This is a genomic window from Nostoc sp. ChiQUE02 (assembly GCF_034531305.2).
GTDB lineage: Bacteria > Cyanobacteriota > Cyanobacteriia > Cyanobacteriales > Nostocaceae > Nostoc.
The window spans coordinates 1-57,671 of record NZ_JAVRBN020000025.1 but is presented as its reverse complement, the minus strand read 5'-3'; the positions used below and the strand labels follow the sequence as shown (position 1 = coordinate 57,671).

Genomic DNA, 57,671 nt, shown 5'->3' with positions numbered 1-57,671 from the left:
ACGGGGAGCCTCCCATTTAAGAAAATATTCAAAGGACTTGCTCTTAGGATCGAAATCGAATTTTCCTTGATTTATTATTGTGTCCTGCCAGTTTTGACTCAATCTATATACTTTAGGATAAAATGTGTACTTTCGCCAAAAGTACCATCTTGGTTTATCCTCAGTTTGAGGTAATTCATCAAGACGCTCCCAAGTTTTAGGAAATTTATAAATTTGCCTCAACGTTATTGGAGTACCCCACTGAATAAAAGAGTGTAAATGCTTTCCAGTATTTATATCAGGGGCATCAACTAAAATTATTGTGTCTGGCTCAATATCTGGACAGAGGTGTATGATGTCAGTCCAAAAAGCTCGTTGATATTCCCAAGTCATCTGATTTTCTTGCTGTACGGTTAAGCCAAACCCTACTAATAAGGAGAAAAAGACAGCCAACCCCGCATTAGCTAGATTTCTTGCCAGATTGTTATTATTGAATAGATTAATAATCAGATAACAGAGCAAACCAATAAGGATTGAAGCTCCTAAAGCTGCCGTCATATGCACCCGCGAACCACGTCCATTAATTTCAGTGGCTACACGAGTAAAAAATAGAGGATAAGATAAAACTAATAACGTTAATCCCAAGAATGTTAACTTTTTAATTGATGATAAAATCAGGGTATTATCGTTTGCATCAAAATCCTCTTTAGCTTCAATTTTCAGATTAGATAAAAGTAGAATAAATCCAAGAATAGATAAAGGTACAAAGACCAATAACTCTCCTTTTAAATTGAGTAGAGTTTGAGCAGGGCGATAGAAAAACATACTCAAACTTATAAAAGGCCCGATGACCATTTGACGGATGGGCGTGAAAATAGATGTAAGAATATTTAATTCATCAATTCTGCCTTCACCTGTTATCTTCCGCACAATTACAATTGTGGCTAACATAGCTGCCAAAATTAGGATATGTCTGATCATCTCCTTGAGTAAGCTTTTGTCCCAGTGATTTTTAAATAACGGAGCAGTAACAAAAAGAGGCAACATAGTTTCATAGCATAAAATAGATGCAAAAATCAGCAAGTATGATAATAATTTTTTATTGAATAGATAAAACAGAAATGCTAGCAATAAAAATGTTAAAGATGAATAAAGAGATATATGAGTTAGATAAGCGTGATTAGTGTCTGCTGGAAATAGAGTAAAAGCTAGAGTTCCTGTCACAATAAAAATCGGTTGATTCCAAATAGACTTTAGAAACCAGCAAAACAAAATATTGTTGATTAAAATTACAAGATAATTTATTAAGTAGAGAACTCTGAAATCTTCAATTAATTTACCTAAAAAACCGACTGAAAACTCAATAATATAAAGAAGAGGACGACCTTCGGTTGAACTATAATTTAGAATATGCCATTTAAAAAATTCACTAAAATCAACCACATTCATAGACATTGGTTGAGCTATTAAAAAATAATCATCTTCATATAAACCTAAATTTTGATAGTGCCAGAAGTGAGCTATAAAAGTAATAATAGCTAAAATAAAAATGTACCTACCTAAATTATTTGGGAATACCATAAAATATAATTCCTAAACTTATTTATTTTTAATTGTTACAGTCTGTGCAGCTAAGGTCACGCGCTGCGTTATGCCTCTCGACAGCACGCTCAACTAGATCAAGTCGCTCCTTCCAGGGATCTGCTGCCATTACTGAACCGCCATTAGGCGTGAACCTCATCAGGTCAAATTTGCCTGGGTCGTATGTTGACCAGTTTGGCAACCCCGATCCGTTGGGATTACCAAACTTCGCAAAATTGGCAAAGTAGGTGTGAAACATCTGCGCCATTGTCCGATCTTTCTCAGTTACGTCCTTGCCATAGCAGGCATCCAATGTCATGAAAAGGTAGGGCTGTTCGCTGCCGTGGTCGGCATCTTTCACCTTTGGACGTAACGATTCAGCAACATAACCAAAGCGGTAGAGCCAAACGGGATTGCCCGCCGCCACCATCTGTTTAGCGACGAAGCGGGCGGGTTCGTGCATCGTCATATCGATCGCAATGGTTTGTAATATCTCAGACGGTTGCAGTTTTCCTCTGAGGTTGTAGAGGACACGTGCCTTATCGGCATCTACTCCGAAGTACGAAAGGGGATTCTCCCTGGACGGCGGATAGGTTATGGGTAGCTCCTGACTGGTGCTTCCAATAAGAAGCGGAACCTTTGCCGCCTCGCCCCGCCGCAAAATCTCTTCTGGAGTGGCAGTTACAATGCTTCCGTCAAAGATAATACCGCCTGCATAGGTTGGCGGTTCCGCCAGGAAAGTTACCATATTCATGTCGCCATTCACAACCTCCGCAGGCAGTGCCCGCAATGCCTTAAGGGCTACCGCTCCAGTACCAGTGATGCCGACACTCTTGGCGAACTCAATTCCGCTTTGCTCGGCGGCGGGCTGCTCTGGGGTACTTTCGCTCAACTTCCGCTCACCTACTAAATAGGTGCGTCCTCCACCTGACAAGACGATGGCACGCTGGAAAAGACCTCTTGCCTCTGGCGAAATTAGATGGTGAATCACCGAAATGCCCCCCGCTGATTCCCCCATAATCGTGACCTGGTTAGGATCTCCAGCGAATGCGGCAATGTTGCGCTGTACCCAACGCAGTGCCGCAAGTTGATCGAGCAAGGCGTAGTTGCCGAGCCGGCCTTCCTTAGCGGCGGTGAGGGCAGGATGGGCGAAAAAGCCCAGGCGACCCAGGCGATAGTTGAAGCTAACTACAACAAGTCCTTGCTGGGCAAAGGCACTGCCATCAAAAATTGCGCTTGCGGAACTGTCATCGAGAAAGCCGCCACCATGAATCCAGATCAGGACTGGCAGTTTTTTGGACGATGGGTTGCCTACGGGTCGCCACACATTCAGCACTAGGCAGTCTTCGGAGGTCTTACCGCCATTCATGGATGCGTAGACCGGAAACGGTTTATGAATACAGTCGTTGCCGTAGGCTATAGCCTTACGCACACCTTTCCAGGATTTAACAGGTTGAGGCGATCGCCATCGTAGGTTTCCGACTGGTGGCGCGGCATAGGGAATTCCCTTGAAGGACAGGATATCATCCGATATCGTTCCTTCGATCGTGCCAGTGTCAATATTCACCGTATTTTGTTTAATTAAATAATTATGTAAGATACCTTTTTTAAAAGACTGAAGTGTTGACTCAGAAACAGATTTAAACTCAAACACTTGATTTTCAATAGTTAGAGGTTCACTTCTGCGGAACAATTGTCCGTTTTTTTCCTCATTCATAGACACTGTCTGAGATATTAAAAAAATATTATCTTCATATAATTCTAAATTTTGATAATGCCAAAAGTGCGTGATAACAATCATAGCTACAATAACAATGTATTTATTCAATTGTTTTAGCAATATCATAGATATATAAGTTATAAGCTTATTTCTTTTGAAATATTAGTTTTTATTGTCGTTTTCTAGTTAGTTTCATCAATAAGCTGATGTAGCAACTAAACTAGCTATTGGCTCTTCAGTTAATTCATTCCTTTGAGCTAAGAGTAAGAGCGACACTCCAAATGGTAGAAATAGGCGTCCTATTAAATAACGCTCTATACCAAATAAGAAGGTTAACATTTGATTGACTAACTTTGGTGGCATGGATTGTTCATTACCTCCTTTATTAAACAAACCTTGCACTAATCTGACTCCAGCAATTAAAGGAAATAATACAAAATTAAAATAACTAACAAAATGTACATGATAGCCAGTATCCCCAACAATTTGCCGCAAATTGTGTAGCATATATCTACGTTTATGATGAAGGAGATCATCATGTTTAGACCAAAGCCAAGGATAAGCAGGAACAGTAATTAACAACCAGCCAGAAGGCTTTAGTTTTGCAGACAAAGCTTGCAAAGATGCAGTATCTTCTTCCACATGCTCCAAAACATCTAGTAGTACGATTAGATCAAACTTTTTATCAGCGAATGGAATATCATTTGGTAAGAAACCCGGCTGAATTTCTCCTAGTTGAAGGTCACTTGCAAAAGTTCGTGCTGCTTCATTTAATTCCATAGCATAGACTTGCCCATGACGACTTAGCATAGCTAAGTTACCTCCAGTCCCACACCCTGCTTCAAAAATTTCTGCATCTGCTGGTAAATTCAACTTCCTGATAACTTCTTCAATGATTGAGCGCCGTGCAACAAACCACCAATGTTTATCTTCGACTTCCATCATTTGCTGGTACATTTGAAAATCCATCGCTATTTATACCTCATTTGTATTGATGCTTTTATGATGTTTGATAAAGTTGAGATATGCATCTCAATTTAAAAGTCAATTAATTGGGATATCTATGAAAATCATTAACATTCGCTTTTTGATGTCAAGGATGTTTTGATATCTTCGATATCAGATGAATTCAATTCTGTTTGTGTATCATTGTCACCTTTAAACACAAGGCGATCGCTCATAATATAGTTGAGACTTGCACCAAATAAGCCTCCAGCCAATGTATTTATTTTATGATCAATACTGAAACAGTCTAAGAGGGGAAATAGAAAAAAGATGCGAGCAACTACTGCACTCCCCGCCGCTACATGAAACATAGGAAGTTGCTTAAATAAAACTTCTCTAATCTCCCATTTGCCCTCTGTCCATACCCAAATGCGGTAAATAAAAAAACTCAATAACACAGAGAGTTCAATTGATACAGCATTGGCTATATTGTGTAACAGAGGAGTATTCCACCCCCACCAGTCAACCAGCAGAAAAATCAAGACTATATTAAAGCAGGTTGTGATACCTCCACCGATCAGGAATTTAAATATTTTTTGTAAATATACTTTTTCTTGCATTGATTTACTCGACAGTTATAATTATGAACTCAGTATTTAATCCAATCAACATCCCACTTGTAACTATTTAAGCAAAATTCATTAAATATTTACTTGTAATATCTTGAAAGCAGTAACATGGATTAAATATATTTGCAAACTATATTTTCCAAAAAAATAAAACATATTCTTTATATTTTTCAAGAATATACTATCACTGTAAAAATTGTCTATATAATCAAAAAATAATGCGATCGTTAAACAAAGCGGATATGCAATCATGATACAAGGATACCAAAAAAGACCTAATCTCCATCTCATATCAGATGAACTTAATGCAAAAATCAGATTAAATAACAAGATACATAAAGATAAAATTATTCCATTAATTTTTATATTTTCAAATATCGGAACTGGCTCATTATGAATTAAAATATAACCAGCATATATACCAATAATAAAAATTGGAATCCGTAAAGTAAAAATCAACAAGTAATAAAAATCTGTAGCTGTAATTAACCAAGATAAAATTAAAGCGAATATAATAATCTTAATAAGATTTTCATGAATAATTTGCAGGGAATTATTATTTTCAAATCCAATGAAATTAACAATTAATGGAAAAATCAAATAACATACCAATATAGAAGGAATAAACCAAAATATTTTATCATTATATAAATAAAAATTGATACCTAACATCATAGACAAAAAATTATTCAAAGAGAACTCGTTTTGGTAGATAAAAAGAAACAAAAAATATATAGAGACAACAATCCAATAAGATGGTAAGATTTTCAAAAAACGAGTTTTATAAAATTTAGTCAAAGATTTTTTTTGAGAATTCCAACTATAAAATAATCCCAATCCCGATAAAAAGAAGAATATATCAACTGAACTATAACTTATTTCTTTGATAAATTTAATAGGTGCTAGTATATTAGCAAAAACAATAGGTGCGTGATAAAATACCACCCATAAAGTAGCAAACCCCATAATTTCAGTGCGATAACGGCTAATTTTTAATAAAGACATATTTAGGCATTTTTACTTATTTACAATGTCCAAACTTGAGCTTTGTATAAATCTAGAGATTTGTGAGTTTATCTAATGAGTTCTGAGCAATCTAAACTATTATTTTTACATACGGAATTTTATTTATTAGCCATACACAAAATAGAGATAGTAGAAATGTAATAATTGCAGTTACTGGTATTGTGATTACTTTAATTATAATTGTTGGGATTGATTTCATAGTGTTAAAACTCATTGCGGTGATGTCGACAAAATTTAGAACAACATCCAATATTGCAGGATGAATGAGATAAATTCCAAGGGTCAGTGTAGATATTGTATTTGTTAGATTGCTACCAAGAATTGGATTTTGCAAATATTTGAAAAGAAACATAATACTCACCGACATGAGAATAACAGTTGCTCCTAAATCTTCATAAAAGTAAATATCTGTCGGATCATAATTTTTGGTGATGATAAAATAGCCTAAAGAGGTCAGTAATATAGAAAGCGTAAAGAGAATTGATAAAACTTGCTTGGGTAGGCTGATGTCAGTTGTTGTAATTAAATAACCTAGAAAATAATATGGCAGATAAGATAAGAACCAATTGATGAACAACTTTGATTCCATTGAAAATAAAGTGTTAATGGATGAAATTGCAAATGTAGCGCAGATAAAAAAGATTAATTCGCTTGTTGTTGACTGAGCAACTATCTTTCGCAAGAATGGTGTAAACAGATATAGTCCTATTATCATAAATAAAAACCACATATGAAAATATGGTCTACCGAGCAATAGATGATTGACAAGCTCTATTGCCGTTGGTTTATGTCCTTGTAAAAATTCTTTAAAGAATCTCCATATCAGAAAAATGATACTCCAAGCTATTAGCGGATTGAGGATTCTGGATGTGCGTTTTCTGTAAAACTCGGAAATTCCTTCCTTTTTATTTGGATCTAGCAAAAGTGCGCCACTTATCATCACAAAAACTGGAACACACCATCTGACCATAGATTCATAAATATTCCCAATCCACCAATACTCAGAACCAATCGAATTATGATCTACAACCTTTCCTGCTACATGAAGAAATACTACTGCAAAAATTGCAATAATCCGCGAATTTTCTAACCAAATTATTTTTGAATCTTTTAATACTTCTATCGAATCTAATGTATTTTCTGGCATGATTTCCTAGAGAATTCTTTATATAACTATTTGTTAAAATCCAAATAAGTAAAGCACTTGTTAGTATTTTAGGACTTATGCAACTTCCACATTGGCCTTTCTCGCTCTAAACTGAAAGAAAGTTTTTCTATATCGCCTTGTCTCACCTGCCAATTTAGCTTTAAGTTGAGCCAGAAATTCCAGAGCGTAATGCAAGCGATCGCCACTAACTTGGCGATATATTCATTCACGCCAAATCTAGAAAATAGCCAATTGACGATTAAACTATTTAAGATTAACCCAAAAAAACAAATCAAATTGAATTTGAAAAGACGTTGTAATCGCTGAGTGATTGATTGCTGCTTTTGAGAAACATCGCTAAAAGTCCACACATCATTCCAAAGGAAATTGTTAATAATTGCAACTTCTGTTGAAAGCATGGCACTGGGAGTTAACGCTAACCCTAACGGCTTGTGCAAGAGAGCAAACATTCCCAAGTCTACGGCTACCCCACCCAAACCCACTACAGCAAAACGGATAAACAAAGCTACAGGCAAACAGGAAAGGTCGAACTGCAATTTTTGATAATCAATGTACAGATGGGGATTCTCTCTACTTCTTACTTCTCTAATTTTGCCCTCCTGATGTTGTTGACACATTTAACTTACTTCTCTAAGTTCAAAAGAGTTTCTATTTTTTATGATTTTTTTTCGACTTGCCACAGTTCTGTTAGCGGCTCGTCAATCAACCTAAGTGAATAGGTTTTATCTTTCTTAAATCGAGTAAGCAAGTTTTGGCTATTCGTCATATCAGAATCAAACAAAAAGATATTGCTGGCTTCTTTGGGGAACAGTGGCAGATGGTCATCTTGTACAATTAGTAAATTGATTTTTGAATTTAAAAGATGATTTAAGATTAGCAAGCTGCCGATATTAGAAATCTGGTTGCTACTTAATAATAATGTGTTCTCAAATTTATTAATATATTTAGCCGTTGCTAGAGGATATTGATTACCTATTTGTAGCCACCAAGTATCAGCTTTAAAAAATATCACATCTGAGACTAGTCCAGCCAACAAAAATCCAACCATTAAACATTGCCAAATTTTTTGCTGCCAGTGCTTTTGGGAGAAAATATAGACACCTAAAACATAAGCAACAGCAATTTGGAGGCTGACGTATAAAGGCAACTGATACCGAAAAATAGTAGAGCGAGTTCCTCCCAAAATCATATCAGGTAACAGCAAGCAGATAGATGGAATCGCTCCTAACAGAATTAGAAACAAACTAAATCTATTTAATCTTTCTTTAACGATAAAATACAAAATATATAATATTAAAATTAGCGAGAAAATCCCAGCTATAACGCTGTAATATATATGTTCTATTTCCCAAAAAGATTTATTAACCAAAGGAGTATAACTACTAAAGTTAATATCAAAAAATATTCGAGTGATTTGAGCCAGTAGAATGGCGATTAAATCAAAAGGATTATCTAATTTGTATAATGATAAATGAGACGTTAGTTGTTTCGCTGTGCTGATATGAGTGATGAATACAAATATCCAAGCGAGAAAAATAAACAACCCAACTGTAGTTGCCAACAGATAATTTGCAAGGGTTTTGTTAAAGCGAAAGCGTTGTTGAGAAGCAACATAAATGCCATGAGCCATTGCTACTAAAGCAGTAAATAAATGGGTATACAATCCCACAGTTAGGGCCAGGGCATATATTGCCCAGTTCAAGAAAGTTTCCCGTCGGAGAGTCCTCAACAGGGCAGCACTGCATACTAGAATTGTTACCATCCATAAACCGTACTGGCGTGCATCTTGAGCTAAGAAAATCTGCATGGGAGAAACAGCCATTAGAGCGATCGCCACCCATCCCACAACGGTCGACTCGAACAACTCTAGACACAGCCAATACACGCTGGGAAATATCAATAGACTGATTACCGCTGATAAACTCCTTACTCCAGCGGCTGAATCCCCAAATACTTGCGCCCACAATCTCACCACCGTATAGTACAAAGGCGGATGCTGGGGGTCTGAGGTAATTAAATAGCGAACAGTATCATTAACGCCTCGGTCTGGATTAAGGTGTTGATATTTATCCAATGCAGCAACAGGAATTATGCCCTCATTAAGGACTTCTTGTTGTACTTCAGCGACAGTATGACCAGAAATCGCTAGAGAGGTAAAAGCTTCATCGTACCAGATCGCTTTTTGACCCAAATGGGAAAAGCGAAAGAATATCCCTAACCCAACCAAGAAAATTACTAATACTTTTAACCAAATTGGGGGATTTTGTTTATCTATTGGAGTTTGTTTTTCTAAATTCATTGTTCAATTAAAAGGCAATGGCTTCCGAATCCACGGCTAAACCTTCTCTGAAGTCTGAATCTGGCTCACAATTACTGGAAGCGGCCAATATCCCCAAGATTCTGTAATCTTCTGATTTTCAACCTTGAATATTTCCAACGCTTCAAATTCTACTTTTGCCCCACTGGGAGTCATATCAATAAACTCACCTAAGTGCGTACCTGCAAAGCGACCCCTAAACACAACTTTGCCATTTTCCTCAATTAAATCATCAATAATCACTTTGATATCTGGAAAGGCCTTGTGAGTACTCTTCAATATCTCAATCGCATCTTCGACACTTCGCACTTGAGGTAGCCCATGATCTATATAATTCGGTGCAATATACTTGTATGCAGCTTCGTAATCTTGAGTGTTATAAATTTCAAAAAAGCGTTGCACAACTTCTTTATTAGTCAGATTATTCATAGAATTTGATTACTAAGTTGGATAGATAAATCATATACGAACGGCACTATTTAGGGAATCTTTTTTCTTGTATTCTCTATTTAGAGAATTATTAAAGCCATGATATTCTTGGACTAAATACAATGGGCGTTGCTTGGATTCCTCATAGATTCGTCCTAAATATTCGCCAATTATGCCTAATCCTATCAACTGTATTCCACCAAGAAAAAGTACAACGACCATTAACGAGATATAGCCTGGCACTGTAATTCCTGCAATCATGGTAAAAATAATTAGATAAGCAGCATACAAGAATGCCAAAAACGATATAGTTAACCCCAAGTAAGTCCAAATCTTTAAGGGAATTACACTAAAAGAGGTAATTCCGTCAAGGGCAAAATTCCAAAGTTTCCAATAATTCCACTTGCTCTGGCCTTGATAACGGGGTTGGCGATCGTAGGGGATTGAACATTGTTTGAAGCCAACCCAAGCAAATAAACCTTTCATGAAACGAGTTCTTTCAGGCATCTGTTTCAGTGCTTCTATAGCTCGCCGATCTAATAATCGAAAATCACCCACATTTGCAGGAATATCAATAAGACTTAGCTTGGATATAGTCCAATAAAAAGCTTTAGCTGTTGAGCGCTTTAGCCAACTATCATCTAACCGTAAACGACGTTGAGCATAGACTACATCATAACCCTCGCGCCACTTATCAATAAGTTGCTCAATTAGTTCTGGAGGATCTTGAAGATCCGCATCGATTGGAATAACGGCTTTCCCTTGCGAGTAGTCGATTCCTGCTGTTAACGCAATCTCCTTACCAAAATTACGGGAAAAACTCACTACTTTAATAGCTGGATTACGATAGTGATGATTGAGCAAACACTTCAGAGTATTGTCACTACTACCATCATCTATACAGATAATTTCATAGGTAATATTCAGCCGATTCAGAACTGAAGAAAGGCGTTCAAATAAATGGTCTATATTAGGTTCTTCATTGTGAAGAGGTATTACTATAGACAACTCTACAGAATCTAAATTTGATTGTATCGGATGTCTAAACCGATCCCATGCTTTATCTGGTGACAGTAGTGTTTGATCCGCTATTGACTTCTCATCAATAGTTAGCACCATTTTGTGAGTCCCTGGAGGAATATTAGCGGGAACTGTAATCGTCACTTCACATTCTGTTGTCACATTAGCAGTCGCTTCAATCGTTATCATCGTATTAGTTGAAATTAACGTGAGTTAAATGAACCTCTTTTTTTGGCATAGTTTGCTTACCCGCAGGTAGGGAAGCAATCCAATAACAGGAATGGTTCGCTTGTTCGACTTATTTATAAATGGTTATCCAAATTCGATATGATAAAAAAGTTGTGATATTGACTAGAAAATTGTTAAAAAATATGCTTAACCAAATATTCTAGTCCTATCCTAGAAGCGTAGGCGATCGCTTTCTTTGTCTTTTCCCCAGGTAACAATCCTTCGTAAAGCAAAATCTCCGCATCAGACTTATTATTTAAACGTACAAGCCGTGAGTGTTCACTCAATCCTTGTGATTCAAAATGGGTTTCATCAACAGAAGTTTCAACTATAAAAACTAAATCATTTTCACTAGTAAAAGGATTTCCAGCAATACCAATAAATTGAGTATTAGAATTATTCAATTCCATAGAAATACCGACTTCTTCTGCTAATTCTCGTTGAGCATCAGCATAAAAGTTAATATTTGCTTGGATTTCATTAAATGTAGCAAGACCAGCTACAAAATTGAGTAAACCAGGACAATCAATGTTTGGCGATCGCTCTCCAATGTAAACACTACCTTGTCTAGAGATAGGAATTACAGTAACACCCATTGTTCTGGCAAAATATACAAAGGGGTCGTTATATTTTTCTAACCCTTTGAGCATCAATTCTAAGGACTCAATTTTAGTTCTTTCTATATCTTGACGATATCTTGGATAAGTTGTAGGTCCAACTTCTAAATATAAAACTTCATTTCTGCGGAACCAATTCCCCCTTACGCCTGCTCCAGACCATCTAACCTTTCTATCATCATATTGACTTTGTTTCCCATCAGAAATTTCTCCTGAAGCAATTTGCGCTCGGATAATGTTATCTACGTACTCATCAAAGTTAGTATTAACAGGGTCTCCTACAATATTTTGAGGAGCCTGTCCTTCAATAGTACGAATATCTGTGATACCTTTAACTTCCTGATGCTGAAGTAGTTTTATAAAATCTTTTTCTGTTACCAAAGCTTCAGCTAAAAATTCACCAGCAGGCAAAGTTGCTAGCTTGCTAACAAGTTTTTCAAGGCATTGAGTAAATTCAAAAGTACTCATTACCTTAAATAAAATTCACGGATTTTTTCAATAACGTATGCCTGCTGTTCTGGCTTTAATCCATAAGCTGATGGTAATGAAATTCCTTGTTCGTATGCCTTGGTACTTATGGGATATTCAACATTCGGGTCAACTAAATCTTTGTAGCAAGGCTGCATATGAAGTGGACAAAAAAAGCGCCGTGTTTGAATCTCATTACTGAACAAGTAGTTTTCTAATTCGGCTCGATTTTCTGCATAATATGAGGTAAACCAGTATACAGGTTCGCAGCGTTCATCTACCGGAAGTATTTGTAGTTGAGGTATATCTCCCAGTCCTTGACTATAAGTGTCACAAATTTCCTGCTTACGCCGAATAATTTCTGGCAATTTCTTGAGTTGTGCAACACCAATTGCTGCTTGCAGTTCGGTAATAGAGAAGTTAAAGCCTATATGTTCGTGTACAAATGTTCCTCTGCGATCGCGTCCGTGGTTTTTTAGCCGACGACATGCTTGGGCAATTGTGTCGCTTTGGGTCAGTATTATTCCTCCTTCACCACAAGTAATTGTTTTATTTCCATAAAATGAAATAGCACTTACATCACCTCGTAATCCTACGTGTTCTCCTTTAAACTTAACTCCAATTCCTTGAGCAGCGTCTTCAATTACTTTCAAATTATACTGATGAGCAAATTCTTTGACAGCAACCATGTCAGCACTTTGTCCATATAAATGGACTGGCATGATAGCTTTAGTACGCTCTGTAACCAATGCTGCTGCTGCCTCAACATCAATACAAAGCGTGTCTTTTTTGACTTCACAAAAGACAGGTTTAGCTCCGGCCATAATTACAGCATTGGATGAAGCAACAAATGTTAAATTCGGTACAATTACTTCATCACCATAACCAATATTTAATGCTTTTAATCCACAGTATAAAGCTGTGGTTCCATTTGAAGTAGCTATGCTATGTTTAGTTTGCGTTAATTGTTTTATTCCTTCTTCAAATTCAGCAGTAATTTTGCTTTCTGTAAGATATGTAGAGTCGATAACACGCTTAACTTCATCGAACTCTTTCTCATCAATCCAAGGTTCAACTTGAGGAATCATGGTTAGCTTTGTAATTATGTACGAATGGTGTATAAATAAATGGCTTTAAGAACTACACGAGATTGAAAATTTGGTGCAAAATAATTAGCAGTGGTTGCTAATGCAAATTTAATTCATCCTGACTCTTGTATTTGGAATAACTAAATTATTCAACAATGAAATCTTTCAGTTTTTACCTCTTAGTTTAAAGGGACATAAACTTATTGTGGCTCAGATGAATATTTGTATCAATTATTTTCCTCAAATTTTGCCTTTCAAAAAGTTATTGTCTGTAAAATATAAGGCTATGTAAACACAAAACTATTAAGCTAAGTGCATACAAACACAACACATAAAAAGCATATTGTGTTGTAATACATTAGTTTAAGCACTAATTAAAGTATCGTGAAAATTAAAATATCACACTATAAAATCAATTGCAACAAATACTTGCTCTACTATCGATTAGCAGCGAAAACTACAGTATTCCCCATAGTACTGTAACAGATTTTCCTGTTAACTATTTTATCTGTCACAAAAATTCCCTTAACTGTCTTATTTGTCTTCAAAATTCCCTTAACTGTCTTATCTGTCCTTGCATTTCAGCTTGAACAATGAAATAATCGGAGTGCGTACTACGTATTTTAAAAAATAATTAAAAAGTCAACAAATCTTGATTTAGAACTACTGAAGTGCTCCTAAACCAAATCAACTTAAATATATAAAGTGTTTATTTAATTTATTAGTAGTCTTAACAGTCGCTTACTCATGGTAAACACTTAACCAGTTTACAAGTGATTTAATCCTAATTCTAATGAATACAAAAATTTCTTCCCAGTACGACTTCCTTCCTCGCTTTCTGCAACTGGCGACTGTTAATGCAGCGTCGGTAATGATGATACCGTTAGCGGGTGCCATCAGCGTAGCTTTCCTGGGCCACTTGCCAAACATTAGTTATTTAGCAGGAGTTGCATTAGGCGCTCTTTTGTTTGACTCTCTCTACGAAAGCTGTTCCTTTATCAGGTCAGGAACAATTGTGATGACATCTCAAGCCGTCGGACGAGATGACCGAGAAGCAATACTCCTAGCAGGACTACAAAATGCCTTAATCGCTTTGGGGTTGGGTATGCTTTTGCTGCTGTTGCAATATCCTCTGGAAAAGCTAGGTTTTATGTTGTTGAACGCTACTCCAGAGGTGAAACTTGCCGGCATTGCTTATTTTAATAGCCGGATTTGGGGAGCGCCTGCGGCTTTAATCAACTTAGTCTTAATTGGATGGTTTCTCGGACGAGAACAAAATCGCAAAGTTTTGTTACTCACCATCATTGGGAATGCTGCTAATGTTGCACTGGATTACCTTTTCATCGTCCATTGGGATTGGTCAAGCATGGGGGCTGGATTAGCGCAAGCTATTAGCCAGTATTTAACCTTATTCGTAGGACTTGTGATGTTTAGCCGTGAAGTTCCGTTACAAGAAGTAGTTTCTTTAACAGGAAAAGTCCTAAATTTGTCCGCCTTACAAAGCCTTTTTGTGCTTAATCGCAATTTATCTGTTAGGTCTGTAGTTATCGTATCTATGTTTGTCCTTTTCGGTGCTTTTGGTGCAACACTAGGGACTAATGTTCTGGCGGAGAATGCTTTACTTCTCCAAGTAGTAGCATTAAGTATGTATATGTGTGATGGGGTAGAATCTGCTATCGTCACTTTAAGTGGGAACTTTAAAGGTCAAGGAGCAATACAAAAATTCGTACCACTTTTGCAAATTGGATTAGGAACTAACCTAGTGATTGGTTTAGTATTTGGGTTGGCTGCTTTCTTTTTTCCTGACCCGATATTTCAAATATTCACTAACCATTCTGAATTGATAGAAGCGATCAAAATTTATATTCCTTGGTTAATCCTTCTCTTAGTGGGCGCAGGTGTTGCTTATACTCTAGATGGGTATTTTTCTGGCTTGGCTGAGGGGGCTGCTATACGCAATGCGTACTTGATAGATGGTTCGCTGGGAATTATCTTTCTATTTTTAGCAACCTTTTATTTTCATAGTAATCATATTTTATGGTTGGCCTTATCAATATTTATGCTATCTAGAACTTTAACTTTGGGACTACAGATACCGATGACTTTGAAATCAAATCAAGAAGAGGAATCTGTTGCTAACTTATTATCTAATTCATCTCAAACCAAAGCTGATGAATCAACTTCCTTTTCTTAAGTGAAGATGAAAATACCAGTAAAACAAGAAATACAAATGAAATACAGACAATTGGGGAACAGCGAGTTGCACGTTTCCGAAATCAGTCTCGGCTCTTGGGGTATTGATGAGGGTGTAGAGCAGCAAAATGCAGAGGCTTGCATTCACAAAGCATTTGACGTTGGTATTAACTTTATTGACACTTCTAATTCTTACGCGCGTGGAGGGGCTGAGTCCTTTTTGGGAGAAGTATTGCAAGGAATCGAGCGCTCAAGTTATGTCTTAGCGACCAAAGTCTTCTTTCCCATGTCGCCTACCGACCAAGGACTGTCAGCAGCCCAGATCAGAAAACAAATTGATGCTTCCTTAAAACGATTGCGTACCGATTACGTTGACCTGTATCAGTGCCATCGCTACGATCTGAATACACCGTTGGAGGAAACAATGACGGCACTTACTGAGGTAGTGCGTCAGGGAAAAGCTCGCTACATCGGCTTTAGCGAGTGGAGTCCAGAGCAAATTCAAGCAGCGTTCAATCTTGCTGATGTTGAACGCTTTGTTTCCAGTCAGCCCCAGTATTCTATGCTGTGGCGCAAACCGGAAGCTGAAGTGTTTCCATTGTGTGCAACCAATGGTATTAGTCAGATTGTTTGGTCGCCGTTAGCTCAAGGGATACTCACAGGCAAATACCAGCCAGGACAAGCTCCACCTCAAGATTCTCGCGCGGCAAACGAAAAAATGAATTGGTTTTTGCTAGAGAATTTGTTTAGCGATCGCATTTTAACAGCAGTACAGAAACTCAAACCCATTGCCCAAAATCTGGGGTTGAGTATGTCACAGTTAGCTCTGGCTTGGGTGTTGCAAAATGATCGTGTGTCTTCAGCGATTATCGGTGCTAGCCGTCCGGAACAAATTGTTGATAACGCTGCTGCATCTGGTGTTCAGCTAGATGTAGATGTATTAGCAGCTATTGACCAAATACTGACATCGGTTGTTCAGAGGTGATGAGAGTTGGTGTTGAAGTACATAAAGTTATTAAAAAAACATAACTAAGAGTTCATGACAACAGATAAGCTCGAATCAACGAAACTGGAATCAACAGAGTTAAATATAGAAAAAAGTCTAAATGTAACAGCGTTTCTTTTATTATCTGTCGCCCTAGTTGCTCTGTCCTTTACAGCAATTTTGATCAAGCTATCGGTTCGCGAAATCAGTGCTAACGCCACAGTATTTAATCGCCTATGGATAGCAACGATTATCTTTGGCTTATGGAATGGATTTAATGAATTACGCACCAAAAATTTAGATGATAAGCTCATATCCAAAGAACGCTACCAATCGCGAGATATCATACTTCTAATCGCAGTAGCTGGTGTTCATGTCGTGGGTCGATTTCTCTGGAGTTGGTCTTTGACTCAAACCAGTGCTGCTAATGCTACTGTACTATCTAATATGCCCCCACTATTCACCACTTTAGGGGCTTGGTTGATATTAGGTCAAAGTTTTAACCGCAGATTCGTGATTGGGATGGTAATTGCCCTAGCAGGTGCATTTATTTTAGGATTAGATGACTTGCTAGTACCTGGCGATCGCTTAAACGGCCAAAATGCTATTATTGGTGACGCTGCTGCTTTATTATCTTCAGTGTTCTATGCAGCCAGTTTCTTGATTATAGAACGACTGCGAAGTAGATTGCCTGTGCAAAATATACTCGTATGGCGCTGCTTTTTAGGTACTTTGTTTATCCTACCAGTCGTGTTAACGGTCGAAGACCAAATTTTTCCTATTTCCTGGTTTGGTTGGCTAACGGTATTTAGTCTAGCTGCTGTTTGTGAAGCTCTAGGACATGGATTAGTAGTCTACAGTCTCAAATATTTCTCGTCATCTTTCGTCACAATATTTCTTCTGCTTGAGCCAGTAATGACTGCAATTCTTGCTTGGTTTATCTTCTCAGAAAGCTTAAGTTTGCTTAATCTGTTGTCTCTTAGTTTCATAATACAGGGTATATATCTGGCAAAAACTGGCAAAGGAGCAGATAAGCAGTGAGTATGTCACACATGGAGACAAGCCGACAAGTTATCGAAATTTGGATGAGGACAGTTTTTTGCAGGCTGGCAACTGTACCTGTTCAGGAGCAGTTTGTCTAATTGAGTGAGCTTACCTGTAACTTTTCAGCTACACATCACTTAATGGTGTAATTTGAAAATATTAAAAAAAAATACGTCAATTACATATATATCTTCGTTATGTTATCAAAACTAAAAACTAGCAAAATATTACAGGAAAATCTAATTTTATACACAACTATAATATCTAGTTTATTTTGCATTGTTCTTTTAGTTGATCGTTTTCTTTTAGATAATTTTGCTGCACCAGGGCAATACATATCGTCAGAGCCTGAGTGGAATGCTGATCGTTTAGCTATGGCATTTTTTTTGAAGTATAAATTCCATTTGTATTATCCAGAAGATAGTGTAGGCCCACTAATTAGTGATATGTATGGCCCATTACTTGCTTTGGCTTATTTACCTGCTACAATCGCTAATTCTCCTACATTTGCTCTCATTTTGGCCAAATTAATTTCTCTAGGCTTTTATTTTATTCCTGTAATCTGGTTATATGTAAGTGAAACTTGGCAAAAGAAAAACTTATCCTTATCTATACTTGCCTTAGTTGCATTTTTCTTTTTTACAACAAATATAAGAACATTGTTTTATGATGCTTTTAGAATTTGTGCTGATTGTCCTGCTTTAGGATTTTCAGCATTAGCTTGCATAATAATTTATAGGGAAACAAATAAAAATCAAATTTCTTTAGCAAAATTATTAATAAGTGCAATACTCGCAGTTTTAGCTGTATGGACAAAGCAAATTGCCATACCTATATTAATTTCTTTACCACTATATATATTTCTGGCTTATGACATTAAGACTTTCAAGCGTTATTTAGCTTGTTTGTTTATTAGTGGAGTAGTGATTTCTGGTGTATTAATTATTGCTTTTAATCCTCAAGCTTTATTATTTAATATAATTACAATTCCGGGACATCAGCCTTGGGATGGTGGCGATAATAAAATAATAGTTCTTTTATCAGCGGCAGAACAATTAGCAGGATATTGTCTTTTGCAAGGTATCATAGTAGGTTTTTGGATTTTATTTACTGTGCCAAATGACATAACTAAAATAAAAACTTGGATTCAAGAAAATCCTTGGCTTTTATTTTTTATTGTTAGTTTATTTTTTATTCCTACTTCGTTATTAGGTAGAGTCAAAGTTGGCGGAGATGCTAATGGAATGTACACAGTTTATTTTTTAACTATTACTGCTAATTTAGTTTTATTAAAACAAGCATCAAATTTATTGAAGGAATCGGGTCAAGAAATTTTACAACGTATCGGTAAAACATGGTTACTAACTATTGTCATTATGTTTACAATTTACAATATTAATCTGCCAATTTCTAGAATTTTTAAAACCTTACCTAACTTTTTTAGGAATGTTCATCAAGTTGTATATGAATATTCTCAAAAAAATCCGGGTAAAGTTTATTTTCCGTGGCACCCGTTATCTGTTCTGATGGCAGAAAATAAACTATATCATATTGATTCCGGACCTCTCGATCGCTATTTAGCTGGATATCCCATTAGTAAAGATGATTTTATGGCTTACATACCTGAGAATTTGACGATGATAGCTATACCCGCTTGGGCTGATACAAGAGGCGAATACGGAAAATTTTATCTACATTATTTACCAGATTTTACTCGTAAAGTTGAAATTCCAGAGTTATCTGGCTTTATCATATATACGAAAGAGCTAGAAAACTGAATAGGAATAAGGAGCAGTTATATATGGGGCTGATCTTCAAGATGTTTGTATGAAGTTAATTTTAAAGACGTTAAGATCAAGGGAGGTAATATTGAAGAAGCTATTAAGTAAAAGTTGTATAGCTTTGTATTAATTATTCTGAATTTATCTCAAAGCTAAGGGGAGTAAAAGTACCTCTTTTACTAGTTTAAAAAATAGAAACACTTAGCATTAAGGCTGCTGTGAGAAGTATCCAAAATATCGGCAAACCAAAGTAGATTACTGCGTAAACAGCATTAGTAGCGCGTGTCTTAATCGGCTCGACAGAAAGCCAAACATTCATTATGCCTATATTAATTAACCCAAAAACCAAGTGTAAGGCTAAGACCAGAATTGTCAGCCCAATAACAGAGCCTGTTGCTAAATTTAGATGCTGCCCCCAAGCAATGACGACTAAAGCTAGAGTGCTAGCAACAGCAAGCCAGCGCAAACCCATAACTGGGAAGAAGATAATCGCAGCTTCATTCGCAGTAATTCCAGGGTGTGAAAATGGGGACAGCGGCAACGACCACAAAAATAGTAAGCCAGTAGTCCCTAATGTTGTAAACCAGCAACCCCAAAAGAAAGCTTGTTTCATGGCCCGATTATTCTAATAGAGTAAATCTTAACTAAGGTTATACACTTGGAGGAGTAAACCAATAACTTAAAATTTTTATTCTAAAAATAAAATACAAATTAGTCAATGATTTCCCTGGCTTGCAAACAGTTACTTCGATTCTGTAAACGATAAATTTTAATAAATTTAACAGATGCTTTCGCTTTTGAACGGGTAACAAAATCAACCTCTTGTAAATTAACTTGTTGTAAAAACTGGATAGAGAAAAACTTAGATTTAACATGAATGAGAGTTTAGCAGCCACATTAGGAGAATTACAAGCACAAATATATTGGTTATATGATGCCGAAAAGTTTGCAGAATTGGCATCAGCAGCATCTACCATATATATGAAACTTGGTTATACTCAACAGCAGGCAGCAACGGCAGGTAACTTAATTAGTCAGGCTTATCAATTATCTGATGATGCTGCTAATGCCCAGAAAGCAGGTGATTTTGACAAAGAAATGCAGTTTTATCATCAAGCTAAAGATAAATTAACTGAAGTAGAAACTACATTAGTTTATCAAACCAGTATCGCTATACATCAAATGAAATGGTGGATGTATTTTCGTCATAGACAGAAACTACAAGTATTACTACATTTATTTTTACAAAATTTTAAAGCAGTGGGATTGATTAACTTACTTACTGCTATTAAACTTACATATTTTCTAATGGAGATAGGCAGAGTTCACAAATCGCGTAATATAGAAACCACCAAACATAATGCTATACAATACTGGGCTGAATTATTGAAAATCAAACCGCCACAATATCCTTATCTTGGTTAAAGTGCCTATAAGCTTCACCCTTTAGAAACTTATCTGGGCGCTGGCTCAGAGCGCCTCCATGAAGCGTAATACCTAAGGTGGGTAAACCGGGAGCACACTACTATCATTGGTTACTCAAGCAAACCGCACCTAAATGCGATCGCTTCCAGGCGCGATCTCATTGTCTAGCAAAAGCCAAGTCACTTTCAATTAACTTGGCACCTGTTAGGTTAGCCCCACTCAAATTACAGAAGTGAAAATTTGCCCCTCTTAAGTCTGCCAGTGCTAAATTGGCTCCTCTTAGGTCTGCATCAGTGAGGTTAACTTCACTCAAGTTAGCACTACTTAGGTTAGCCCCTCTCAGTGAAGCTTGTTGCAGGTCTGCCTTGGTTAGGTTGGTCCTCATTAAGTATGCCTTACTCAAATCGGTTCCACTTAAATTAGCTTGGCTTAAGTCTGCCGCTGTTAAATCAGCTTTACTTAGATTGGCTTGACTTAAGTCTGCCCAACTCAACAAGGCATAACTTAGGTTAATTTCACTCAGCTTCACTGATGCAAGTATTGCACACCTCAAATTAGCATTAACAAAATTTCTTTCTCCCGTTGCATAACGGCGTAAAATTTCATCAGTTGTTACTCTATGTAAAACAGCTTTTGATGCGCCTTGATAACACCACGTAGCTTCTAATAGTTTCGTAGCAGTGTTAACAGCTACCTCATCACATTTAGCCATTATCACACCATTGCAGCCATCCCACTGACCGTTAAGCATCAGGGCAATCTCACTAGCGGCAGCAATTGAGTCAAATAGTAAAACAGATTCTTTGTGCCGTTTTAACCAGCTATCCCAAACAGTCGAGATAATATTTTTCATTTCTATAAGTTTTGGCGCTTTAAGTGATGATTATGGCTCTAACTTACAAGATATTATTTAACTCTGCTTACTCTACCTCTGTCTTGAGTTAAATATTGAGGGTTAGTTCCACCAACACCAGCACAAAATACTGGGCTTCGTTTTTTAAGATTATCAACTTGTGACAGAGCGCTGCACAAAGACCTACAACACTGATGCAGCAGCCCATTTACAGCGCCCAGTCACAAAGGAGTTATAATCGGCGAAAGTACAAATGTCTGCAAGAACTAAGTTCTAAGCAGCTGAATCTGAACGTTCTATTTGCTGCCGAATGGTATCAATAGAAGCATTAATACCAGCCAGTTTGGACTCTAAATCATCTCGCATCCAAATCAAGAATTTTAATTTCCGCTCTAAGCTAGCTTTGTGCGAAATGGGTTCGCTTCCATAACAGGGATTACCCCAAAAAGGAAACATAGTTTACCTCTGTATTTAGCTTTTGTAACAGTGCAATATATTGCACCACTACATTCTGACTAATAACGATCAGACTGGTGTGTGTAATAACCGATCTAAATTGTACGTGCTTAACGAACGCAAGCTAAAACTTGTCTCAATAAATGGTGGAGGTCTTTGACCATACTGCCATCAACTCTTTCTACTCCTCCTCTAAGAAAAAGTTGAAGTGGCGGCGGCACCTCAAATGAAGACAGAAAAATTCTGGCAATTTGGCATAACTTATCTCTGTTTTGCAGTTTAAATAAGATATCAACAGAACGCAACAGCCAAAAGGTTACACGAGGAGTAGTTTACCCTATGCCTCAGTACCTCCACAAATCGCCAGTTGTTGACCCAACGCTGTAGAATCACTCAGCAGCCAACTTACAACGTTCGGTCATCGCTCCGCTACAACTGGCTAGTAATATACTACAAAACACATAGTAAATCTGCGATCGCTTAGTTTCCTCTCTACGAGATGCTGAACGCGATCGCTTGAATTGAGGGATAAAGGGCGTAGGCAAGCAAGGGTTAGAGGTTTCAAGTATCGAACTTGGTTGCATGGGGATGTCTGAGTTCTATAGTGTCGACGGCAAAAGTCAGGGAACAGCACAGGCTTAAAACAGTATATTTAGAGTAAGATTATCAGCAAGTTTGAGTTGCTGATAAGATATGATTTGGCGTGGAATGAGTCGAAAAGCAAGGCTACTATTTACGAGATTTTTACTGCTAGTATTCATAGTAGTAATTGCTGTGTGGCAACTCTCCCCAAGAGAATCTCAGCTAATACAACAACAAAGCAATTACGCGATACATATTCGACAAAATTTTAATCAATTTGGTTTTTATCCCATTGCAAAAAATCCATCTCCAAACCTTTATAAACCTATTGCTGAATGGGTAGGAAGGTTAATTTTACCAACGGAACAGCAATTACAAGATGGTTTAGATTGGGTATGGATGGAAGTGCAATATGCACCACCTAAAGCACAAAATTTGCTAGGAAAGATTGTGCGTTTGGAGTGGAAAAAAAATAAAGACTTGCTTGCATTTGTTCAAGCTATGACGCAAGATATAAATTTCAATTCAGAAGTTATTAAAAGTCAAAAGCGAGGGAATATTCATCCTTTTCGACTAAATCGAGTTCGTCAAGTAGGAATTTTACGTTCTTTGGCTGGTGCAAATCCTCATGATGATGTAATTATTGCTTTAGATTCAAATACAACCATTGATGCAAGTAGAGAACAATCTATTTTGCAAATTGAACGCGAACCTATTTTGGCAACTGGTAGGTTTTATGGGTTGGTAAAAATAATTAAACCGATTAAATCTAGCTACAAAACTATTTTATTTCCAAAACAAAAGCAGGATAGCGATTATTTTTTAGTACAACATTATAACCCTAATTTAAATAACTTTGATGGTCTTCAAGAAACTATTCGTATTCCCCAACAAGTAATAGATACACGAAATTTTGCTCCTTCAAGTTTGCAGCAAATCGAAAAATCACCTGCGGGTGAGGATGGGTGGTATATTTATGGTGCTCCCGATGCAAAGGGCATATTTACGGTAGGCGCACTTGCACCTCGTTCTCTGTTTCAAATTCAACCCCGTCAAATCATTACTGGTGAAGAATTAGGGCTAAAGTACATTCAAGATGTAAATTGGCGAAATACCGAGGAAAATAAAGGTAAATTCAATACTGCCTTATTAAAACCTGTAGAAACACAAAATTTAGATACACAAAATTCACTTAATCAATCTATATCAAAATGGCAAGAAGGCAATAAAGCTATTGTACTACACCTATTTGGTGGAATTGGCGGACGTAAAGCTGAACCACTCGGAGTACCTTATACTATCACCGGACATTTTGCTTTTGGAATCGCAGAAGTTGTCCGCGACGAGTTTACTAACGAATTACGCTTTGAGACTAAATACCACCAAATTTATGCCCATAACCCTGATGGAATTATTCCCGGAACGCATACATGGGCTGATTATATGGGTAATTTACAATATGGTTGGCTGGCAACACGTCCAGTATCAGATATTCTGATCAAATTCGACCCTGTAACGCAGGATTATGATTTTGATGGTGTTAAACTTTCGCCTTTAGATCAATTCCAGCAACAATTACAGGTAACAATGGCACGTTATCGAGTTGGTGATGGTACTGGTGGCTCAATGGTATCTCCTGCTACCTCATGCATCCAAGACTCAAGCCAAGCACTTTATACTGCGATATTGGCAATTAAAAACCAAGTTACTACAACTCCTCAAATTCAAACTTGGGTACGCGCAAACCCCAATCACCCGCAAGCATTACGCTTTCAGCAGCTAGTTGAATTAGGTAAATCTTTGGAACAACAATTAGCACCCTTGGGGATAGTTCGCGCTGATTGGCAGAGTCAAGCAGGTAGACTCGCAGGTACGGGAATAGGAAAAACGACGGAACCATTTCAAGATGGTAGTATTTGGGCTGGTTTGACAACATGGCGAACAATAATGCCAAGACAAGCACACGACGACCTCGCGGCAATATTTTTAAAACATGGTGCGATTATGCAAGTATTGCGAACCAATCAAGTAGGTGGTTGGCAACCCGATATTACACCCATTGCACCAACAGTATTTTTGGGACAAGTTAAGATTCCCTTTACCAATATTTCACCACTTTCAATTATTTTAAATCGTATCTTAGCGTCGTTAGCAGTTCCGAAACTACAAGATTGGTTAGTTATTGTTTTACTGCTGATAATTTATAGTATTGTTGCCTTACCTTATGGCTGGAAAATGGGATTTTTACAGATCCAAATATGGTCTGTAAATTGGATTGATAAATGCTTGTTAATATTGCGTTGTTTATTTTTACCTGCGATTGTTGAAGAACTCTTTTTTCGAGTCATTTTGCTTCCTCATCCTAGTGAAATCACCAATTTTCTTGGATGGATTTTGTGGGCAATACTGAGCCTAATATTATTTGTTTTGTATCATCCAGTGAACGCTAAAATGTTTTTCAATGCTGCAATTTTTACATTTTTTAATCGTGTTTTTCTTGTTTTAGCTTCATTGCTGGGAATTATATGTACTGTTGCATATTTCCTAACAGGATCTTTATGGGTAATAGTTTTAATACACTGGGTTGTAGTAGTCGTTTGGTTAATTGTTTTTGGAGGAATCACAAAATTAGATAACAATCAAAAAACTCAGAACAGTAAGGTGTAAGATTTATAAGCCTTGAAAGTGCCATATTCCAAAGCCACTCTTTGTAAGCACGGGTAGCTCAATGTGAAAGGCGATCGCAATAAATAGGGAGAATTGTTTGAGTAAATTTCAGTACTTAGCCTGGAATAAAATACTGCTCTGAGGCAAGTTCAGAGCAGTATTAAAAGAGAGGAGTTTTACATAAATAGGAGACTTTTAAGGTGTAGTCCCCTGGTTTAGAAATAGTAAATATTGTTATGTAATACTATTCACCTCAAGTTTTGTGTTTTATGCAAAAAAATAATTTTAAGAGTGACTATCACTTCTTTGTAGAGCGTAGCCGCAGTCCGTTGTAAACATCGTCTGATCTGTTCGCCCACGACAAAAGGCTATTGAAGCCTGTAGTGCTTATTATTCAAACGTTTCCGCTTTTCAAGGGTGCAACCGCGACTTCTAGTAACCAGGTTCCGGAGACAATTTGCACTGTGATCAGCTCTATACCTCCACTACTTAGTAAGTATGGAAGCGATGTCTGCGCCGGGCTACGCCTTCGCCTTTCACTCACCATTACTGAGCCTTGGATCTCGGTTGTTGCAGTTATGAAGCTCAAGTAACGAGTTCTAAAGGCGGAAAGTTACAGATAAAATACTTGTCTGAACAAATCCCTTGAGAAAAATCGCACATCGCGTTAGTCTTCATTGACGTAACTGCACGCTGTAACATCAGGCGATGACAAATCAACTCTCCCCGAAAATTCCTTCTTGCACTTGGAGCCGTCCCATCGGTTTAGGCTGGGATAAACCTTATACCGTCCGCTACGCAAGTAATATCGATGATGGCCCTTGGCATGGTATGCCTTTAGGTGGCTTTGGTGCAGGTTGCATCGGTCGTTCTTCACGGGGACATTTTAACCTGTGGCACATCGATGGCGGTGAGCATAGCTTTAAAAACGTTCCCGCTTGTCAATTCAGTGTGTTTGAATCTAATGGCACATCTTCCCAAGCCTGCGCTTTGTCTACTCAAGCCCCTGAAGATGGTATTCTCAAGGCTTGGCAGTGGTATCCGACACTTCTCGGCACAGAGGGGACGGGCAATTATCATGCGTTATACCCACGTAGCTGGTTTGTGTATGAAAACGTATTTCAAGCACAGTTGACCTGTGAGCAGTTTTCACCTATTTGGGCAGGCAATTACCAAGAAACTAGCTACCCTGTGGCGATATTCCTCTGGAATGCTCACAATCCCACAGATGCACCTATTACTCTCAGCATCATGCTCACTTGGCAAAATATGGTGGGTTGGTTTACTAACGCCCTCAAATCTCCCCAAGTGCAGGTGCGCGATGATGGTAGTCCGGTTTACGAATACCAACCGCGCTGGGGCGAAAGTGAAGGGAACTATAACCAAATAGTTGAAAATACACAACAGTTTGGCTGTGTTTTAGGTCGGGTTGATAGTGATGAACCTTTACAAGAAGGCGATGGAACCTGGTGTATTGCAACGCTGAAGCATCCCCAAGTGGAAGTATTTCACCACACTCACTGGAATCCTGAAGGTACGGGTGAGGAGGTGTGGCAAAGCTTTGCTAAAGATGGTTCTCTGTCCAATTATGTTGATACGACTCCAGCAACAAAGAATACACAAATTGGGGCTGCGATCGCACTCCGTTTCACTCTCCAACCAGGCGAAACTCTCGAAATTCCCTTTGTTCTCGCTTGGGATTTGCCGATTACGGAATTTGCCGCCGGAGTTAACTATTACCGCAGATATACAGACTTTTTTGGTAAAAGTGGAAATAATGCTTGGGCGATCGCATCTACTGCACTACAAGAATACCAAAGCTGGCGATCGCAAATTCAAAGTTGGCAAAAACCCATTCTCGACCGGGAAGATTTGCCCGACTGGTTTAAGATGGCTCTATTTAATGAGCTTTATGACCTCACTAGCGGCGGTACTCTCTGGAGTGCAGCATCGGATCTTGATCCCATCGGTCAGTTTGCGGTGCTGGAATGCCTAGATTACCGCTGGTATGAAAGTCTAGATGTACGGTTGTATGGCTCTTTTGCCCTGCTGATGCTGTTCCCAGAACTGGAAAAGTCGGTAATGCGGGCATTTGCACGGGCGATTCCTCAAGGTGACGATACACCCCGGATAATTGGCTATTACATGACAATTAAGGCAGAAAGCCCGATCGCTGTTCGGAAAGTCGCAGGTGCAACACCCCACGATTTAGGCGCACCGAATGAACACGTCTGGCAGAAAACCAACTACACCAGCTATCAAGACTGCAATTTGTGGAAAGATTTGGGTAGTGATTTTGTCTTGCAAGTATACCGTGATTTTCTGCTTACGGGTGCTGACGATGTCGAATTCTTGGCAGATTGTTGGAATGCGATCGTTCAAACCCTCAACTACCTGAAAACTTTTGACCTTGATGGTGATGGGATTCCGGAAAATTCTGGTGCGCCTGACCAAACCTTTGATGATTGGCGGTTACAGGGTGTCAGCGCCTATTGTGGTGGGTTGTGGTTAGCGGCGCTGGAGGCTGCGATCGCCATCAGTGATGTTTTATTAACTTACCAGACAGGTAACACAGCAGAGTTGGCAGCACAAAAGTCCACTTATGAAGCTTGGTTAGAACAATCTCGCCCCATCTATGACGAAAAACTCTGGAATGGAAAATATTACAAACTTGATAGTGAAAGTGGTTCCGATGTGGTGATGGCAGATCAATTGTGCGGACAATTCTACGCCCGTCTGCTGGACTTAGCTGATATTGTACCGAGCGATCGCGCCCTTTCCGCGCTGAAAACTGTTTATGATGCGTGCTTTTTGAAATTCTGCAATGGTGAGTTTGGTGCTGCTAATGGTGTTCGTCCTGACGGTTCACCAGAAAATCCCCAAGCTACTCATCCCCTAGAAGTTTGGACAGGGATAAACTTTGGGCTGGCGGCTTTTCTCGTGCAGATGGGAATGAAGGATGAAGCATTGAGGTTGACACAAGCTGTGGTGCAGCAAATTTATGACAATGGTCTACAATTTCGCACGCCTGAAGCTATCACTGCAACTGCTACTTTTCGCGCTAGCACCTACCTACGGGCAATGGCTATCTGGGGAATTTATTTAGTTATTAATTAATTAACAGTCAAAGCGGTTCTTGTTTTGATAAGAGGCAGGGGGCAGGGGAAAAGGTACAAACCGAGTGCAATTGTAAGCGAAAGTACCCCTGCTCCTTTTCTCACGAGGGTTGAGAGCAACACCCGCGGGTGGTTTTTCTCCCCCTGCTCCCCTGCTTTTTCACGCAGCAGATGGTAGGTAGAGATAGATATGCACCGCGACAAACAGTCATATTCCACATGTTGTGTGTGCGTTGTCAAATTTAGCCTGTCTTCATCTGAGAAAGCAGAGTCTAGATTTGTGATTTTATTTTCCGAGTGTTTCCGGAAGCGAAGGAAAATTTCAGTAATCGTAAGAGTTGAAGGATTGAGAATTCAAGACTACTGTTTCAAAAAATGCAAATATTATTAGCTTTAGCCATAAATATTGCGAATATTTCCCAGACTATGTTCACAATCAAAAGCTAGGCTATGGCGTGCATATCCTTTTATTCAACAGCAAAGTTCATCAGATTGTGGCGCTGCGTGTTTGACAATGATTAGCCAATACCGGGGCATACGCTTAAACCTTTACAATTTGCGTAATTTAGCACGGGTAGATCCTACAGGTGGATTTCTCCAGGGTTTAACAGAAGCAGCCCAGACTTTGGGATATGAAGCGCTATTAGTAAGGGCGAGTCTTGGTAAGCTGGAATCATATTATAACCCGTGGATAGCTTATTGGCAAGAAATTCATTATGTGGTTGTCTGGAGAGTTAAAGGCGATCGCATATTGATTGATCCAGCCATAGGCAAAGCCTGGCTCTTGCATCCAGAGTTTGAAGCTATCTGGACAGGATATGTCTTACTTTTAGACCCTACGGAAAACTTGAATACCCCCAAGGGCGAAAAACTCTCCTTGGGTCGCCACTGGCAGACATTGCGGCATTACCGAAAATTACTCAGACAAATAATTCTGGCTTGGTTGCTGGTGCAAGTTTTTGGGCTGGCGACTTCCCTATCTACTCAGGTCATTATCAACCAAGTACTGAATGTTAAAAGCTTCTTTTCTCTGAATGTCTTTGCCATCAGCTTCCTGATTTTGGGCATCTGGCGCATTTCCTTAACAGCGCAGTGCTCTAGACCGAGGTATTCTTGTTTAGTAAGGCATTGATCGCTAACTCATCGCAATTAGTGGTTTTTACTACCATTTAGCTGAATTACCACTACATTTTTAATCTAAACTTTATAAATATGTCAAATATTAATACATAGATAAATCACTGCTAAATCAGCTTAACAAACTTCTGTGCTAATTAACTTTAACTTTATTATTAATTTCTCTAATTTTGTACGAAATTAGCCTACTAAATGCTTTTACTAAAAAGCATCCAGCCATGTATGTTTGATTTGACTCATTTAAAGCTAATTAAAATTAGCTATATATATTATCACTACTCAGAAACTTTATTTTATAACTAGGCTCTGTATGATTACTGGTTGATAATTATCAAATATTTATGAACAGTTTACAGCGATTTTATTTAGATAAGCTGAAGCTGTAGTTCTTGCCAATCAAGAACTATATGGCTAATAAATGTTTATGTTCAAATTGAACATATTGAAAAAATATGTCCAATACTATGGCTGTTAAGGTTTTTCAATCTCTATCTTCTACTATTTTTAGAAGTTGTTTTACATCATACTTAATGGTAATATTATCTGGTGACTCGACAATAATAAAGGGTTTAAATTCACATTGGGTGAGGGGTAAGACCCCCCATAAATTAGCAAAAGAGGGACAAAATTAAAAGCTGCACAACATACAAGTAAGTATCGGAATTCATTCAGTAAATTTAACTTGTAAATCTGCTAAATTAGTAGATGACATTAGTGACAAAAAATAGTATAGATACAAATAGTGTTATTAGCGTACAAAGATAAATAAGTTTTTTATCGTAGTCAAACAAATATGGAAACTTGCCGGAAAACGCTGAATCAAGCAGTAATAAGAAATACAAACACATGAACACATAAAATTTATTGAATTAGGAGTTGAGAAAGTTTAAGAGGACAAAACTGCATCTACCAAGAACCATGCCAAGACTCTTGTTTTATCAGTCATCTGACAAGACAAAAGATAAATTTTTACCTTTCACTTACTAGCTATAAGCAAAATTTCCTCCATTCATCGGAGGGAGTCTGGAAAATAAGGACTGAGCAACTAACAAACTTGATTAAAAACTTGATTGTTTTTAATCAAAGGTCAGTTCATGGAAAGAATCATCAGGTCAAATGCAGTCGAAACCTCAAGCCAAGGGGACAGTTCAGGAATGAATCTATATAATTTGTATCCCTACTACGAGCTAGCTCTTGCCGAAACTAGTTTACTAGGGGAGTTATCAGCCAAAATCACTAAAACTCTGCTCAACAGCGCCAAGGTAAAGCTCAAACAGCAGAGAAGTTTGAGCCTGGGTATTTGCCACTCAAAGCTGCAAGAGCCAATCAGAGCTTGGGAAAGTTATGTACGCGTCAGTTGATTGATGGATTTTTATCTCTCGTCAACATCCAACACCGCCCTATTGCTGATAATTTCCCAAAAGCGATTCAACAGCTGCAAAAAGGCTAGTGCAGTCTGTACACCTCAATCAAAACACCAACAATCGCAGAAACTTAACTAGTTTACTTCATCCAAGATAACTAAACACTATGATGAATCAAGACATTGCTGGCATTAGTAGTACCTTAGATCAAACAGTAAAGGCTCAACAATTTGATAAAGTAGTTGAAGCAATTCTTGCTGGAAAGTATTCCTGGGCATGTGTTTTAATGCTGCGATTTGCTGGTTATAATCCTCTCCATTACATTCCATACCGCACCTACAATCGATTGCTCAAAGAAAACTCTCAAGCCAACAGGACAAAACAACAGCAAAGTGAAAATCTAAAAATGCTGAAACATGCTAACGATTCAAGGTCTGATAGTAATGTGTCATCAAGCTGCTTGAGCAAAATTAAAGACCTAGCTTATCTTGAAATAGTTGGAAAGCAAAAAACAGAAATCCGTGGTGGTAGTTTAGACCAGAGATTGACACAGCAAATTAACGAACATCAATCAAACAAATCACCATTAAAACCAGAAAATACTCAAGACATTTCCTTGAAATCTTGTGGATTCAATTAAAAAGTATTTTGAATCAATAGATTCTGCCCTAGAGTTGATTGAGTGTTTGAGAGCCTGCCATGCTAATTTAAAATTTATAGCATGGCAGGTTTTCTATAGCACTCATTGATTTGATAATTTTTTCCAAAAATCTGCCAAAATGGCAAATATATACTGACAAGATTGGTAAACTAATAACAACTACAACTTCAACCAAAATAGAGGTGATTGGCAAGCAGTTAATTTTAAAAAATAAAATCGATGATTAGTTCTGACTATGAAATAAATCAAACTGATTACAAAAGTAGTCAGCATTTTATGGAGTAAATAACTCCTACACCAAAACTGATGATCCAACCGTTTCTACTGGTGGTTCTATATTTGAGGAAGTCTGAGCAAAGAGAAATTGGAGCGGTGGATTCCCCCAATCCAAACTTTATACAGCTTTCACCGACTGCAGACGGTGCGAGTAATGCTTATAAAACTTCCTATCCTGTTGTTGGTGTTGCTTTAGTTAATAAAGCAAACGCTTAACATCAATACCAGGAACAGAAATAGAAAAGTTACGGTGAAATCGTTGTGGTGGCTGGTAGAACTTAGAACCAATACGCTTCTCTTTCGACTATTGTAATCCTAGTCCTCCCAACCTGGATTATCTGTAGTTTCTAAACTTTCAATTTATATAACAACTACTGGAAGTTCAAAACTTGAATAGCTTCCAGTTTTTTTGTGTAAATAAAAACTAAGATGGGCAATTTGCCCACCCTACTTTTGTGGAGAATGGTTAATTCAAAAATGAATTAAACTTTGGCTAATTCTGGGGTAGGACGCTTGCTATTGCGAATTGCTGTAATAGCCTCAGCATAATCTTTAGCGTTAAATACAGCTGAACCAGCGACAACTGCATTGGCTCCCGCTTCCAAAACTTGCCAGGTATTATTTGCCTTCAGTCCTCCATCCACTTCAATCCAAGGGTCAAGACCGCGTTCATCACACATTTGGCGCAGCTTGCGGATTTTTGGTAACACACCAGGGATAAAACTTTGACCACCAAAGCCAGGATTGACGCTCATAATCAGTACTAAATCGCACAAATCTAGAACGTATTCAATTAGCTCTAGAGGGCTACCAGGATTAAGTACAACTCCAGCTTTCTTACCAAGCTCTTTAATTTGTCCCAAGGTGCGGTGCAGGTGTGGGGAAGCATTATGCTCGCAGTGTACGGAAATAATATCGGCACCCGCCTTAGCAAATCCCTCTACATACTTTTCTGGCTCCACAATCATCAAGTGGACATCCAGTGGCTTGGTTGTAATCGGACGAATCGCCTCCACAACCAGAGGGCCTATCGTAATATTAGGTACAAAACGACCGTCCATTACATCAACATGAATCCAATCTGCTCCAGCCGCGTCTACAGCGCGAATTTCATCACCCAGACGACTAAAATCGGCTGATAGGATAGATGGAGCAATTACAATGGGCTTTTGAGATAGGTTTTGGGTCATGGCTAGTGGGTTTTTAAGCGTCCTCGTCTGTACGCATTGTAACAAAGCATTGAGCAAGACTCATAATTTTGGATTTCAGATTTTAGACTTCGACTTCGCTCAGTCGAACGATTTTAGATTTTTCCTTCAATCCCAAATCCAAAATTCAAAATCTAAAATTGAATGACCAATACTTCGACTTTGCTCAGTACAAGTGACAAATGACAAATGACTAAAAAACTAACCTGGATAATTTGGGGATTAAGTGCTTCTTGTTTGAGTGCGCCGGTAATTGCTTCAGCTTTAGAATCTGCACTAGGAACTAACGGTATTGATGCTCTGAAGCTACACCAATCTCCTTATAATTTAATCGGTCGTAAGATTGCTATTGGTCAAGTGGAAATTGGCCGGCCGGGAATGTTTGGGTGGGATAAGACAGTGTCTAAAAACCGCGCCATATCTTTAGCGGCGGTGTTCTTACGCAATGGCCCAGCTAAATCAAATAGTGGTGTTGACCCCCACGCTTACAATGTCGCTGGTGTGATGGTGAGTCAAGACAAAGCTTTGCCGGGAGTTGCTCCGGGAGCGCGACTGTATTCATCGGCGGTGGGTTCCACTAAAAACATGGGTCAGCCAGAAGAGTGTTTATCGGCCCAGCATATAGCGCTACAAAATAGTGGTGATGTCCGTGCTATTAACTTTAGCTTTGGTGAACCTCTAAGCCGCGATCCTCGCCCAGAGGCTACTTTAGATGGTAATGCTTTACTAACTTTATGTGTTGACTGGTCTAGTCGCGTTCATGATGTTTTGTATGCGATCGCAGGCAACCAAGGTAAGGGCGGTATTCCCATTCCTACAGATAATTTTAACGGAGTGAACGTGGCTTTTTCATCCCGCCGAGGGGGAGTTTTTAACAAAGTAGACGTGGCTAATCTGGCGGGTGTTAACCAAGGGGTGAGTGGAAGGCTAGCTGGAAGGGAATTTGATCTTGATGGGCGTCGCGCCATCAGTTTAGTTGCTCCTGGTAATAACATTCCTTTGCTCAATCCAGATGGCAAATTGAATAAGGTTACAGGTACGAGTTTTGCAGCGCCTCAGGTTACGGCTACTGTTGCTGTGTTGCAGGAATTTGCTGACAGACAGATGCGGACAAAACAACCCCACTGGAGCATCGATTCTCGGCGTCATCAAGTAATGAAAGCTGTATTGCTAAATTCAGCAGACAAAATCCTGGATAGCGGCGATGGCTTACGGTTGGGAATGAGCCGGACGCTAATTGATAAACAAAATCAAAATTGGCTAGATTCTGATGCTTACAAAGATCCAAAGATTCCCTTGGACGCCCAAATGGGAGCGGGTCATTTAAATGTATTTCGCGCTTATCAGCAATTTAGTGCTGGTCAATGGCAGGCATCCGCTGCGGTGCCAGCTATTGGTTGGGATTATCGCACAGTCGATGTTGGAGCATCTGTTGACTATATATTAGCAAAACCGTTAAAGCAGGGGAGTTTTGTTGCTGTTACCCTGAGTTGGGATCGATTGGTAGAACTCAACGATAAAAATAAAAACCAGCAATATGAAGTGGGCGAAAATTTTCGCGATCGCGGCTTAAATAATCTCGACCTATACTTAGTAAAAGCCGATGCTCAAAATTCAGATGCTGGTACTGTTTGCTCCTCAGTCAGCCAAATTGATAGTGTAGAACATATTTTCTGCCCCGTTGCTGCTACTGGCAATTACAAAATCCGCGTCCAGTTTCGTCAAAAGTTAAATGAAGCGACTCAGCCCTATAGTTTAGCTTGGTGGAGTGTACCTATCAATTGAAATAGGGGCGCACAACTGTTAACTGTGTCAACTTACAGCGTTTTTCATCTATTCGAAACATAGTCCCCTATAAGGGCGCACATCTATCGTGTGCCCCTACAAAAGTTTGGTATTTCGTGAATTGAGAAAGGTGATTTTATCTTTAAAAACCAAGAGCGGTGGTTATTTTGTGATTAAGTAGTCTACAATACTTTTATATATAAATAATAAAATTCCTAAAAATCGAGATTTTTCATAATTCGTCTGCATAGCCGTCTCAATTAGGAATTAGCAACTCTAATAAGTTGTGTTTATTTTTTTTGAGCTACTAACTTGCTGTTACAAAAACTGTAACAGTCCCATTTTTCTATTGGAGCAAATGCAATAGTTAATCATTGACACAGTATCTGCGTCAATCCTAAGCACAGATCGGGAATCTTTGGCAAGTGAGGTAGCAGAATGAATCGGCAAAAACTTAGTGATGCGAAAGAAAATTTCCTGCAAAGACGTTATGGTGTGAGTCTGGGCAGACGTTATGCTCTGGCAGCTGCAAGTGTTGTTCTATTCAGTGTATTAGGGTGTTCTCAAGTCGAGAGTAGCAAAAATGCCCTCGCCCAATCTAGTTTACCTCAGCCAGAAACTCCATTACAAAAAAAAACAGTCAACACTGATACAAGAATAGTTGAGTCTAGCAATAAGTTTGGCTTCAAACTATTTTCAGAAGTTCTGAAAGATGATAAAGGTGAGAAGAATGTTTTTATCTCACCTTCTAGTGTTGCGATCGCTCTTGCTATGACCTACAACGGCGCTAGTGGCTCGACTCAACAAGCAATGGCAAAAACCCTGGAATTGCAGGGGATGAATCTACCAGAAATCAACTCTTCTTACGCGGCGGCATTAAAGCAGCTTTTAGATAATTCTGATGCAAAAGTGCAACTGAATATCGCTAACTCACTTTGGGCAAATCAAGATGTTAGTTTTGCACCAGACTTCCTCAAGAAAACCCAGGATTTTTATCAAGCTAAGGTCAGCAATTTAAACTTTAAAGATGCCGCCGCATCTAGTATTATCAATAACTGGGTAAAAGAAAATACTAAGGGTAAAATCGCTAAAATAGTTGAAACGATTGAACCCAATCAAGTGTTATTTCTAATTAATGCCATATATTTTAAAGGTAATTGGAGCAACAAATTTGACAAAAGTCAAACTGCTCAATACCCTTTTTACATCACATCTGGCAGACGAAAACAACACCCAATGATGTCACAGAAGGGTGATTATAGATATTATGAAAGCGAACAATTTCAGGCAGTTAGTTTACCTTACGGGAAAGATGGTAAAGTCAGTTTTTATATCTTCTTGCCCAAACAAAATTCTAACCTCAAAGCCTTCTATCAAAACTTGAATGTTGAGAACTGGGAAAAATGGATGACTCAGTTCAAGAAACAAGAAGGATTTATTCGCCTACCCCGCTTCAAAACAGAATATGATATTACACTCAATGATGCCTTGAAAACTTTAGGCATGGGAGAGGCTTTCAGCAACAAAGCCAATTTTTCCGGCATGGGTAAAAATTTTGCCATTAGCCAAGTTAAGCATAAAACTTTTGTGGAAGTAAACGAAGAAGGCACCGAAGCGGCTGCGGCTACTTCAGTGGGCATAGTAGCAACATCTTTGCGAGATGAACCAGAACCATTCCGAATGATTGTTGACCGTCCCTTCTTCTGTGCCATTAGGGATAATCAAACAGGAAGTCTTTTGTTTATGGGTTCAATCATTGAGCCACAATGAGGAGTCAGAAGGCAGGAGGCAAGAGGTGTAAAATTATCTAGTTTCTTCCAACTTCCTACTTCAAACTTCACTCATCATGAGCTATAGAGAGCAGTTTATATGGCAACGCGGAGTCAAGCTTGCTATTACCTGCTATCGACTTACCGAAAAATTTCTTAAGTCTGAACTTTACGGATTAACTAGTCAAATTAGACGCTCGGCAGTTTCTGTGCCATCAAATATAGCAGTTCGCGTAGCGTCCCGTTAGGGAAGGCTATGGTAGAAGAACACAGCAACGTTTATATCCAGTTTCTTCATATTGCTCTGGGTTCGCTTCGAGAACTTGATACCCAGTTGATTATTGCCAAGGAAGTTGGATTGACATCCCCGGAAATATTTATTCCGATTTTGGAAGAAGTTGATAGGTTTCAAGGAATCATGGTGTCAACTATTCAAAAGATGAAGTCTTGAATCCCTCCTGCCTCCTGCCTTCTGCCTCCTGCCTCCTTAAGGTAATGTCGCTTCAGAAATGCTCAGAGTGTTTTTAGCGTCAGCTTTCGGGGACTCATTTGCTATAGATGCAGTTATTTCCCCAGTGGCGCTGTCTTCTGCTTCACTGGTTAGCGCTCCAGGACGTAGAGCGCTTAAAGCGGTCTTAATTACAACAGCTGTGGGTACTGCCACTATTACACCCAACAGCCCGCCAATTCTTGCTCCTGTCAAGACTGAAATTAAAATCCAAACTGGATTTAAACCCGTAAAGCTGCCTAAAATTCGAGGGGCAATTAAGTTTTCGAGAATTTGTTGGACAATTACTGCTGCGATCAATACTCTCACACCCATTGAGAAATCTTGCAGGGCTACCAATAGTGTAGTCAGGGCGATACCTACAGAACCGCCGAAGGGGACGAGAGCCATCAGACCAATAGTTAGACCAAATAGTAAACCAAATGGCACTTTCAGCCACAAAAAGGTAGGAATGAGGGCTGATGCCATGCAAGTCGATAAAATCAGCTGGGTGATAAAGAAATTTTGGAAGCTCAGGCGGACTGTTTTGGAGAAAGGATCGCGAAATTTAGAGGGTAACCATTCTACTAAACTTTGCCAGAGTTCACCTCCATGCTGTAAAAGATAGAAAGTCAAAACCATCGTCAAGAGAATATCTAGCAGACTAGTAACTGTAACAACCGCCAGATTTAAAACTTGTCCAGCGATCGCTTGCAATTGTCCCTTAACGCGATCGTTGATTTGCACTACCAGAGCATCGAGGTTAATCGGTAAGCCAAAAGTCTCAGCTTTTTCGTTTAATATCATTAACTGAGAGCGTCCAGAGTCGATCAACTCTGGCAAACGAGCTACCAGTTGTTGAGCTTGGGTAAGGGCCAGCGGAAAAAGTGTCACACCCAATGCCAATAAAATCGATAAAGCCAAGAGAAATACTAAAATAGCAACTTGCTCTCGCCTAGCACCATGATGCTCCATCCAGCTCACGGGGTAGTTGAGCAGAAATGCTAGCACTGAGGCTCCGACTAAAATGACTATGAGAGAATGGAAATAATTAAAAAATACCGAAAGTGCCCAACCATTAAGAACTAGCAGCGGAAGGAATAACGCGATCGCCCCGATTCGCGCTATTGGTGTGAATGTTTGCCACCAGTCGAGTAGCTTGCGTGTCTGCATTTTGAGCTGATTGCGGAATAGAACTAAGTTAAATCTTTCTTTACAGCTTATTATCTCTAACTATATGAGTCTTATTCATCCTTCTAGTTTAGGAGTTAGACTAACCCCAATGGAAAATTTTGAACCGAAAGAGAATGGGGAGTGGGGAGCAGGGAGCAGGGAGCAGGGAGCAGGGGGAAAATTCCTCTCCTCTTCCTCTGCCCAATGCCCCATGCCCAATACTTCTCTACGAGAGGCTGCGCCAACGGCTTCTCCACGAGACGCTACGCGAACGCTCAGTACAGGTGCCCCATACCCAATCCCCAAAACACAGTTGCTTTTACATTTAGTTCCGATCATCGGCTTTTTTCCATCCTTGTGGACTCTCTATCGGGGCCAGGGTAGTCGGGAACAACTTGCTATTAGTCGTCTGTCTATTACTTTGGCACTTACTTGGCTGTTGGGATATCTATTATTAGCTACCGGAGCAGCAACTTCAGATTTTTTTCCGCTACGTCTATTTATCCTGAATAGTTTTCTCACATCGGGTTACTTTTTAGTGAGTGTCTGGTTGATTTTGCGCCTAATACAGGGTAAATCTAGGCGTTTATCAGGGTTTACTACTTTAGCAGAACGAGTACTTGGTAAGTACTTATCTTAATTTTTTAGGATGATAATTTTTCAGTAGTTTTACCTATTTCCTAAAAAATTACAGTTGATTTATCTATATATCTAGTCAAATCCAGTTTATTATTGCCATACTTCAGTAAAACATCTCTAGATTGGCCCAAAAGAAGGAAAAATGCTGCTATAAGTGTTGTGGTTGACACTACATTAAAAAAGTTAGCACTGATAATTAAGAGTTAGCTATTATGGGTTGATTTGTTTGAATGTTTTTAGTCTGCAAATTTACCGAATTTGATTAGTGAGTAAGTGTGAGGAAGTCTGTGACCATTCAAAGAAGTTCGGCGGAAGAAAACCAGTCGGGAAAAGCCTCAAAGTCCAGTAAAAAAATTTCCCAGAACTCGAAATCAGGACGTTGGCTCTGGTTTTGGGTAGGTATGAGTGGTATTGCAATGGTGTCAGCAACTGCGGGGGCACTTTTGGCGGTATCTTTGACCAGTACGCCTTTGCAACAAGCCCAGCTAAGTCCACAGGATGAGGCGGTCTTTGATGGCGATCGCATTTCTGGAGGTGTGATGCGATTTTCAGAATTAACTCGCCCAGTGAATCTCTTGGTTATGGGGATGAGCGTACTCCCGCCAGATGTCCAAAACCCTCCTGAAGAAACCAAAAATCTCAGATACCTGCCCCAAGTAAACTCCTTTGATGGTCTTTCCGATGTGATGCTCTTGGTCAAATTTGATCCAGAGACGAAAAAAATAAATATGCTCTCCATTCCCAGAGATACCCGCACCGAAATAGAGGGGTATGGAGTGAAAAAAATTAATTCCGCCAATCTTGAAGGTGGCCCAGCTTTGACTGCTAAAACCGTCAGTAATCTCTTAGGTGGGGCGGGAATTGATCGCTATGTCCGAATTAACGTTCTGGGAGTTGCCAAGCTGATTGATGCTTTGGGGGGCGTGACTGTCTATGTCCCCAAAGATATGAAGTATCAAGATGATTCTCAACATTTGTACATCAATTTGAAGGCGGGTAAGCAGCATCTCAACGGCGAGCAGACACTGCAATTACTGCGTTTTCGCCATGACGAACTCGGTGATATTGGTCGGATTCAGCGGCAGCAAATGGTCATGCGGGCTTTGATGGATCAAACACTCAACCCAGCTACTGTTGCTCAATTACCTAAAGTTCTTGATGTAGTGAAAGATCACATTGATACTAATTTGACGGTTGAGGAATTAGTGGCGCTAATGGGTTTTGGGGTGCGAACAAATCGCTCTAATATGCAAATGTTAATGCTGCCAGGTCGCTTTAGCGAGAAAGGCGAGTTTGATGCTAGCTATTGGTTGCCCAACAAAAATGGTATTGCGAAACTGATGGCTCAACACTTTGGCTTGGAGTTAGAACAGGAACAATCGGCGACTACGACTGACCCAGGCTCTTTACGTGTAGCTATTCAAGATAGTACAGGTGGCGATCGCTCTAACCTCCAACCGTTAATTAGAGCTTTAGAAAAATCTGGATATCGCAATATCTATGTAGCCAAGGCATGGGGTGAACCTCTAGAGGTAACTCACATTGTCGCCCAACAAGGAGATGGTGACAGTGCCGAATCAATTCGCAACACTCTGGGATTTGGCGAAGTGCGCGTGGAAAGTACTGGTAACCTTGGCTCGGATATCAGTATCCAAGTGGGCCAGGATTGGTTGCAACAAAAGTCTACTTTGGAGAAGTCGCTGACGCCCTAAAGGGTACAGTTGCTGACACTGAATTTACTACCTGGCTAAGTTCTTGGAGTTTAGCTGCTACCACACCATTGGTCAATAATTCTTCTGCCTTAGCTAAACCCTCTGGCATATCTGAACAAATACCACTGCGCCATAGATAAAATCCGCCATTCCACAAGGCTGTTTGCATTAGTTCACCTGGTTTACCTGTCAAAACCTCCTGAATATCTGCCACCAGTTCTTCAGTAGTTCCAAGGGGTACGTTCTTGGTAGTAAAGCCGTAATCACGCGGTACGAGGTGCAATCGTTCTACCTCTTGGGATGCTACGGATGAAGATAAGCTGATAATTGCAGTGCGATCGCGCGGTAAGTCGCAACTACCTTCCAATCCTTTCACTAATGTAAATTTTGTTACTCCACGCAGCCCTAGAGCTATCTTAAACATCCCTTCTGTCGGCGGATGGACAAACCCAGCAATTACGTGAGCATCCCCAGCATAAGGACACCAAATTAGCTCCATTGTCGCCAAGGGCGGACGTTTGCCAAGTTGGTCGCGGTACTCCCAAATACTTGTAGTTAAGGGAAAATGCTGAGGTAGATAGATAAAGCCGATTCCCGTTTGCTCAAATACTTGCTGAGTTTTTGCTAGTGGTAGAGTAGTCCAATCGACTCCTAAACCCTGCCAAATATCTATCAGGGGTAAGCCATACTTAGTTGGTAGGCGATCGCCACCGTGCATTATCACTGGTTGTCCAACTGCGGCGAGTAGTAAAGCTGTTACAGGACTAATTGGTGCTGTGCGTGTTCTGCCATCATAGGGTATACCAAGAGCGATCGCTGGTCGCTCAGAGGCTATGGGTTGCAGTTTTGGCCCCAGTTCATGATATGCATCCAACATTCCCGCTAACTCTTCTCCAGTGGGTCGCTTGATGCGATGAGCAATCAAAAACGCTCCAATTTGGGCTGGTGTAGCTTCACCCAGCAGCATCATTTTTGTAGCGGTGGCTGCTTGAGCGCGAGTTAAATTCTCGGCTGTGTGGTTTCCACTGCCTACTTTTTGCAGAAATTCCCGAAATACATTGCTCATTAGTCATTAGTCATTGGTCACTTGTACTGAGCGTACCCCTGCGGGGAAGCAAGCTACGCGTAGCGTCTCGTAGAGAAGTCGTTGAGAAGTATTGGTCATTAGTCAATTCTCAAATAGAATTTTTGCTATACAACGTATACAGTAAAATTAACTAGGTTATCCTGACCAAATCGAAGTGAATCACCGTTAAGCAGGCGATATTGCATACCTGGAGTTAGAGGATTGTTGTTTAAATAAATACCATTTGTACTCATATCAACAATCATGTAAGAATTTTGCGACCAATCCCAATCGACTCGTGCATGACGACGAGAGACTATTCCCTCACTGGGAATACCAGTCAAGTCTATTTCTGGCGGCGCTATTCCTGGACTCTGACTGCGGCGACCAATATAACCTCCTTCCCCAAGCAGGTTAAATTCTCTTCCAGTGCTGTGAATTAGCTTTAAAACTGGTGCTCTTTGCGGCGGTGGGGTATAAACAGGGGGTGTTGGTGGATAAGAAACTCGTGGCTGATAGACTGTTGAATAATCAACGGGGGCTTGTTGAGGAACCTGGTAATTAGGTTGGTCTGTTGCTGGCCGTTGATACTGAACAGGCGGTTGTTGACTGGGTGGTTGTTGACTAGGCTGCGGTTGAATAGGCGGTTGTGGTGTAGGAGAAACTACATTCCCCACAGGAGTGGAACACCAGGGACAAACCTTAGCATTGTTAGGCAGGGCGCGGTTAAAATATTCGCAACTGGGATTAGGGCACCGATTTGCAGGCATAGGAATTTATATCATCAGGCATAGGTTGTAAAGCTACAAGACCTACTTTACTAAGTAAACACTGACCCTGACGAGTGGTTAGCATCTGGGCAAATGTAGAACCACCAGGCAGGCGGCTGCTGTCTTTAGGGTACACTACAAAAATAGGGTATCCCAGTGGGTAGCTTTGGAAAGTTGTGACATCAACATAATAATCATCATGCTGACACAAGTCATCTGAGGGATTAATTGAGCGGCGATCGCGCTTTTGAAACAGAGGTTGAATAGCTGACTTTTTACCATCTGCGATCGCTAGCGGATAGCCAGTACACTGACTCAAAGTTTTACTGATAATGCCAAAACTGATAATACCAGTGGTTCGCCCATCTAGAGTCTCACTGCGTATCTGATTTTGGGTTTTTGTTGTATCAAGTTTAGTAACTTTCGCTGCAAATAAAGCTTCGTCCTGAGGGGTATTTTTGAGAACTATTTCTTGAAATTTACTGATTGCTTCCGGTTCGGTTGGGGCAAAAGGTTTCACAGTCAGATTTGGAAGTTTGGGATTAATTTGCTGCCAATTAGTAATTTTACCTGTGTAAATTTGACGCAATTGCTCAAGATTGATTTGTCCCCCCAGAGCATTAGCAAGATTTGAGTCTCTTTTATTAAATGCTACAAAAACAATTAATCCATCATAAGCAACTTGTTTTTTAGCAAGTTTATCTGTGATGTTGTCTACTAAACTAGTAATTGCAAAATCTTTTTGGCTTGTTTGGACTTCTTCAATACTTTTAATCGGATTATTGATATTTGGCGACAAAACAGATTTATAGTTAAATGTTGCTGTTGCATCTGGCTTTGGCCTAGTCAATAAATCTCCTAAACGACTGTTGTCTACTGGTTGCGTTAAAACATAGCTCCATGTACTGGCTTTTTCTCCTGTATAAGTAAATTGTCCAGAAGGAACGTTGGGAACCTCTGAGAAATTCCGCACAAGTCTAGACCATAGTATATATTGATTAGGACTATCTGTTTTCCTGCCCAAAAACCAATACCAAATTCCCCCGCCGAGTAGTAATAAAGCCAGAATTACTAGCAATATTAATGGCATTGGGAAACGCTTTTCTATTTCTTGAGAAGCAGACGACGAACGCGCTGAACTTTTGCCACGATCTTCTTTGGGAAGTTGCAACAGTGCTTGACGAGCCGTTTCCGCACTCTCGAAAGGAGTTTCTAGCCCAATTAAACGATAAATAAACTGCTTTAAATGGCTATCGGTATCTGGCCATTGTTGATTATCTCTAGGGTCAAGAGGCTGGTTTGATAAAAAATTAGTTGTCCGTCCTGTCCATAAATAAAAGGCTAGTAATCCTAATGATTCTAAATCTTGCTCAGGTCTGGTGGGAGCGGGTTGAGGAATAATAGGTGGAATAAATAAGTTTTCCCAAATAGCTAAATCACAAAAATATATAGAAAACTTTTGATTATTTTCTACTTTAATTAAAGTACTATCTAAATTGATGTTGCCGTGAGTTATACCCAGTTGTGTTTGATTTGATGGAAAACGCAGCTTTTGAGTGTGGAGAAACTGGAGAGTTTGTAAACCCTGATTTAGTACCTCACGCACATCAGGAGATGTCATTGCTCCCTTCTCTATGAGATATTTCCCTAAAGTTTGGGATGATTCTATCCCTTTAGTAATTAAATAACAGCGTTCTCCTTTTTCATCTGCGATCGCTTCTTTAGTTTCGACAAGACGGAAGTTTTGAATTCGACTATCGGCTAAACTTACCCCACCCACCCGTTTGAAAGTTTCTTTCCGCTTTAGAGTCTCGCTTTCATTAAAACAACGATTGGGTAGGAGGTATTCTTTGATAATTACAGGTTGTTTGTCCTTGAGTTGGATACCTGAGTATAAGCGGCCTAAACCCCGCACACCGGCAAAACTAGCTATTTGATAAGTCCCCTGATTTCCTTTAATCTCAGCCTCCTGCGGTAAAGTTGCTGGAAAACCACATTCCAAGCAAAACTTAGCACCCTTGATTTGCTGCGCCGTTTGGAAGGGGCGATCGCAACTTAAGGGAGAATTGTACGAACAGGGGTATTCTTGATAAAAAGATTCAAATGAAGGCATATACAAAGAGTTTTATGAATTGCGCCGATTACTTCTGTCGCGCTCAAGCGTGAACTAATCCTAACTTGAGGGCAGCCACAATAGCTTGAGTCCGACTAGTAACCTTCAATTTTTCAAAAATACTGGTGAGATGCGCCTTAACAGTAGCAACTGTTACATATAAATGTTTAGCGATTTCTTCATTAGAAGCACCTTGAGTTAACCAGTATAAAACTTCTTGCTCTCTTTCGGTTAAATGCACCTCATGACATGCTTTTATACAAGAGTCTGAATAAGCCTGAAAAAACCGGAAAAATCGACTAGCAACTTCTGAGGGTAGATAAATTTCTGACCTAGTTACAGTGTCAATAGCTTCACACAATTGGGTTGCTAAACGATTTTTAAACACATAACCTGCGGCTCCCGCCTGCATTGCTCTAAAAATCCAGTCGTCTTCTTGATGAGCCGACAATACTAAAACCTTGCCAGTATAAGCAGTTTCTTTAAGACGTGCCAGAACTGTAATTCCATCACATCCTTTCAATTGCATATCCAGCAAAATTAAATCTGGACACTTCTGGGCTGTAAACTTTAAAACCTGATCAACAGAATCCGCATCACCTATAACTTCTACAGGTAATGCAGAATTAATACTATAAAAATTGAGTAGAGTACGTAACCCTTGCCGAAAGCGTTCTTCGTCATCTACCAGCAAAACTGAAAGTTTTTTATTATCATTAGTCATATTTTTATTATGTTAGCGTTCGTGTAGCGTCTCGTAGAGAAGCGGTAGCAAGTTCACGAGCGTCATTATGAATTAATTCACACTCCTTGGTCGAGGCAAAATTAAAGAAAATTGTGCCCCACTTTCTAACAAAACTTGCGCCCAGATACTTCCTTGGTGGTCCAGAATAATTTTTTTAGCAATAGTTAAACCCAGTCCTGTGCCTCCTTTACGCCGCGAATAAAATGGGGTAAATACTTTTTGTAAATCTTCTTGAGACAATCCTGGACCTTGGTCGGAAATTTTAATTAAAACTTCATCTTGAAAAATTTGCCAGCTACAGGTGATAGTTCCTAAATTAGGGCTGAAATGAACAGCATTACTGAGGATATTATCAAATACTTGTTTCATTTGTAATCTGTCTATTTTCAGTATTGTCGATGTATCAGGAATCGATATTTTAAGTTTTTTCTGATTAATTAGAGGTTGTAGATTTGTGATACTTTCAACTACCAAATTTCTTAAATCTTGAAGTGTTACTCTTAATTTTGCACCTTGCCCACAATCAATAAGCTCATTTAAATTAGTATCTAAATCTTGTATACTTTCGCCGATGATTGTTGCTTGCTCTTGCCAAGGACTATCCTCTAACCCTAAGCATAAATTATGTGCATACAATCCTATTAGTCCTAAAGAGTTACGTAATTGATGTCCTACTCGATGCAGGATATCTTCTAGGAGTTGAATTTCAGTTTTTTGTCTTCCATAGTCTGAATAAATATCTACATACCTACTCAGGAGCATAGCAGAGCGTTTTATATATAATTGCAAACTCTCTGAGAGAGGTTCATGAGTAATGAGTTGAATGTATTCAGGTTTTTGATTTCTATAGCCTATGGGGCAAATGTAACAAATGGATGAAAAGTCCTTAAGTCTAAATTCACGTAAAGTTAAAGCAGGTGGAAAATCTGTAAGCCATACTTCTGATCGCAAATAAGCTAAAGTTTTTGGGGAGAAAGGAGCTTGTCCTTGACCATAATTTATAACCTCTTGATGAACTCTCAATAATGAATCATGATAGACAATCCGAGCGAGGAAAATTGGATATTGACTAGTTAATTGCTCAGATTGAAGCTGACAAAAGCTCTGAATATCTGAGGAATTCAAATAATTAGAGCCATTTTCTAATTTTTGTACAGAAAAGCCTAGTGTCATACCTTCACTCGCTTTTTGCAACCAAACGTTTTTACTCTTCTGCTGACCAGTATAAAATTATGCAGTCCCAGTAATGTTTATTTTTTTATTAAGTTATCTTGTTAGATAATTCATACAAAGAATTATTAAGTTTATATTCACATCTACTTTTCATTTCCTAAGTATATATAACTATACAGCATTTGTCATTTGTAACACTTGGATAAATAGTATTCTGGCAAGGCAACAATGCTTGGTTCGTAGTGAGCGCTAAAGCGCTCAAGCCAAGGACTAAAGTGCTCTCTACAAGACGCTACGCGTAGCTTGCTTGCCCAAAGGGGTACACTACGAACTTATTCATCCATCAAAGTTGGTCTGGTGGACTACTAGGGCGGGCTTTTCGGCTCACCCCACAATAAAAAAATGTAGTACGTTCAATTAAAACTCCTCCAGAATAATCTACAAACTGAAGTTACTGCTTTTCGGATTCTTGAAAAGCTAATATTTTCCAGCCTTCTCAATCATCATTCTGGGGGACGTGGGGATGAGGGAGCAAGGAAGGCAGAAGAAGCAGGGGAAGAAGAACTATTGATTCTTAACCAATGTCCAATACCCAATCCCAAAATATCGACAAAAGTCTAATTAACTTTAGAAGGCTGATACATATACTGTAGATGCATCTGGATTAGCTACCAGCACAACACCTTCATGCTTATCTTCGTTCTTCAAACTTTAGCCGAAATTCTAGCTGGAGGAACCTCACTTACCAGTACAGAGCAAATTGACTTTAGCCATCCTGGTAATCGTAGGGAAGAGGGAGCAGGCCCGACTCTCAATTTATATATTTTTGATATACGTGAGAGTAAGCAGGTACAACATTCTGGCAGGCAAGTTGAACGCAAGCTAACACGCGCTCTACAACCTGCCACTGTAAATTGGGCACCCGCTTGGTTTGATGTTTCACTGCTATTAACAGCCTGGGATAGGACAGCTTTAGGTGAGCATCACTTTATTAGTGAGGCGTTGAGCGTGCTATTGCGCCATCGCACCTTGGAAGAGGAGTTTTTGGTTCCTGAATTACGGGGCTATGGTAATTTGAACCTGACAGTTGCCCTAGAGCCGCCAATTGAGATTGGCTCTTTATGGAGCGCTCTCAATGTGCCATTGCGTTCAGCCTTATATTTGACAGTAACAATTCCCTTCGAGCCACAACCGACTTCAGTACCTTTGGTTTGGGAGCGAATTTTCAATTTGCGAAATCAATTGTCTCGCGATAATGACAGTTTAGTCATAACTAGGCGAGTTGCGATCGCGGGTATTGTCAAAAGTGCGGTGACAAATCTGCCACTGGTAGCGGCAGAAGTAGCTGTGAGAGGAACTGAAAAGTCCCTATTAACCACTAAAGAAGGGCTGTTCTTCTTTGAAGACCTTCATTTAGGTAATTATGTTTTGACTCTGAATCATCCTGGCTATTTACCCCAAAACGTCAATGCGTTAGTAGATAACCAAAGTAATACTTTCAAAGAAATATTTCTAACTCCTGAATAATTAGATTTTTACTGACTTGGAGAAACTTTCATGGCTAGACTTGATTACTTTGCTCCTGGTGTCTATATTGAAGAAATTGACCGGGGTAGCCGACCAATTGAAGGTGTTAGCACGGCAGTTGCCGGATTTGTAGGCTTTACAGAAGACGTTCGTGGTGGGGCTGAGTTATACAAGCCCATGCTAGTAACCACTTGGACGCAATACTTAAACTACTTTGCCCGTCCCAACTCTGACGGCTTCACCGACTTCAACGCTTATTTACCCTTTTCAGTCTACGGCTACTTTATGAATGGTGGCGGTCGTTGCTGGATAACAAGCATTGGGACTCAGTTACCAGGCGCACCCAGACCAGCAACTCCAGAACCGGCTACCCTCAGAATCAACTCTAGAGGTAATCGTCCAGCCCTCCGCTTTACTTTGCGTCCTGAGCAAGCAGCAGGCGGATTAGTAAATATCGTTATTATTGATGGTTCGCCCCGCGCTCTACCCGAAGGTACTGAAGGAGAAGCGCCTCCAAATACGGGTGAATATTTTACCATCCAAATTCGTAGAGGAGATGAGCTTCTAGAGCAATATGAGAACTTGAGCATGAACCGCGAACCTAATGCTCAAGTCGCAACTTATGCCCTGACAGCATTGAGAAATTCCATGTATGTCACCGTAGAAGATATCACTCAAAGCGGACAACCTTTAGCTCGTCGTCCCGTGAATGGTCAATATGAACTAGCGCCGCCCATTGTCGCCGCCCCACCCGATAGATTTTCGCAAAATTTAGAAGGGGTTCGAGACGATCGCACCGGGGTACGAGGTATCTTTGAAGTTGATGAAATCACGATGCTAGCCTGTCCTGATGTGATGCGGGCTTATCAAGAGCAGGTACTGAATTTAGATCAAGTCCACGGCATCATCGAACTGATGATTAGTATGTGCGAGGGTTCTGCCAGTGGCGATATTCCCAATCCGCCCAACCGCATGGTTGTACTTGATGCGCCACCGGAAGCCGTCAAACCGCAACAAGTCGTGGAATGGTTGAACAGATTTAACCGTCGTTCGATGTTTGCGGCCCTTTATTATCCTTGGATCAAAGTACCTAATCCACGCGATCGCGGTAATCCAATTCTAGTACCTCCTTGTGGTCATGTGATGGGTGTTTGGGCCCGCACCGATGAAACCAGAGGAGTTTACAAAGCCCCTGCAAATGAAGTCCCCAGAGGCGTAATTGGTTTGGGCTATGACACCAACTTCCGCGAACAAGAACTATTAAACCCCTTGGGGATAAATTGCATTCGCAACTTCCCCAACCGAGGTATCCGCATTTGGGGCGCACGCACTTTAGTTGAGCCAGATAAAACAGAGTGGCGTTACATCAGTGTGCGTCGGTTAATTAGCTATATCGAAAAATCCCTAGAACTGGGGACTCAGTGGGTAGTTTTTGAACCGAATGACCAAGATTTATGGGCGCGTGTAACCCGCACCGTCAGTAATTTCTTAGAGCGCATCTGGCGTGAAGGTGCTTTGTTTGGGGCATCTCCGGCACAAGCATTTTATGTGAAGTGTGACGAAGAATTGAACCCACCAGAAACCAGGATTTTAGGACGTTTGTACATCGAAGTTGGTGTTTGCCCTGTCAGACCTGCTGAATTTGTTGTTTTCCGTATCAGCCAATGGAATGGCATTGAAGATAGCGAATAGCACTAAGTTAAAGCATTGGAGATTGAATGGTCTTATTCTCCTTATCTTCCAATGCCCGATGCCCCATGCCCAATTCCCCATTTAAAAATTAACTACACACAAAGGAGTCTAAAAGTATGGCAGGCGAATTTTTAACCTCTTGTAAATTTTACTTCGAGGCTGATGGGATTACGGATAAATTCATCAAAGAGATTAGCGGACTAGGCGTTGAAAATACTCCAGCGCAAGAAGTCCACGGTTCATCTAAGGGCGCTAAACTAATGCGTCAAGCTACACCAACTGTTGTCAAATTTACCAACATCACAGTAAAAGTCATCGCCACTGATGATATAGACCTTTATAAATGGTATCAAGATTGTAACGAAGATATGGGCGATCCTCGGAAGTGGGCACAGAATCGTAAGACTGGTTCGGTAGTTGCTTACGACCAACAAGGCTCTGAAAAAGCACGGTGGAACATTGTCAATTGTTATCCCTGTAAATACACTGGACCTACCTTAACTGCCTCTGGTGGTGAAATGGCGAATGAAACCATTGAATTGGTTCACGAAGGAATTAAACGGATCAAATAATTAGCAGTTGCAGTAACTAACAGTGGTACAATCCGCAAGCCGAATTCCAGAAGTTCTTACAGCCCATCGGTTCTATTTAGAACTGACTCTAGAAGGTCAAAACGATGCCAACTGCTTCTTTTTGGAGTGTCAAGGTTTCAAAAGAACACAAGAGGTAATTGAAATTTGTGAAGTTACTTCTCAAACCTGGGGTACAAAAGGGCAGTCAAAAGGTCAGGTGGTGAGAACTAAGCTTCCTAGCAATCCTAAGAGTGGTAATCTGACTCTGCGTAGAGGTACCACCAAATCTATGGATTTTTGGAAGTGGTTTGAAAAAGTCGAAAAGGGTAATTGGTCTGAGCAACGTAGACTTGTTGCTTTGTCTATCTATAATCAGGCAAATCAAGAAGTAGCTAGATTTGAATTAGCCGGTGCTTGGCCCGCAAGTTACAAAATTGCCGATGTCAACGCCCGCAGCCATGACATCGAAATTGAGGAGGTAGAGGTTGCTTTTGAGGAATTCAAACGCGTGAAGTAATTAGGAGGACTATGTTTCCAACAGAGTTTGAATTTACACTGCCTAAGGGATATCTAGACTCTGAAGGCAACCTCCACCGCAAGGGTGTAATGCGGTTATCAACGGCGATAGATGAGATTGCACCCTTGCGTGACCCACGCGTTAAAGCTAATCCCGTTTATGCCACAATTATTATCTTGTCGCGAGTGATTACCCACTTGGGTGCTTTATCAGAAGTGACCCCTGCAATCGTGGAAAACTTTTTTTCCCAAGATTTAAATTATCTCCAAGATTTTTACCGTCGAATCAATGGCTTGGAAAGCGAAACTTCCATACCGGAAGATACAGTAACTTCTCCCGAAGCACTGCTTCATAATTAAATGGGGCATTGGGCATTGGGAATGGGAAGTAGAGAGCAGAGAGCAAAAACTCATTAATGGAGTTCAAAGACTCATCGCCTATTCTCAATGCCCAATACTGAATGGCACTAAGAAAACCCCAAAAGCTTGTTTAATCTCGTTCCCAGCCTGGAGGCTGGGAATGTATTCCGAGAGGTTCTGCCTCTCGTCAAGCCCTTGGAGGCGAAGCCTCCCAGACTGGGAACCAGCCAGAGACTCATCCCCTATTCTCAATGCTCCATGCTCAATGCCCAAATTAAATAACCTATGCGTCGTAAAAAGGATACTCTCTGCACAGAATTTGCCTTCACTCTTCCTAGAGGATTGAGTGATAGTGAACACCGAGTACATCGTCATGGGGTGATGCGTTTAGCCACCGCCAAAGATGAAATTTTGGTGCAACAAGAGCGCAGAGTTCAGGAAAATCCAGCTTACGGCGTATTAGTGATGCTTGCACGGGTTATTACTCGCTTAGGCAGTTTCAACTCTGTCAGCCCTGATTTACTCGAAGGACTGCTCTTACATGACATTGCCTATCTCCGAGAATTTTATAATCGAATCAATCAGCAAGGCGATGTACATATTCCGACACAATGCCCCCACTGTAATACTCAATTTTCAGTGGAGCTAGAACTAGCGGGGGAGTCGTAAGCTACCCCTCTGATACTTTATATGAGGAGGTAGCTTTTATTGCTTATCATTTTCACTGGTCACAAGATGATATTTTAAATTTAGAACATACTACCCGTCAGCGCTGGGTAGCAGAAATCAATAAAATTAACCAAAAATTAATATGAAAGTAAAAGTTAGCTACTCACCAAATCTAAGTGAAGTCAATGAGGTTGACCTTACCACAGAAACTCCAACGAGAGGAGAATGGCTAATAGGTCGTTCTCCTGATTCTGATTTAGTTCTAGACAGCCCTGATATCAGTCGGGTACATGCTAAGTTTTTTGTTAAAAGTGGAAATTACTACTTTTCTGACCTTGGCAGTAGAAATGGCTCAATATTTAACGGGAAACAGGCTGAAAAAGATCGACCATATTCTTTGAGCGATGGAGATATTATTCGGATTGCAGATTATGTTTTGATCTTGGAAGCAGTTGCTCCCGCTTATGAGCAAGCAGAGACGGTCTTTAGAATTATAGATCCTTCACTGTTTTCTCGGCCGCGATCGCCTGAAAATGTCAGCACTTCCAACGTTGCTAATCCAGCCCCTGAGGTAGTCAGCGAAGTTCCAGCGCCAATTAGTCAAGAAGTAGAATCACCTGAAATTAATTCTCCTTCCCTAGAAACCAGCGAAATCTCAGAAGTTGTTTCTACTCAACCTGATGATGTCATCTCTGAAAACATCATTCAGCCACCAGAAGCAGTTAGCGAAGTTCCACACGATGTTCGTGATGAAATTGTGGATTTGCGTACAATAGTTGCGCCAGAACTCAGCACAGATGTTGAGGAAGTAGAAGTTTCAGAAGTTAGCGAAGCCTCAGAAGTTTCTTTGACTGAACCTGATGACGCCATAGTTGCGCCTGAAAACATAATTGAAACTCCTGAAGAAGAAAGTGCTATTCCAGAAGCTACCCACGATGAGGTTGCAGAGTTTGAAGCAGCACTGGCGGCAGAGTCTACCTTCGTACAGCGGCGTGATACAAGTGCCATTCCAGAAGCTACCTACCATGAAGATGCAGAGTTAGAGGCAGCACTAGAAGCAGAAGTCACCTTCGTACAGCCGCGTGATATTTTCAGCGAAGTTTCTGCACAGGAAAGTACCGTTCCCGAATCTACCTACGATGAGTATGCAGAGTTAGAGGCAGCACTGGAAGCAGAAGTCACCTTCGTACAGCCGCGTGATATTTTCAGCGAAGTTCCTGCACAGGAGAGTGCCGTTCCCGAAGCCACCCATAATGGAGTAGTAGATTTAGATACACCAGTCACAGAAGAAATTAGTGTAGATGTTGACGAGGTTGTCAGCGAAGTTCCTCAAGACGAAGACATTCAGCAGCAAGAAACATTAAGCCAAGTACCAGAGGAGGAGAGCCAAGTTACACAGGATAACAGTGTTGAAGCGGTAGATTGGGATGGGCCAATTACAGCAGAAGAGAGCGCAGATGTTGACGAAGTAGAACCTAGTTCTGCTGTTGATGAAACAATAAGCGAAGTTTCTGAAGCATCGACTGCACCTGATAATACCGTTGGGGAAGTTGTCAGCAATCAATACATTGATTGGAGTAATACAAGTACTGAAGAAGTCAGTGTAGATGTTGATGATGTTTCTGCACAAGTAAGTGGAGTTTCTGACTCAGCTGAGATTGAATCTTTGGAAACAACAGAAACTGAAGCATCTGAGAGCATCAGTCAAACTATTGCAGAAGTTTCTGAAGCAGAAGTAACTGAATCTGATGAAACTCCCGAAGAAACAAATGTAAGTGAGCCTTCTCAAATAATCGTTGAAAGAAACATAGTACTCATCGCTCACGAAAGTAAGAAATCAGAACTTGCTGAATTTGTTTCTCAGCATCAAGAATTTTTCTCACAGAGCTTTACAATTACGTGGCCATCTGTTAGTGAAATCTTGCATCAACAAGCGGGAATAACTATTAGTCAACAAACCGCCGCACCAATTTCTGGAGGATATCAAACAATTGCTTCATTGGTTGGAGCAGGAGAAATTTTAGCAGTTATTTTCCTGAGAGATTTGCTACAACCTCAGCCTGGTCAAACGAATGAAGAAGCACTGCTAAGGTTATGCACTATTAATCAAGTTTTACTGGCAACTAATTTGCCAACAGCAGAGGCGATCGTGCATTATCTTAAATCGATATAGCCATACTTAATCATTCATAAACAATAAAATTCCCGGTTTCTTGAAGAAATCGGGAATCTGAGTCTTGAAATTTTCGCAAGTTAAATATGATTGCTATATTTTTTGAAAAGTTGCAAATTGCATAGAATAATTTCAATAATAAAAATTAATCTAAAAATATACATATATTTTAAAGTAAAACCTATTTAAAAAAATGGTTGCAAATTTTAAAAGTTTATTTAGACAGCCAGTTATTCTTTCAAGTGCGATCGCTACACTTTTACTAGTAGGCATTCAAAAACTTGGGGTTTTCGAGCCTCTAGAAATGAAGGTCTACGACCAGATGATGCAATTACGTGGCAACTCAGGCCCAGACTCTCGTCTGTTGATTGTTGCTTTAACTGAAAAAGACATCCAAAAATGGAATTGGCCCCTATCTAGTGAACTTCTAGACCGGGTATTAGGCAAACTTGAAGAATATGAACCGCGAGCCATTGGTCTAGATATTTTTCGTGACTTACCAGTACAGCCCGGTCATGACAAGCTACTGCAACGCCTACAGCAGAGCGATATCATCATTCCTATTTGCAAACATTCTGGTTCTAACAATCCGGGAATAGCACCCCCAAAAGGGGTTGAAGCAGAGCGAGTAGGATTTAATGATGTCGTAGAAGACACTGATGCCACAATTCGCCGCAACTTATTATTGGTAAGTGCAGATAAGTCTGATTCTTGTCAAAGTACCTATTCTTTTAGCTTACAACTAGCACTCAAATATTTAGAAGTTGGAGGCATCCAACTAGAATTTACTCCAAAAAAGGAACTAAGACTACGAAATATTGTATTTGAACCACTGCAAAATAATGCTGGCGGTTATCAGAAAGCGGATACAAATGGCTACCAAATTCTGCTTAACTACCGTTCTGGTCATCAGGTCGCCCAGCAGGTAACTATTACAGAAGTACTTGCAAATCAAGTTAAACCAGATTTGGTTAAAGACCGCATCGTTTTGATTGGTTCAACAGCCAATAGTTTAAATGATATTTTTAATACGCCATTTGCTAGTGGTAAATCAGATAATTCTGGCAAAATGGCAGGAATTGAAATACATGCCCACAGCGTTAGTCAAATTCTCAGTGCTGTTCTTAACAAACAGCCTCTTTTTTGGTTTTTGCCTGAGTGGGGTAAAGTCTTTTGGATATGGGGATGGACTGCAATTGGTGGGTTGTTGGTATGGCGGATTCAACATCCGCTAGGCTTAGGATTGGCAGGAGCAACAGCCCTTGCAGTGTTATTTGGAGCCAATTATGTCATTTTTACCCAAGCTGGATGGTTTCCAGTAGTACCTCCGGCGTTGGGGTTAGTATTGACTGCCGGAAGTACCCTTGCCTATAGTGCTTATCAAAGCAAGCAAGAGCAACAAGAAATTACCCAACGGGTTCAAGAACACCAACAATTAATTGTGGAATTGCAAGGTCTTTTACGGCAGCGTGGCAACGCCTCAAATGAAGCGCCAACGGTAATTGCTGATTCCATTGGGCAAGAAATTGCACTAAACACGGTACTAAACAACCGCTACAAAATTACTCAACCTTTGGGTTCTGGAGGATTTAGCAATACTTATTTGGCTGACGATATCCAGCGCCCTGGTAATCCGCAGTGTGTGGTTAAACAGTTGCGACCTCCCCGCCAAGATGCAGAATATTTAAATGTTGTCAGACGCCTATTCGACGCCGAAGCAGAAATTTTAGAAACTTTGGGTAAGCACCCACAAATTCCCCAACTGCTAGCTTTTTTTGAAGAAAATCGACAATTTTCTCTCGTGCAAGAATTTGTTCGAGGGCACGCTATGGACAAAGAGCTAACTTCTGGGAAGCGACTAAAACAAGCTGAAGTTGTGGAGATACTCAAAGAAGTTTTACACGTGCTTGTTTTTGTTCACAGTTATGGCGTAATCCATCGAGATATTAAACCTAGTAACTTGATTAGGCGAGAATCAGATCAGCATATTGTATTAATTGACTTTGGCGCTGTTAAGCAAATTCATCCTCAGCAGCAAGAAGCCCAGACCATTTCAATTGGTACTCCTAATTATGCACCTTCTGAACAAATGAGCGGGTTGCCAAAACTAAATAGCGATATTTATGCGTTGGGAATTATGGGAATACAAGGTTTAACTGGGGTAGATCCGAGAGAATTTCGCAGAGACACAAATACTGGTGAAATAATTATCGAAGGTGAATCTGATGCCAATCAACAGTTTTGGCAACATTGGCGCGAACTAACTGACGCAACAGACGAGTTGGTTATTATTTTAAATAGAATGGTACATTTCGACTTCACTCAACGATATCAGTCAGCGGCAGAGGTGCTGAAAACTCTCGAAAGTCTCTAGTAAAAAATGCAGGAGGTGAGACTGAAGTCAAACCTCCTATTGTCTGTAACAACTTACAAGTGGATTTTCTTAGGATCTTCAATATTATTAATCCATTTAGAGGTATCTATTACCTTACTAATAAAGTTATCTTGGGCAACTAAAGTTGCCCTATGAAGTTCTTCATCAGTAGCAGCGCCTGCATTATTTTTGAAGGCGAGGGTTCCTGTCGCATCAGAAAGAAACTCTACAGAAAAACCTAAATGAGAGGCTTGTCTAGCAGTTGTATCACAACACATTTGAGTCATGTAGCCAGAGATGACCACAGTATCAATACTCCTCTCTTTGAGCCAAGTCTCTAACTCAGTTTCTGTAAAACTTCCTGGCAAACTTTTTTCAATTAGGAGATCATAGGGTCGTTTAGTAATTTCAGGATGAAGCTCCCATTCTGGACTTCCCTGTTTAAAAATGGCAGAGTTTTCTGGCGGCTGTGTATGTCTGACGATAATCACAGGTATACCTCTCTCATTAGCAATATTCATCACTTGAAGAATATTATCTAGGTTTCCTGATGGATATGTTATTGGCAGTTTCCCAGTGAAGTATTCATTTTGAACATCGATTACTAATAAGGCTCGTTTCATCTTGATTCTTCTCCTTAATAACTTATGAAAACCGCTTGTTAAAGTTGAGAGTGTAAATTACCCATTGGGTTGAGTGAAACATCTGAAAATAGGTCAAGCTGATTTTATATCCCTGATGTGATGTTTGTGGTGAGTATAAAAGCTTTACTAGACAAATATTTCTGTTTCAGTATACTTTCAAAGTTAAAGTCGGATTCTGATGTAACTAGTAATAACAGATAATTTTTTGTATTTCACATTACTAATTAATTTAATATTTATCCAGTCTTTGGTTAGAAGTGTAGTGAAGTATTAGTTATTATTCTTGGATTGTAAGAACAACTTGAACTTGTGATTCTATATAGGAGTTTCCAAACGCAACGTAGACAAATAAATTATCGTCGCGCTAGTTCAACTTACATTCACTATTCTTTACAGAGTACTATATGCAGAAACCAAACGACCAAAAAGGCTATTTCTTTAAGTACCTTTCCCTTGCTCCTGTTCTTGCCGTTATTTCGATATCAGTTGCCTTCTCTACTTGGGCGATTTTTAATTATTTTTTACCCGATCTTCTTTTCCATCCTATGCCATGACATGAGCGGTGATGATGTAAAAGCGTTATCATCACTATTTTATTCCTAGTAATATTGTTGTTGACACTAAAAAGCGCCCTCCCTTTTGGGAGAGCGCCTTTTGATTTAGCTAAACTTCAGAATTAACCGTTGATAGCAGGAGCAGTTAGAGCAACAGGAGCAAGATCGCCAGCAGCCAAATCTAGAGGGAAGTTG

The 57,671-nt window shown here is 39.7% G+C and carries 50 protein-coding genes and 2 pseudogenes (1 of these 52 running past the window's edge); 26 read left to right on the top strand and 26 right to left on the bottom strand.

Going from position 1 to position 57,671, the window contains the following annotated elements; genetic code table 11:
* From RM347_RS23295 to RM347_RS23240, 12 genes are all read right to left on the bottom strand, one after another.
* Positions 1-1,560, bottom strand: partial view of a hypothetical protein gene (locus RM347_RS23295; protein WP_322720983.1) — the 5' portion only. It extends 201 nt beyond the left edge of the window; 1,560 of the gene's 1,761 nt are visible here — the first part of the coding sequence; it begins with the start codon at positions 1,558-1,560; its stop codon lies off the left edge, out of view.
* A 28-nt stretch (positions 1,561-1,588) separates the two neighbouring features.
* Positions 1,589-3,406: a carboxylesterase/lipase family protein gene (locus tag RM347_RS23290; protein WP_322720984.1), complete on the bottom strand. Its 1,818-nt coding sequence runs from the start codon at positions 3,404-3,406 to the stop codon at positions 1,589-1,591.
* A 69-nt stretch (positions 3,407-3,475) separates the two neighbouring features.
* Positions 3,476-4,249: a class I SAM-dependent methyltransferase gene (locus RM347_RS23285; protein WP_322720985.1), complete on the bottom strand. Its 774-nt coding sequence runs from the start codon at positions 4,247-4,249 to the stop codon at positions 3,476-3,478.
* Positions 4,250-4,353: 104 nt separating this feature from the next.
* Positions 4,354-4,845, bottom strand: coding sequence for a GtrA family protein (locus RM347_RS23280; protein ID WP_322720986.1), 492 nt, complete (start codon positions 4,843-4,845; stop codon positions 4,354-4,356).
* Positions 4,846-4,926: 81 nt separating this feature from the next.
* On the bottom strand, positions 4,927-5,859 hold the full coding sequence (locus RM347_RS23275; RefSeq protein WP_322720987.1) for an acyltransferase family protein: 933 nt from the start codon (positions 5,857-5,859) through the stop codon (positions 4,927-4,929).
* 91 nt (positions 5,860-5,950) lie between these two features.
* Entirely contained in the window at positions 5,951-7,027 is a 1,077-nt protein-coding gene (locus RM347_RS23270; RefSeq protein ID WP_322720988.1) for an acyltransferase, read from the bottom strand.
* A 68-nt stretch (positions 7,028-7,095) separates the two neighbouring features.
* Positions 7,096-7,665: a GtrA family protein gene (locus RM347_RS23265; RefSeq protein WP_322720989.1), complete on the bottom strand. Its 570-nt coding sequence runs from the start codon at positions 7,663-7,665 to the stop codon at positions 7,096-7,098.
* Positions 7,666-7,703: 38 nt separating this feature from the next.
* Positions 7,704-9,347, bottom strand: coding sequence for a glycosyltransferase family 39 protein (locus RM347_RS23260; protein WP_322720990.1), 1,644 nt, complete (start codon positions 9,345-9,347; stop codon positions 7,704-7,706).
* Between the two features lie 36 nt (positions 9,348-9,383).
* Positions 9,384-9,794: an ester cyclase gene (locus tag RM347_RS23255; protein ID WP_322720991.1), complete on the bottom strand. Its 411-nt coding sequence runs from the start codon at positions 9,792-9,794 to the stop codon at positions 9,384-9,386.
* A 30-nt stretch (positions 9,795-9,824) separates the two neighbouring features.
* Entirely contained in the window at positions 9,825-11,003 is a 1,179-nt protein-coding gene (locus RM347_RS23250; RefSeq protein WP_322720992.1) for a glycosyltransferase family 2 protein, read from the bottom strand.
* 173 nt (positions 11,004-11,176) lie between these two features.
* Positions 11,177-12,127 (bottom strand): NUDIX hydrolase, encoded by a 951-nt coding sequence (locus tag RM347_RS23245; RefSeq protein WP_322720993.1) that lies wholly within the window; start codon positions 12,125-12,127, stop codon positions 11,177-11,179.
* A complete protein-coding gene (locus tag RM347_RS23240; RefSeq protein WP_322720994.1) occupies positions 12,127-13,215 on the bottom strand; it encodes a DegT/DnrJ/EryC1/StrS family aminotransferase in 1,089 nt (362 codons plus the stop codon). The genes RM347_RS23245 and RM347_RS23240 overlap by 1 nt, the downstream gene beginning before the upstream one ends.
* A gap of 793 nt (positions 13,216-14,008) precedes the next feature.
* On the opposite strand from RM347_RS23240, the gene gntT reads away from it, so the two are divergent.
* From gntT to RM347_RS23220, 4 genes are all read left to right on the top strand, one after another.
* The gene (gene gntT / locus RM347_RS23235; protein ID WP_322720995.1) at positions 14,009-15,409 is read left to right on the top strand and encodes a guanitoxin biosynthesis MATE family efflux transporter GntT; all 1,401 of its coding nucleotides are present in this window, start codon (positions 14,009-14,011) and stop codon (positions 15,407-15,409) included.
* 36 nt (positions 15,410-15,445) lie between these two features.
* Positions 15,446-16,393: an aldo/keto reductase family protein gene (locus RM347_RS23230; protein WP_322720996.1), complete on the top strand. Its 948-nt coding sequence runs from the start codon at positions 15,446-15,448 to the stop codon at positions 16,391-16,393.
* A gap of 54 nt (positions 16,394-16,447) precedes the next feature.
* Positions 16,448-17,434, top strand: coding sequence for a DMT family transporter (locus RM347_RS23225; RefSeq protein WP_322720997.1), 987 nt, complete (start codon positions 16,448-16,450; stop codon positions 17,432-17,434).
* 200 nt (positions 17,435-17,634) lie between these two features.
* The gene (locus tag RM347_RS23220; protein WP_322720998.1) at positions 17,635-19,215 is read left to right on the top strand and encodes a hypothetical protein; all 1,581 of its coding nucleotides are present in this window, start codon (positions 17,635-17,637) and stop codon (positions 19,213-19,215) included.
* 187 nt (positions 19,216-19,402) lie between these two features.
* Here the strand turns inward: RM347_RS23220 and RM347_RS23215 are convergent, their stop codons facing one another.
* The gene (locus RM347_RS23215) at positions 19,403-19,831 is read right to left on the bottom strand and encodes a hypothetical protein (protein WP_322720999.1); all 429 of its coding nucleotides are present in this window, start codon (positions 19,829-19,831) and stop codon (positions 19,403-19,405) included.
* A 260-nt stretch (positions 19,832-20,091) separates the two neighbouring features.
* Here RM347_RS23215 and RM347_RS23210 point away from each other — a divergent pair, with 260 nt between their 5' ends.
* On the top strand, positions 20,092-20,643 hold the full coding sequence (locus RM347_RS23210) for a hypothetical protein (RefSeq protein WP_322721000.1): 552 nt from the start codon (positions 20,092-20,094) through the stop codon (positions 20,641-20,643).
* A gap of 157 nt (positions 20,644-20,800) precedes the next feature.
* Here the strand turns inward: RM347_RS23210 and RM347_RS23205 are convergent, their stop codons facing one another.
* From RM347_RS23205 to RM347_RS23195, 3 genes are all read right to left on the bottom strand, one after another.
* A complete protein-coding gene (locus tag RM347_RS23205) occupies positions 20,801-21,496 on the bottom strand; it encodes a pentapeptide repeat-containing protein (RefSeq protein WP_322721001.1) in 696 nt (231 codons plus the stop codon).
* A 273-nt stretch (positions 21,497-21,769) separates the two neighbouring features.
* Positions 21,770-21,952, bottom strand: coding sequence for a hypothetical protein (locus tag RM347_RS23200; protein ID WP_096555315.1), 183 nt, complete (start codon positions 21,950-21,952; stop codon positions 21,770-21,772).
* Positions 21,953-22,341: 389 nt separating this feature from the next.
* Positions 22,342-22,536: a hypothetical protein gene (locus RM347_RS23195; protein WP_322721002.1), complete on the bottom strand. Its 195-nt coding sequence runs from the start codon at positions 22,534-22,536 to the stop codon at positions 22,342-22,344.
* A gap of 109 nt (positions 22,537-22,645) precedes the next feature.
* Here RM347_RS23195 and RM347_RS23190 point away from each other — a divergent pair, with 109 nt between their 5' ends.
* From RM347_RS23190 to RM347_RS23165, 6 genes are all read left to right on the top strand, one after another.
* Positions 22,646-25,201 carry a CPBP family glutamic-type intramembrane protease gene (locus RM347_RS23190; RefSeq protein ID WP_322721003.1) on the top strand — a complete coding sequence of 852 codons (2,556 nt, stop codon included), beginning with the start codon at positions 22,646-22,648 and terminating at the stop codon, positions 25,199-25,201.
* A 708-nt stretch (positions 25,202-25,909) separates the two neighbouring features.
* On the top strand, positions 25,910-28,318 hold the full coding sequence (locus tag RM347_RS23185) for a GH116 family glycosyl hydrolase (RefSeq protein ID WP_322721004.1): 2,409 nt from the start codon (positions 25,910-25,912) through the stop codon (positions 28,316-28,318).
* Positions 28,319-28,723: 405 nt separating this feature from the next.
* Complete coding sequence (locus RM347_RS23180; RefSeq protein WP_416211933.1) at positions 28,724-29,449, top strand: cysteine peptidase family C39 domain-containing protein; 726 nt, start codon at positions 28,724-28,726, stop codon at positions 29,447-29,449.
* A gap of 1,099 nt (positions 29,450-30,548) precedes the next feature.
* Positions 30,549-30,815, top strand: coding sequence for a hypothetical protein (locus RM347_RS23175; RefSeq protein ID WP_322721006.1), 267 nt, complete (start codon positions 30,549-30,551; stop codon positions 30,813-30,815).
* A gap of 172 nt (positions 30,816-30,987) precedes the next feature.
* A complete protein-coding gene (locus RM347_RS23170; RefSeq protein WP_322721029.1) occupies positions 30,988-31,458 on the top strand; it encodes a HetP family heterocyst commitment protein in 471 nt (156 codons plus the stop codon).
* Between the two features lie 327 nt (positions 31,459-31,785).
* Positions 31,786-31,971, top strand: a complete 186-nt coding sequence (locus tag RM347_RS23165; protein WP_322721007.1) for a hypothetical protein — start codon at positions 31,786-31,788, stop codon at positions 31,969-31,971.
* A gap of 266 nt (positions 31,972-32,237) precedes the next feature.
* Here the strand turns inward: RM347_RS23165 and rpe are convergent, their stop codons facing one another.
* The gene (rpe, locus tag RM347_RS23160) at positions 32,238-32,945 is read right to left on the bottom strand and encodes a ribulose-phosphate 3-epimerase (RefSeq protein WP_322721008.1); all 708 of its coding nucleotides are present in this window, start codon (positions 32,943-32,945) and stop codon (positions 32,238-32,240) included.
* A 207-nt stretch (positions 32,946-33,152) separates the two neighbouring features.
* Between rpe and RM347_RS23155 the strand changes: the two genes are divergently transcribed.
* The 3 genes and pseudogenes from RM347_RS23155 to RM347_RS23145 all read left to right on the top strand — a co-directional run bounded on the left by RM347_RS23155 (position 33,153) and on the right by RM347_RS23145 (position 36,968).
* A complete protein-coding gene (locus RM347_RS23155) occupies positions 33,153-34,748 on the top strand; it encodes a S8 family serine peptidase (RefSeq protein ID WP_322721009.1) in 1,596 nt (531 codons plus the stop codon).
* A gap of 438 nt (positions 34,749-35,186) precedes the next feature.
* Positions 35,187-36,518, top strand: a complete 1,332-nt coding sequence (locus tag RM347_RS23150; RefSeq protein ID WP_322721010.1) for a serpin family protein — start codon at positions 35,187-35,189, stop codon at positions 36,516-36,518.
* Positions 36,519-36,594: 76 nt separating this feature from the next.
* A pseudogene (locus RM347_RS23145) lies at positions 36,595-36,968 on the top strand (four helix bundle protein).
* 36 nt (positions 36,969-37,004) lie between these two features.
* On the opposite strand, the gene RM347_RS23140 reads toward RM347_RS23145, so the two are convergent.
* Complete coding sequence (locus tag RM347_RS23140) at positions 37,005-38,177, bottom strand: AI-2E family transporter (protein ID WP_322721011.1); 1,173 nt, start codon at positions 38,175-38,177, stop codon at positions 37,005-37,007.
* 211 nt (positions 38,178-38,388) lie between these two features.
* Here RM347_RS23140 and RM347_RS23135 point away from each other — a divergent pair, with 211 nt between their 5' ends.
* Positions 38,389-38,817 (top strand): hypothetical protein, encoded by a 429-nt coding sequence (locus tag RM347_RS23135; protein WP_416211934.1) that lies wholly within the window; start codon positions 38,389-38,391, stop codon positions 38,815-38,817.
* A 286-nt stretch (positions 38,818-39,103) separates the two neighbouring features.
* Positions 39,104-40,528: an LCP family protein gene (locus RM347_RS23130; protein ID WP_322721012.1), complete on the top strand. Its 1,425-nt coding sequence runs from the start codon at positions 39,104-39,106 to the stop codon at positions 40,526-40,528.
* On the opposite strand, the gene RM347_RS23125 is transcribed toward RM347_RS23130, so the two are convergent.
* The 5 genes from RM347_RS23125 to RM347_RS23105 all read right to left on the bottom strand — a co-directional run bounded on the left by RM347_RS23125 (position 40,500) and on the right by RM347_RS23105 (position 46,395).
* On the bottom strand, positions 40,500-41,594 hold the full coding sequence (locus RM347_RS23125) for an anthranilate phosphoribosyltransferase family protein (protein WP_322721013.1): 1,095 nt from the start codon (positions 41,592-41,594) through the stop codon (positions 40,500-40,502). The two genes, RM347_RS23130 and RM347_RS23125, sit on opposite strands and share 29 nt — an antisense overlap.
* 125 nt (positions 41,595-41,719) lie before the next feature.
* Entirely contained in the window at positions 41,720-42,364 is a 645-nt protein-coding gene (locus RM347_RS23120) for an FHA domain-containing protein (protein WP_322721014.1), read from the bottom strand.
* On the bottom strand, positions 42,342-44,477 hold the full coding sequence (locus RM347_RS23115) for a substrate-binding domain-containing protein (protein WP_322721015.1): 2,136 nt from the start codon (positions 44,475-44,477) through the stop codon (positions 42,342-42,344). Before RM347_RS23115 ends, RM347_RS23120 begins: the two co-directional genes overlap by 23 nt.
* A gap of 43 nt (positions 44,478-44,520) precedes the next feature.
* Positions 44,521-45,201 (bottom strand): response regulator transcription factor, encoded by a 681-nt coding sequence (locus RM347_RS23110; RefSeq protein ID WP_322721016.1) that lies wholly within the window; start codon positions 45,199-45,201, stop codon positions 44,521-44,523.
* Between the two features lie 72 nt (positions 45,202-45,273).
* Entirely contained in the window at positions 45,274-46,395 is a 1,122-nt protein-coding gene (locus RM347_RS23105; RefSeq protein WP_322721017.1) for a sensor histidine kinase, read from the bottom strand.
* A gap of 687 nt (positions 46,396-47,082) precedes the next feature.
* Between RM347_RS23105 and RM347_RS23100 the strand changes: the two genes are divergently transcribed.
* The 5 genes from RM347_RS23100 to RM347_RS23080 all read left to right on the top strand — a co-directional run bounded on the left by RM347_RS23100 (position 47,083) and on the right by RM347_RS23080 (position 51,062).
* On the top strand, positions 47,083-47,922 hold the full coding sequence (locus RM347_RS23100; RefSeq protein ID WP_322721018.1) for a Pvc16 family protein: 840 nt from the start codon (positions 47,083-47,085) through the stop codon (positions 47,920-47,922).
* Between the two features lie 30 nt (positions 47,923-47,952).
* The gene (locus RM347_RS23095; RefSeq protein ID WP_322721019.1) at positions 47,953-49,614 is read left to right on the top strand and encodes a phage tail sheath family protein; all 1,662 of its coding nucleotides are present in this window, start codon (positions 47,953-47,955) and stop codon (positions 49,612-49,614) included.
* Positions 49,615-49,730: 116 nt separating this feature from the next.
* The gene (locus RM347_RS23090) at positions 49,731-50,186 is read left to right on the top strand and encodes a phage tail protein (protein WP_069069276.1); all 456 of its coding nucleotides are present in this window, start codon (positions 49,731-49,733) and stop codon (positions 50,184-50,186) included.
* 22 nt (positions 50,187-50,208) lie between these two features.
* Entirely contained in the window at positions 50,209-50,703 is a 495-nt protein-coding gene (locus RM347_RS23085) for a phage tail protein (RefSeq protein WP_322721020.1), read from the top strand.
* A gap of 11 nt (positions 50,704-50,714) precedes the next feature.
* On the top strand, positions 50,715-51,062 hold the full coding sequence (locus tag RM347_RS23080; protein WP_322721021.1) for a hypothetical protein: 348 nt from the start codon (positions 50,715-50,717) through the stop codon (positions 51,060-51,062).
* 84 nt (positions 51,063-51,146) lie between these two features.
* Here RM347_RS23080 and RM347_RS23075 read toward each other — a convergent pair whose 3' ends face one another.
* Entirely contained in the window at positions 51,147-51,335 is a 189-nt protein-coding gene (locus RM347_RS23075) for a hypothetical protein (RefSeq protein ID WP_322721022.1), read from the bottom strand.
* A gap of 12 nt (positions 51,336-51,347) precedes the next feature.
* Here RM347_RS23075 and RM347_RS23070 point away from each other — a divergent pair, with 12 nt between their 5' ends.
* The 4 genes from RM347_RS23070 to RM347_RS23055 all read left to right on the top strand — a co-directional run bounded on the left by RM347_RS23070 (position 51,348) and on the right by RM347_RS23055 (position 56,278).
* Positions 51,348-51,731 carry a phage tail assembly protein gene (locus RM347_RS23070; RefSeq protein WP_322721023.1) on the top strand — a complete coding sequence of 128 codons (384 nt, stop codon included), beginning with the start codon at positions 51,348-51,350 and terminating at the stop codon, positions 51,729-51,731.
* Entirely contained in the window at positions 51,695-51,877 is a 183-nt protein-coding gene (locus RM347_RS23065; RefSeq protein WP_083782463.1) for a DUF6760 family protein, read from the top strand. Before RM347_RS23070 ends, RM347_RS23065 begins: the two co-directional genes overlap by 37 nt.
* A complete protein-coding gene (locus RM347_RS23060; RefSeq protein ID WP_322721024.1) occupies positions 51,874-53,904 on the top strand; it encodes an FHA domain-containing protein in 2,031 nt (676 codons plus the stop codon). Before RM347_RS23065 ends, RM347_RS23060 begins: the two co-directional genes overlap by 4 nt.
* Positions 53,905-54,097: 193 nt before the next feature.
* Positions 54,098-56,278 (top strand): CHASE2 domain-containing serine/threonine-protein kinase, encoded by a 2,181-nt coding sequence (locus RM347_RS23055; RefSeq protein ID WP_322721025.1) that lies wholly within the window; start codon positions 54,098-54,100, stop codon positions 56,276-56,278.
* Between the two features lie 53 nt (positions 56,279-56,331).
* On the opposite strand, the gene RM347_RS23050 is transcribed toward RM347_RS23055, so the two are convergent.
* Positions 56,332-56,901, bottom strand: coding sequence for a cysteine hydrolase family protein (locus RM347_RS23050; protein WP_322721026.1), 570 nt, complete (start codon positions 56,899-56,901; stop codon positions 56,332-56,334).
* A gap of 425 nt (positions 56,902-57,326) precedes the next feature.
* Between RM347_RS23050 and RM347_RS23045 the strand changes: the two genes are divergently transcribed.
* Positions 57,327-57,476 carry a PsaJ protein gene (locus RM347_RS23045; protein ID WP_322721027.1) on the top strand — a complete coding sequence of 50 codons (150 nt, stop codon included), beginning with the start codon at positions 57,327-57,329 and terminating at the stop codon, positions 57,474-57,476.
* Between the two features lie 122 nt (positions 57,477-57,598).
* On the opposite strand, the pseudogene RM347_RS23040 reads toward RM347_RS23045, so the two are convergent.
* Positions 57,599-57,671, bottom strand: a pseudogene (locus tag RM347_RS23040) (photosystem II protein D1); the annotation flags it as partial.

What these genes read in the sequence shown, in the direction of transcription:
- RM347_RS23290 (WP_322720984.1), bottom strand. Translation starts at nt 3,406, where the DNA reads ATGATATTGCTAAAACAATTGAATAAATACATTGTTATTGTAGCTATG.
- RM347_RS23285 (WP_322720985.1), bottom strand. Translation starts at nt 4,249, where the DNA reads ATGGATTTTCAAATGTACCAGCAAATGATGGAAGTCGAAGATAAACAT.
- RM347_RS23280 (WP_322720986.1), bottom strand. Translation starts at nt 4,845, where the DNA reads ATGCAAGAAAAAGTATATTTACAAAAAATATTTAAATTCCTGATCGGT.
- RM347_RS23275 (WP_322720987.1), bottom strand. Translation starts at nt 5,859, where the DNA reads ATGTCTTTATTAAAAATTAGCCGTTATCGCACTGAAATTATGGGGTTT.
- RM347_RS23270 (WP_322720988.1), bottom strand. Translation starts at nt 7,027, where the DNA reads ATGCCAGAAAATACATTAGATTCGATAGAAGTATTAAAAGATTCAAAA.
- RM347_RS23265 (WP_322720989.1), bottom strand. Translation starts at nt 7,665, where the DNA reads ATGTGTCAACAACATCAGGAGGGCAAAATTAGAGAAGTAAGAAGTAGA.
- RM347_RS23260 (WP_322720990.1), bottom strand. Translation starts at nt 9,347, where the DNA reads ATGAATTTAGAAAAACAAACTCCAATAGATAAACAAAATCCCCCAATT.
- RM347_RS23255 (WP_322720991.1), bottom strand. Translation starts at nt 9,794, where the DNA reads ATGAATAATCTGACTAATAAAGAAGTTGTGCAACGCTTTTTTGAAATT.
- RM347_RS23250 (WP_322720992.1), bottom strand. Translation starts at nt 11,003, where the DNA reads ATGATAACGATTGAAGCGACTGCTAATGTGACAACAGAATGTGAAGTG.
- RM347_RS23245 (WP_322720993.1), bottom strand. Translation starts at nt 12,127, where the DNA reads ATGAGTACTTTTGAATTTACTCAATGCCTTGAAAAACTTGTTAGCAAG.
- RM347_RS23240 (WP_322720994.1), bottom strand. Translation starts at nt 13,215, where the DNA reads ATGATTCCTCAAGTTGAACCTTGGATTGATGAGAAAGAGTTCGATGAA.
- gntT (WP_322720995.1), top strand. Translation starts at nt 14,009, where the DNA reads ATGAATACAAAAATTTCTTCCCAGTACGACTTCCTTCCTCGCTTTCTG.
- RM347_RS23230 (WP_322720996.1), top strand. Translation starts at nt 15,446, where the DNA reads ATGAAATACAGACAATTGGGGAACAGCGAGTTGCACGTTTCCGAAATC.
- RM347_RS23225 (WP_322720997.1), top strand. Translation starts at nt 16,448, where the DNA reads ATGACAACAGATAAGCTCGAATCAACGAAACTGGAATCAACAGAGTTA.
- RM347_RS23220 (WP_322720998.1), top strand. Translation starts at nt 17,635, where the DNA reads ATGTTATCAAAACTAAAAACTAGCAAAATATTACAGGAAAATCTAATT.
- RM347_RS23215 (WP_322720999.1), bottom strand. Translation starts at nt 19,831, where the DNA reads ATGAAACAAGCTTTCTTTTGGGGTTGCTGGTTTACAACATTAGGGACT.
- RM347_RS23210 (WP_322721000.1), top strand. Translation starts at nt 20,092, where the DNA reads ATGAATGAGAGTTTAGCAGCCACATTAGGAGAATTACAAGCACAAATA.
- RM347_RS23205 (WP_322721001.1), bottom strand. Translation starts at nt 21,496, where the DNA reads ATGAAAAATATTATCTCGACTGTTTGGGATAGCTGGTTAAAACGGCAC.
- RM347_RS23200 (WP_096555315.1), bottom strand. Translation starts at nt 21,952, where the DNA reads ATGTTTCCTTTTTGGGGTAATCCCTGTTATGGAAGCGAACCCATTTCG.
- RM347_RS23195 (WP_322721002.1), bottom strand. Translation starts at nt 22,536, where the DNA reads ATGCAACCAAGTTCGATACTTGAAACCTCTAACCCTTGCTTGCCTACG.
- RM347_RS23190 (WP_322721003.1), top strand. Translation starts at nt 22,646, where the DNA reads ATGATTTGGCGTGGAATGAGTCGAAAAGCAAGGCTACTATTTACGAGA.
- RM347_RS23185 (WP_322721004.1), top strand. Translation starts at nt 25,910, where the DNA reads ATGACAAATCAACTCTCCCCGAAAATTCCTTCTTGCACTTGGAGCCGT.
- RM347_RS23175 (WP_322721006.1), top strand. Translation starts at nt 30,549, where the DNA reads ATGGAAAGAATCATCAGGTCAAATGCAGTCGAAACCTCAAGCCAAGGG.
- RM347_RS23170 (WP_322721029.1), top strand. Translation starts at nt 30,988, where the DNA reads ATGAATCAAGACATTGCTGGCATTAGTAGTACCTTAGATCAAACAGTA.
- RM347_RS23165 (WP_322721007.1), top strand. Translation starts at nt 31,786, where the DNA reads ATGATCCAACCGTTTCTACTGGTGGTTCTATATTTGAGGAAGTCTGAG.
- rpe (WP_322721008.1), bottom strand. Translation starts at nt 32,945, where the DNA reads ATGACCCAAAACCTATCTCAAAAGCCCATTGTAATTGCTCCATCTATC.
- RM347_RS23155 (WP_322721009.1), top strand. Translation starts at nt 33,153, where the DNA reads ATGACTAAAAAACTAACCTGGATAATTTGGGGATTAAGTGCTTCTTGT.
- RM347_RS23150 (WP_322721010.1), top strand. Translation starts at nt 35,187, where the DNA reads ATGAATCGGCAAAAACTTAGTGATGCGAAAGAAAATTTCCTGCAAAGA.
- RM347_RS23140 (WP_322721011.1), bottom strand. Translation starts at nt 38,177, where the DNA reads ATGCAGACACGCAAGCTACTCGACTGGTGGCAAACATTCACACCAATA.
- RM347_RS23135 (WP_416211934.1), top strand. Translation starts at nt 38,389, where the DNA reads ATGCCCAATACTTCTCTACGAGAGGCTGCGCCAACGGCTTCTCCACGA.
- RM347_RS23125 (WP_322721013.1), bottom strand. Translation starts at nt 41,594, where the DNA reads ATGAGCAATGTATTTCGGGAATTTCTGCAAAAAGTAGGCAGTGGAAAC.
- RM347_RS23120 (WP_322721014.1), bottom strand. Translation starts at nt 42,364, where the DNA reads ATGCCTGCAAATCGGTGCCCTAATCCCAGTTGCGAATATTTTAACCGC.
- RM347_RS23115 (WP_322721015.1), bottom strand. Translation starts at nt 44,477, where the DNA reads ATGCCTTCATTTGAATCTTTTTATCAAGAATACCCCTGTTCGTACAAT.
- RM347_RS23110 (WP_322721016.1), bottom strand. Translation starts at nt 45,201, where the DNA reads ATGACTAATGATAATAAAAAACTTTCAGTTTTGCTGGTAGATGACGAA.
- RM347_RS23105 (WP_322721017.1), bottom strand. Translation starts at nt 46,395, where the DNA reads ATGACACTAGGCTTTTCTGTACAAAAATTAGAAAATGGCTCTAATTAT.
- RM347_RS23100 (WP_322721018.1), top strand. Translation starts at nt 47,083, where the DNA reads ATGCTTATCTTCGTTCTTCAAACTTTAGCCGAAATTCTAGCTGGAGGA.
- RM347_RS23095 (WP_322721019.1), top strand. Translation starts at nt 47,953, where the DNA reads ATGGCTAGACTTGATTACTTTGCTCCTGGTGTCTATATTGAAGAAATT.
- RM347_RS23090 (WP_069069276.1), top strand. Translation starts at nt 49,731, where the DNA reads ATGGCAGGCGAATTTTTAACCTCTTGTAAATTTTACTTCGAGGCTGAT.
- RM347_RS23080 (WP_322721021.1), top strand. Translation starts at nt 50,715, where the DNA reads ATGTTTCCAACAGAGTTTGAATTTACACTGCCTAAGGGATATCTAGAC.
- RM347_RS23070 (WP_322721023.1), top strand. Translation starts at nt 51,348, where the DNA reads ATGCGTCGTAAAAAGGATACTCTCTGCACAGAATTTGCCTTCACTCTT.
- RM347_RS23060 (WP_322721024.1), top strand. Translation starts at nt 51,874, where the DNA reads ATGAAAGTAAAAGTTAGCTACTCACCAAATCTAAGTGAAGTCAATGAG.
- RM347_RS23055 (WP_322721025.1), top strand. Translation starts at nt 54,098, where the DNA reads ATGGTTGCAAATTTTAAAAGTTTATTTAGACAGCCAGTTATTCTTTCA.
- RM347_RS23050 (WP_322721026.1), bottom strand. Translation starts at nt 56,901, where the DNA reads ATGAAACGAGCCTTATTAGTAATCGATGTTCAAAATGAATACTTCACT.
- RM347_RS23045 (WP_322721027.1), top strand. Translation starts at nt 57,327, where the DNA reads ATGCAGAAACCAAACGACCAAAAAGGCTATTTCTTTAAGTACCTTTCC.